Raw genomic sequence first — 54,913 nt, 5'->3', positions numbered from 1 at the left:
CCCTGCTGCAGCGCCGCCACATTGTCTGTTCGTACTGACGCTTGAGTTCGTTCGGCGATCTGCACATCAGTCACCATTGTGTAGTTGGTGTCTTCCACCAGTGCATCCGCTGCCATCCCCACCAGACCGGAAGCCAATCCGACGCCCAGTGTGGCGCCCGCTGAGCTTGTATTATAGGCCGTGATCCCTGCACCTAATGCCGCGCTGATTGCTGCACTTTGATAACCCTGACTCAGCCAGCTTTGCGACTCACGCAGATCCATTTTCTCAGCCTTCAGTATATTGGCCTGGATCCAATAGTAAGCGGCATTGGGAGACGTTACTACCTGATAACCCTTGGCCTGGACGGCTTGCGTTATTTTTGCGGGTAAGCCTGGCATATCCCGATCTGATGTATTACGGATCTGCAGATATACAGTGCGCTCATTAGACGGTTCTATCCAGATGGTGTCACTCATCTGGGTTTTTACATCCAGGTTACGTTTTTTAATAGCAGTACTCATTGCACCACAACCAGATAAAGCCAGCGTTGAGGCAATAGCGGTTACCATCAAAATATTTTTTGATTTCATTATTTTTAATTCCCATATCTAGTTTACAACTAATCGTATGATGTGTTCATCATAGATTAGAAGATATCAATTAAGTTTATAATCAGGGGGCCATCAGAAAGTAAATTTCTGATGGGGGGGGGTTTAGTGAGTTAGTTACAGGGAAATTTGTCTCTTAAAGCCAAAACGGAAATAAGACCTATTCTATCATTTCCCGATACATTGTTAGAGTTACTATTAATATAAGAGTCTACTATCCCCTCTAGCATTGAACCATCCATCTGGTAATCCTTTGGGGGGCAAAAAAATGGGATGTACTTATCCCCCAAAGCCATTTTGTTGGCGGCGCTAGAATAAAAGATAGCGTCCAAGGTTGCATTGAATGTTATATCAATAGCTGTTCTTGGCAGCTTCATCCCCTCCGCTGCCATTTTTTTCAGTTGCTGGTAGCTGTAAACCGTTCCTCCTTCTTGTAATTTCTCTTCTGCATGTAACGAACTAGTCAAGAGTAGGAGCATGCCCCCTAACAAAAACACCCTATTTTTTCTTTTAAAGAGAATCAAGATACAACCTCCTTTTTAACGTGACAATATCATTGAATTTTTTGCTTCTTGAAGCGCACCAAACAAACCCGATAACTGGTATCGTGACATATCCAATGAGAACATCGCATAGGAACATATCATTGTAAATGTAACAAAAACTGGAATAATTATCGATGAACCACCGGAAAAATATGTCAATAACGCCATTAAAACCCAAAGAATAGAGTTTGTAACTGCGTATTTTTTCAATTTAGATTTCAACATGAGAATTAATTTTGACGTTCTCATTACATCATCCGGCACCATGAAAAACACACCATTAAACTTAACTAAAATCACAAAAACAAAAGCACTAAAAATCATGAAGAAGAAAGGAAAAACCAAAATAATTGAATCATGCGCATCATGTGCATACACATCAATAAAAACGCCAACACCAATAAGAGTGTAAACCAACAAAAAATAATTTAAGAAAGGCTTCATCAACACTGTTAGCGATGGAGGATAGCCATCGTTTTTTCTTATTGATTCAATTAATTCCACTGTACAACCTTCCATTTCTTTATATGAAATTATGACATCATTTTTCATCACCTTTATCCTTTAAGTTTTCTTTTGATTTACTCAAGTAATCGCTATAGTCACCACTCCAAAGATTACTTATACCATAGTTTGAATTCTTACTCATCGGGTCAAAACTTCCCTGATGCAACTCAGCAGCGTGATGTTTTTCTCTAAAATCTTTGTTGGCGCCAGCAAAGTCACTTTTCCTTTCGGTTTGCCGCATATCAACATCCTTCTTCTCATTATGGACGTAATCTTCTCGTTGGTCCATTCCATCTTGCGTCTGATTCATATTATTCAGCACAGTGGTTTTAACGTTAGTTTGTATTCCAGCATCTTTGACCTTGCCATCAATATCTTTGTTATATTGCTGATAAGCTCCCCCCATCTGCCCGACGGCATTATTTCCCACTCCCGAGATATTATCACCGGTATGTGCTGCATTGGATTCATAATGGTTATCCAGTCGCCCTTTCAGCTTATCCTGCATAAAGGTTTCAACCATATCTTCCCGCCGCTCCCGGATCGCCGGATTATCAGCGTTAGTCAGCAATTCGGCAGCTTCCGCCGGGGCCTCACGCCGAACATACTCCACGAACTCCTGCGTATAGTTGCTCTTGGCCTGAGCGCTGAGCGTGTCGGTCTGCGATGCCATCTGTTGGTACTCGTGTGTCCGAGCCTGACTGTCAGTAAACTGCTGATAGTGCGTGTCAGAGGTGGTGACACCTGTCGATATTTGGGTCATCAATCCGGCCGCTGCATTATCTACATGCGCTCCGTTGAAGCTGGTGTTGTAGTTACGTGCAACCGTCACCCCTTCGCTAAACGTCTTCATGTCCTGCGCCGACATATCATGACTGGTGTCGTTCCCGCTCCTTCCCCCCTTGGTAGTTTGTGATGAACTGCCTGTGGAACCCCGACCTTCCAGGCCGGCATGAACATCGCCTCTAACAGAGACCCCCGTGACAAATTGCCCCACTTTGCCGGCACCGGACTTACTGCTGTCAAACCCGAGCGAAGCCTTCGCCCCCACATTAGCATCCAGGCTCTTCGACTTGTGCTCTACTTCACTGTAAGCCTGATCAAAACTCATATGGTGTTTCTGAGCGTAAGCCTCGACAACATTGGTGGCCTTCTGGAACTTGTCGGCGTCGTTCACCGACATCCCGGTCTGTGCCGCGACGGTGGCCGAGTCACTGTTACCAAACTGATTGTGAAACTGCCGCACCTGACTGGCAGTTTGCGCTACAGAGTGGTTATAACCGTCCATCGCCGTTTGGGTCTGCGACAGACTATCACGCGTCATTTTCTGCGCAGCGCTGGCCATATGGTGATCGAAATTGAGATCAACAGGTAAACGGGACATCGCGCCCGAACCGTCATACACCGTCTGTCCACCGCCGGTACGGGTCTCCAGCGCACCATTAGCCAGCTGATTGGTCACCATCCCTTCGCGGTTCACCACATTGAGGTCACGTTTGAACCCGTTGATGTTATCGACGGACTGGTTGTTGATGTTGTAGTTACCTGAGGCCACGTTGGCTGAGTCCGCCGATGCAGCACCGGTCAGAGCATTGCCAAGGTAAGAACCCGAATTGGCGAGAGCCTGCCCCAGCATAGTAAACAGTTTAAAGCTGATAAACGGAATGGACATCATTAGCCAGCCAGCAATACCGGCGGTGGTTGAACTGGTCTCCATCAACCGGCTCATATTACTGAGCGTTGGTCCTGTCGGCCCTTCTCCGCTGAGAGAGTCCTGCGTTCCCCAATTAACCATGAAGTTGAATATCGCGAACATCACGGGCCACAGCATCAAGCTCGCTAAAATATTGAGATAATTCTTCACCACATTCCAGGTCAGTTCCCTGACGAAGAGCGCCAACACCATGACCGGGAAAATACTGACGCACAGCATCAGCATCACGGTATGCATTTGGGGCAGTATTTCCTGAGCAATTTTGTAACTGGTCGCATGCGAAAGCCTTAACTTCATCAGCGACTGTTCAGAAGCGATATCAACCAATGAAGCTGTATCATTCATCGATTTTACATAACTACTGGTCCCTCGCCGCATGCCGGCGATCAGTACGTTCTGCTGAATAATGTCCCGCGCTTTTTTGCCTGCCTCGAAGAAATAGCTGTAGCTGCTTTCCAGCATGCCTGGATATAACACCTGTGCCTGTTTATTCCCAGGGAACATACGTGAAGCATGGTACATGAAGGTTCCCCCGCCCCCGCTGGCTTCCTTGTTAAGTGAAGATTTAAGGCGTGGCGTCGCATCACGACAGGTCATATACGTGCTGTTAGCGCCGCTGCGAAAATAGATCCCCCGCAGAGGGCTGGGTTGGCTAAAAATGATATTGGCCATCTCGGTTGAGTGCATCACAGCTTCAAGCGAGAACTTATGGTTCAATTGCGCATCCGGGATGACACAATTCTTCACGTACTCATTGAAGTTACTCTGCAGTTCCGGATCCGTCGCCGCCATTACAAAGGAATCCTGTATCAGCCGCGAACCAAACATCATGCCGGTTTTGGTATATGACCGCTCATCCGGAAAGTGGAAAATGTCTTCATAAGTGGTTGCCAAGGTATAGCCGATACCGGTTAACAAATAGAGCGGAACAGCCAGCCCCACCGGCACATTATCAACCCGGTCTATCCGCTCCGGCCGCGTAAGATCGTTGACCACAACCGTTTCCTTGGGCGTCAGTAATATCGCCGTGCAGATACAAAAGGTCATGGCCCAGGCAAACACCCCGCGTAAATCGTGAGTTTTGATGTAGGCCCCAACACAGGTCAAAACCCCAAGGGTCTCCCCCAGCCACAAGAGGGTTTGCCAACTTGCCGAGTTGAACATGGTCGCGACAGCGTTAAGCCCCATTGCGATCATGCTGCCGTTTCCGATAGCCCAAATATCAAGCGCCATCACTGCCCCCCGAATTCATAGTTGGACATGACCTTGTCAGACAACCCACTGGAAAGTTGCTGACGCATATACGACAGGTTTTGCTCCAGTTCCATCACGCCGTTTTGCTGCACCTGAATACGCGAGACACGTTGCCCCAACTGGCTACGTACCGACATCAGGTTCTCCCGGAAACGCGTATTTTCATCTTCGGTATTGAGGGTTCCCGACGCTGCAGTCTCGGCCACATCCAGCAGGCCATTGATGTAGGTCATCACCATGTCGGCCGCGATATACTCGGCCAGACTGGTAACGACCGATTCATCCAGACCGACAGACGCGGTGTCGATGGCGTAGCGCAAAACTTTGACGCGCGTGCTCTCGATGAGATTCGTCTCGGCTTCCGTAATGGGTTTGTCCGATTGCGCTTTGCGGAAAATTTCCTGCAGAATCGTTCTGACGCGTGCCGTCATGCCTTTATCTGATGAGAGCGTAAATTCAGCCGCCGAGGGCTTGAGACAGTCGGTATTATCGTTACAACGGTAGATTTTCGCCGTGCCGCCATTGAGCAACGTATTGAAAATGGCCTCACTGCCTCCCCTCGGCGACAGGAACGTAGGGTTACCGCGGTCGTCATAAATCACGGTACCAACCATCGACATGATGAGTTCTTTCAGTTCCCGATCGTTGCTGATGAACTGGTTAACTTTTTCAAAGGTCGCCCAGGTCAGGTTGCGGTTACGTGGGATTTGTTTTTTCTCTTCCGGCGTCGCTTTGCTGAACACCTTGTCTGTTTCACCGCCCACCCCGCAACCCTGACGAGAGGCAGCCCAGTCAGCAAATACGTTGTGCTGACCGGCGATGTCCTGGCACACCTTGCGGGTCGTTTCAGAGTTTTTTGGAACCAGTCCGCCGACGATAGACTGTGCCGCCTGACAGGTAGAGATGTTCATATTGTTAATATCAGTGGCCATACGCTGCAGGTAATCTTTTACCGCCTTGCATTGTGGGCAAACCGTTTCAAGCCCAAGGTCAAACGCATAGCCTGCAGCATTACTCAGGATTTGCTTCCCCATCACCTTAAGCTGGTCGCTGTTGATAAACGAGAATGACCCCAGGTAGGCGTCAATGCCGCCACATCCGGCCTTGATATCAGGCAGCGTCACAGACACCAGTTGGATATTACGCACGGGCATACGCATAAACAGGTTGCCCCCCGTTAAATAGCCGGCCGATTGCCCTTGCCAGGCGGCCGGCATCGAGACATTGCCGCCGCCGCCCATCTGGTTAAAGAAAGAGTTCAGATCATCATTGATACCGGCCTGGGCCTGAAAGACAGCGCCGGCCAGGCACAAGGCCACCCATTTCATGTTATTTTTCATGCGTACCTCGTTTACCGCTTCTGAGCTTGATCCACAGTGACGTCATCCACTTCGCGCCCTGAATCAACCACTGCGCATAACCCACAATCGTTCCGATGGCCATCAGTATCAGAGCCAGGTAGAGAAGGCCGAGTGCCAAAATATGATGTTGCCGTTCCAGGACAGGCAACCCCGCTAACCACTGCTGTTCCGGAAGCCACAGGGACAAGGCCAGCAACCATCGTCCCGCGTTCTCCACACCCGCCGCCGCCAACACCAGCAGCAATGCCACCCCCAGCAAACGCATGGGATGAAGGAAAAACGTTCTCAGCATCACAACACCCCCAAACGGACAGCCAGCCCGAAACTTTCATCAAGACGTTGGCTGAGCGCCACTTCGGTGAGTGCCCCCTGCGCCAGAGGGATCGTGACCAGCGTTTGCGTATTCACCAGAAAATCGGTCGGCGTGACCTTGGGCAATTCAGCAAAGAACTGCTCAAGTACCGCATCGTTCGTCGGCAAGACATCAGGAAAAACCACGTCTCCCACTCCGTCAAAGCTGTAGACGAATACCTTTAAACCCAAACGATCGGCCATATCACGCAGCACCGGATTAAAGCGGTGGCAGTACGGACAATCAGAGCGGATGAAATGCACCACCTGCCAGTGCTTAATATCAATGGTGCGGCCGTCAGCCAACCGAAACCAGACCGGTGAAGTGGGTGCCGTTGAGGGTGCACGCTGTTGCACATTCGGCGTAGTCGTAGCCGGTGTCACCGCCAGTGCAGGAACAAGAGGAAGTAATGTCAGCGCACTGACGACAAGCAATGCCCGGATCATGGTTTGTTCCTCCGCGATGAACGTAATTGCTGCAGTAGGATCTGGCCGGCCCGACCACCATGGGAGAGGGCCAGACCCAGGCTATTGAATACACCGATAACGAATGCACTCAGCACTAATCCTGCGGCCAGCGACAGGCACACCCAGGAAAGGGTGAACAGAATAAGAAAAACGGAGCTCTCCGCAGGTAACAAGCCATCAGTGTTCGTGAGATACCACCGGAAGAAAACGCTTCCGTACATGGAGGTAAAACAGGCACAACTCAGCAGCGCACCGCCGAGGTGCGCAGTTCGGTTCCACATAAAAACTCCTGGTTCAGTAATAGATAAAGAAGGGGATGCCGAATGGCATGCGCCTTAAAAACGGGGTTTAAAGTCGGTGACGACGTTCAACATGCGGCGGGCAAGGTCATCCTGGGTGATAAAACCGTAGGCCAGAGGCTTAAACGTCTTTTTACCTGGCTCGACTAGGTAGACTGCAGGAAAATGTTTGATACCCATTTTCCCTGCCTGTCCGGTGTCCTGTTTACTTTCTGGCAAATCTGGGTTTACACGGCCATCGACAGTGATGGGGATAACAGGAATGCCGTACTGCACTGAAAACTCCTTGATAACCTCACCCAGCTTGTTATCCAGAGGCTCATTGCCCCGGTAAAAGAAGAACACTCCATATCGCTGGTTGACGTAGCGAATGGCGGCATTCTGCGCCTGCCGTTCTTTCTGATATTCCAGCGGCGCCGTCCCGTTGTAGTAGGGATGTTGGAGGCTGTAATCGAGCTCGGGATTTTCCAGCAGAACACGGTCCCATGTGGCGCTGAACTTGGTGGCTTTATCCACCAGGTAGTCCTGCATAACCTTGTAACGCCGCACGCTCTCTGGGGTGCCTTCCAAAACAGCCTGATTTCTCAGCTCATCTCGAATGACACTGAGTTTTCTCAGTGTTTCAGTCGCACTTTCAGGTGTTGGCGATGACGGTGATCCTGGCGGGGGCTGTTTGTCCTTTGCTTTTTTCGGTTCGTTATACCAATGCCAACCCACTGCGGGGTCATACGTGTAACCGTTGGGCTGCGGAGGAGGTCCAGCATGCACCCCCCCGGTCACAACGCCCACGGCCAGGATAAGGGCGCGTTTCATTTATTTTCCTCCACTTTGCTGCAGGCTATTCTTGATTTGGTCAGAAATACGGTCTGTTAACTGCTTCTGATCCGGCAGGGCTACATTGCTCTGCAACTCATCGTAAAAGTCGGTGAAGTCGAGATGGTCGAATTGGATCCGCTGTAATTCATCCATATTGACGCCCCGACAGTCCGGGCTCTTTGCACTCCCAAACCCGATATGAAGTTGCCCTTCCCGGCCCTGCTGCTGAACGATCCGTGCCAGCTTGCTGTCAAATACACAGTAGCTGTGCTTTTTCTGCAGGCAGACGCCCAGAACCTTCTTCGCACAGAACTCACCGATATCGACGGTCAACAGCTTCTCCTTGGCCTTACCGATGGATTTCTCTTCATCGTTGCATTGCGCCAGCCCCACATCCTGCCCCCAGCCACTGCTCTTACAGCAGTTACTGAACCCCAGCGCCGACTTCCGGCAGGACATCCCTTTTCCCGTAAAGGCCCGGACCTTGTCAGGATCCATGCCTGCCACATCCTTGCCGGCCGCAGCCAACGCGGCCAACTGGGACACCGCCCCCTGAAAATCGTTATTGCTGTCGTTTTTAATGGCGGAACACTTGCCGTCTGAACAGAAGAACTGGCTGCCGCATACCCACCCCTCGCTGCTGACGGTGTGTTGACACTGGTAAGTCAGTGACTCCATCACGCAGTACATCCCGACTTTGCGCAGACAGGTTCGGGTGCCAACAGTGCAGTTACGGTCCTTCTCGTAGGTACTGCAGGTGTTATCATCGCTTTCGTAGACCTGGTAGACATCCTTGTAGGCCCAGCAGTCCTGATACAGGGTGTAACTCTGGCCGCCGACCTGCACTACCCGGTTTCCGCCGGGGGAGACACATTGTGAACTGAGCTGCACATCATTCGCTTTGTCGGCCGTACAGGCTTCGGTCCATACCACTACCGGATCCGCAACGGTCTCCTCCACTTCTAATGTCAGCGTTACGTTGACAGTAAAGCCAGCGGGCTGACGGACACCGGTGGTTTTGGACGTTTTGACCACCGCGAACGCCTGACCGGCACTGACGGCCATATCAACATCAAAGGTTTGATTGACGCTGCTGCTGCCGTCGTTATACCGGTGTGTACAGTGGTCGTTTTTACCGCCGCCACACTGTTCGCTGTGATTCGGCAACGCGTCCACCTTCACCGGTAGCGCTCGTCCCATAATGGAAAATGTCTCACCTACCGATGCCTTACACTTCCCGTTCCATTGGTAGTAACAAGCCTCAGAGTAAGGAATGGGCATACCGGATGCCCTGACCGCGACGCGTAATAGCCGGGCCTTCTCTGGTATCACCAGTTGACCGTTCCAGCGCCCACTCCAGCTGGACTGCATAGGGACACTGACGGCGACGGTTTTTTGTTTCCTGATCACCTTGCTTCGGGTCTCGATATGGGCTTCTCGCCGGCAATCGGCTTCGACACTTTTTGCCTGCTGACAACTGTGTGAGCTGTAGCTGACCTTGTTGATGGCTTGTTTAACACACTGCGGCCCGGTACCGGCGGCGATTACATCGGCATTCTGCTGAATGTTTCGGACGTTCTTCATCATGTCCGAATCCCAGTCAATCTTATCGCTCGGGTTATTGATGAAGGACTCTCGCGCCAGCTTCCCCATTTCGCTGGTTCCCAGTTCCTGCTGTCCCTTGGCGCCGAGCGAGGTATCAGTCTGGGTTCCGCCCTGGTAATACCCGCTCTGCGGCGGGTTTGCATCATAGTGCTCAAAATACTGCTGCGGTTGGACGCCGCCGATGGAAGACTGGGCCTGGCTTCCGGCGGTTTGGGCCGCTGAATACCCCTCTTCCATCGAGGTATTCATGTCGCCGGCGTAACACTGATTGAGCGCCAGCGACAACAGGCCGGCCGCGGAATATAACGAAAGCGTGGCACGCCACATGGGAGCCTCCGGTTGCTGTCGAATGATTAATACAGATAAAAGAGTTAATTAAGGTTGACGCTGAGAGGGAACAACTTACTTTCCGGCGCACTGCCCGCGGCGCGCAATGATGTCCAGGCCCTGACTGAGTGCAACGTTGCCATACACGACATCGAACTGCGCCCCACAACGTTTCACCAGCGCCGGGACTTTGGTGATCCCCAAACGCTCAAACCGCAGCGGGTCAATATTGATGCCGGCAATGTGGTATTTGCTGACCAGGTATTGGATGTAAGTGGCTGTGGTTTTCATGTCGTTGTTGATAAGCCCCCGAAAATACACGGGCATATTGTGTTTTTCCGCTGCCTGAATAAGCGGCACCAGATCTTTTTCCGGCAGCGACGCCGACAGAAAGTAGGCAGTTTCATTCGGTGATTCATCCAGTGGGGTGCCGTCAGCGGCCGAAGCCGGCACCGCCAGCATCATGGTCATCCCCAGCGCCAGCGGCGCTATACCACGCAATTTCGTTTTTTCCATATGAGATACCCGTAATTTTTCCGACTGTTCGGCATTTCTTTTCCCACCTGCCAACGCATCACGCTGCGCCCCAGTGGGTGGCACTGGTTGGCATCAGGAATGGTGTTGACCATTTGGTAGCGATAGCGCCCCTTGGGCATGATGACCGTCGGGTACTCGTAGCAGACGGCGGTGTTTACGCCGACCGTGTCCCAAATCATCCCCTGGCGGTGCAGCTTGAAGTTCATTCGCTCGCTGAGCAGTACCCCACTGTTCAACCCGCTGCTTTCGGTATAGAGGTTGCCGGTGAAGGGGTACATTGAACCGTGCCCGCCGGCACACCAGAACAACGCATCGAGTGGTTTGTGCACTTCGGCCGCCACCGCATCCGCTGCACAGGCCATCTGGGCCACCGGATTACCAAACAATATCGCCTCCGGGTTAGTGAACAGTGCCAGCATGTCGTCCTTCCACATCGGATCCAATTCGGAAAGGTATGCGATGTCATATTCTCCGCCCTGCATACACCCCACGGAAGTTATGATGTTCAGCCAACTGATGAGCGGATACTTGTACCAGTGCACGTGATAGAAGGTTCCGGGATTGTCGTTAGCCTCTTTCGTACCGACCCCCGTTCCCACCTTTGGGATGGGGATGCTGAAACCGCCCATGTTGACCATACAGCCCGGCGCCCGCGTCACGTCGGTCATGGCAAAGGGCTCCCAAAATCCTATGGCCAAGCCCGTGCGTTTAAATATCGGAGGTGGCGCCGGACACAGCTGGATCGGAGAGGTAGGATTTTCCGTATCCGGCAAACTGCCCTTGGAGACTTGTGTACTGCCGATGCTCATGGGAAACATACATTTCCAGCACACATCGGTAATCGGGTTGACCCAACGCCCCTCACAGGTCAGATCCTTTGCTGATGCTACCCCACTGACCACGGCTCCGATAACCAGTAGCCCCAGCGCCAGCCAGCGGCGCTTCACTGCGCACTCCCGGTAGACCGCGCTTTGGTGATGGCCGATTGCAGCGTAGCTGCATCGACTGCGCCAAACATCACCGAGGTGTTGGCGCCAGAGGCCCCATTCACCGGCATCACGATAAAGGCCGGTGTGCCGTTAATGCCTAACTGACTCGCCAGTTCAGCAGTGACGTTGAGCTGAGTTTCCGGCACTCGTTCCAGTGTGGCATCGTCGGCACCGGCGGCAGTCACCGCACGCACAATGTCGTCTCGGGTCAATTGCCCTTCCACATGACCAGTTTGGTACAGCGTATTGTGGTACTGCTGATAGCCGGCAGCACCTTTGGCAGCCCACACCGACAACCCGGTCCGGGCAGCAAAGGTCGACAGTGGCCACTGTTTACCGAAGATCGGCCATTCCTTGAAGGTAACGCGCAACTTGGCGTCACCGGTAATGAGGCTCTCGACCACGGGTGCCATGCGGGAGCACCAGATGCATTGGTAGTCAAAGAACTGTACCAGTGCCACATCGCCGTCGGGGTGTACCACCGGGCTGGATGAGTCCTGCAGCAGGGCTTTCTGGTTAGCCAACACCGCCTCGATAGCGCCTTTTTGTTGCTGCTGCTCTTCCTGATGCTGCAGTTTCTCGCTCATTTCGATCAGGATCTCTGGGTGGGCCCGAAGGTAGTCAGCGGCGATCTTGCCAATGGCCTCTTGCTCTCCTGGCTTAAAGAATTCTACTGCAGGTGTTTCAACGGCTGTTGCGGACTGGGCTAACAAAAGAAGAGGTAAGGCGGTCGTAAACATTAATTTTTTCATCAAGGTAATCCTATTTCGGTTATACGCAGTAAGGGTTTTCCCGGCTCCTGGGTGATAACTGCCGGGATTTGTTTGATGCCGAAGCGACGCACAATCGCTCCGCCCTGGTCAAAGTACATACGGCTGTCCAGCGCCTCAGCGCTGTCCTTGATGCTGCCGTTGACCAGAATAATTTTGCTGACGACCGTGGTCGGTTTTTGCTGTTTCATCCACGCCACCTGCTCGGCATCGTCTCCGTCGATGAAAAACAGCGTTTCGTTGAAGACCGGGATGACATCGAAGGGTGAGACGCGCTGTCCCTTGCGGACAAAGACGGTACCGTTGTGGTCGACCAGTTCCTGACTTGAGACGATGGCCGGATCAAACTGGCGCACCCAGGTTTTAGGACCGCGCGCTAAACCTTCCACTGGCGCTGGCCGCATTGCGCTTTCAGTGACGCGGTCTTGCAATTCTTTCTGGATGTCGGCCTGGCTGCGGCCGGCAAAGTGATCTTTCAGGCGTGCTTGAATAACAGTGAGGAGATTCTGCTCCCGAACGTCCCAAACCTCACCGAAGGTTCCCAGATCTGCGGCGCTGACTGGCACAGCAAAGACCATAAACACCCATACAAACTTAAGTTTCATCGGTTTTTCTCCTTCGTCGTGAACGCTAAAGAGCGAATAGCCCCAGCGAAGCCGGCTAACCCAGCGGCAAGACAGAAATTATGATCATAAGCACCGCCACCCCGAAAAGAATTTTGGTTAATAGACTCATTTTTCCTTCATGGCTATAGCCAGTTCATGCCGAATTTGCGGGGTGACATCTTCCATTCCACTTACCGCTGCCGGCCGCACTATCACCAGTTGGTGATGCTTAGCCGACCAACGGTCAATCACCTGGGTCAGATTCCGGTTGAAACGCCCTAGCAGGGAGTCGCGTTGTTCATTGGAGAGATTAAGTTTGGCACTCTGCACCAGGAACTGGTCGGTTGTCCCCTTCAAGTCAAAACTGACCAAGGTAGGGGGCTTCAACCAACATTCCCAGGCAGCGACACCGGCTCCCAGCGTGAGCAACGACGACATCACCACCGTGACCATTAACTGTTTGATATTCATGCCTCCATCCTCCGCAGGTGGTCGAGTACCTCCCGCGAATGCGGGTCGTGTTCAGCCATTTCAAATAAGATGTCCTTGATGTCCGCGCCCTCCTTCAGCCTCCTTTCCCTGTAGGTAAAATCGTCACCTTTAGAGGAGAAAAGCTTGTCTGTCAGCGGATCGAGTTTGAGCCGGTGAAAACTGCTATATGACCCCACGTTGACCAGAAACGAACTGTATTTCGCTTTCTTTGCAGGCGGGAACTTACTGATCAGCTTCCACTCCAGCTCGTTAAATGCATCAGGTTCTTCCTGCTTGAAGGTACTGAACGCCTTGGCGTCCTGCATGGTGGTAAACTTAAAGGAACTGTTGTCATACGCCGCTAACGCGGCCGTACTCAGGTTCTTGTCGCGGATGGCCTGTGTTACCGTGCCATAAGAACCATTATGACGACGAGCGGTGCGGTAACCCTCCTCGATAAAGCCCCTAACCCTGTCACTGGTACTGCTGAGCATCTTCCAGCCTTCATCGGTGATATCCATCTTGCGAAGGCTGCGGGGGGTGCTGTACATCAAGTTTTCGGTCCACAGCATCATCGAGAACAACACAGCAGCGAGGAGGTCACCCTGCTTCTTCAGGTCGCCCATTTCTGTCACAACAAACTGCTCTGTACCTTTCAGGGTAGGCTCGGAGCTGTTGAAATAGGTGCCGTAAATACCACGGGTGGTGTACTTGCTTAACAACGTCACGATTTCATCGATGCGCCCGGCCATTTGTACCGAGTGCTGCAGGCCAACATCGCTTTGGCGTTTTTTTAGATACTCCACTACATGGTCAATCCGCATATCCTGCTGATATTTCGGCCATGATTCGGTAATGGACTCTAGTATCAGCGACTCGTGAACCTCATCCAGCAACCCGTTAGGACTGGCTAGAATGCATATCTGGTCACGCACTCGCTCAGCCATTAAGTGGAGTGTTTCAGAGGTGATATTGGCAAAAGGGTTAAATTTGAGCGTGCTGCCGTTGATATAGGTACCGCCGACGCTATGGCAGAACGCTTTGTATGAATCACCAATATCTTTGATGCTGAGGAACCCGCCGACGTCCAGAACTTGGCGCGCAATACCCTGCGACAATACCGATTTACCTGCACCTGATGTCCCGGACAGGAACCAGTTGAAATTCGTATTGGGTAAGTTCTCATCGAACACATCGAGAAACGCTAGTTGATGGCGGTAGCTTGGAATTAAGAGCCCAGCAGGACTGAGCTTGTTATCGCCGATAATCGGCATCAGGTTGACGGAATGGAACGTTTCTGAACGTTGTAAAGCCCCTGTTCGCTTGAAATCATTCCACAACTTTTCATCCACAGTGGTAAAGGGGATAGCCCCCATAAGGTTGCGGATCTGCATGAAATCGGCCCGAACAAATTTCAATCCCTGTGCTGCAAAGGCATTTTTGGTTCGTTCGGTGTCCCTGGCCATCACGTCATCATTGTCTTCGCAAAAGAGCGTCACACCGTAGAAGTAGCTGGTCAGCGCAGTTTGGTTGGCCAGCAGCCGTTGGCGAACGTCTTTCCACTCTTGGTGCCGGGGCACGGTATTGGGAATATATTTGGCATACGAGGTATTAACCCGTGTATCCAGTGCCAGAAATTCCCGCGTGGCCTCCCCCTGGCTTTTCGCCTGGTCTTCCGTTATTAGAACGATGCTGAAGACGAAGGGACAAGGGATACCGTTAGTCGGCGACGTCAGGTCCGCCAATATGTCCCCGTTCTGCCACAGGTAATGCTCCTGCGGATTGCGATCGAGATTCAGGCTGACCATCCTGCTACTGAAAGGTCGCTGCTTCGCGTCATTGCCACTCACCTGGATATAGCCCGGTTTCACCTGCCATGAGGTCGTTTGGTCAACCATCTGCGCTTTCAGATCCGCCTGCGGATCATAGGGAATGTCATACGCCGACAAACGATTGACATCGTGGTTCAGCAGTTCGCGCATCACCCCCATAAATCGCTCAACACCGATAGGTTGGGCATATATGTCCGCAGATGTCAGGGCATTCATTAAATTACGACGTACATCTCTCAGCCGGACAAAATCGGTTTCGGTAACGTGCTTGACTTTCATCCCCCAGGTGAAGAACAAACGGTAATCTCGCAACGTCAGTGGATGGCCCAGATCATTGGGAAACTCATGTTGAGCTCCATTGAGATAAAACCGACGAGTTACGTCGTTACAGTCCTCAGCCCTGTGACCTTTCCAGCCGAAGTCCTTCAGGCCATACTCAATCTGCTCCTTAATCGCACGACTGCTGACCATCATGACCTGCAATGGCGTGCCGCGAGGCACCTTATCCTGCAATAACGTATCCAGACTGTCGGCCAATAATTCATTGGCACCAATCAAGGGTTGGGCTTCAAGAATGAAGCCAATGGAGTCTTTATTGATAAAAAACTGGTCGTCACTTTTATAGTCAGCGAACGGGAGCAGGTCGCGGATATGGGGATATTCCATATCGTTGAGCTTCTTTTGGGTCTCGTTCAACGTATCCTTTTCACCGAGAATACTGCCCACGGTTTCAATCACATTAAGCGGGTCGAACTTGAATCGTGAAAAATCAAACATGGGATTGACCTCAGAGTACGCCGTTCCAGTCAGCCGGCTTGGCGACGGCAAAGACGATCTCCCCCATATGCACCGCATCATCGGGTGACACATAAGGCGCTATCCAGATACGCTGTACTCCATCCGGTTTACGGAACGCAGCGGCCGGTTCAGGGTAGCAGCGTGGGGTATTGCAAGAGACCGTGCCGGTATTGACTGACGGAGTGACGGTAGTTGCGGTAAACACCCCGCCCGATGTAGGTGCGGAGGTCCGTAATGGATACCCTATCGGCGTAGTCCCCTGTACACCCCGGGAGCCAGTGACCATCGGCTGTACATCGAGCCGGATATGACCCGTATCGATAAGGCGATAACCGTCCAGATCGACGTGGTTCGTACCGCTGGCAGAATGCCCTGCCGCAGCAGCGCCGGAGTTGTTACCCAGCGTCATGTCGTCAGCCTGAGACATCCAGATGCCGCTGTCTTTAGCGGGCTTGTCGAACTCAAATTCTGAGTTCATACCTGCACACCCGGAGAGCATCACTACACTGCATAGCAGCATGCGGGAAAGAGTGTGTTTCATGATCGTCATTCCTCGTTTGAGTCTTTGGGCGCCCTCAGCAGGTTTCCCCGCATGCGAAGGCGAATATTTTTATTAATCAAGTATATTTCCCACGATGTAAGTCACGAACGGCACGATAAGCGCCAGCCCCAATCCCACACCCGAGAACCAAGTCCAGAACAATTCCGCGTTAATTTTCCAGTCAATAAAAGAAGTACCGCCAACGCACACGATCATGATGGCCAATATCACCGCCAGGCACCCCAGTAGCGTGTAAACAGCATTTATTTTTTTTGCATGCACCATCATGGCAATCGCGGATAACGCCGACGACCCCACACAAATGAGAATGTCTTGCCGAAAACTTACCCATTTGTCGACATGGGTAAGTAGATGCTCAATGCGCCAAGCATCTAATGCTAACCAGCCGCCCCACCACGCCAGGAGCAGTACCCCATAAACTCCGGCCATCTTTGTATTCGTTTTGTCCATCTCGCGGCTCCTTTAATCCGGGTCAATCATGAAAAATATCGGGAGTTTCAATACTCCGTTAAAGAACTCTCGCCGTTCATTCGGTAATGCCGCGTAGGCAGGCGAATGGGACACGGCCAGGTTAATCAACTCATTGCTGTTGGCTTTAAAACGCTGAGTCACTGGGCGAATATCACTGAAGATCTGGCGTATTACTGCCAGTGCATCATCTGGCAGACCGTCTTCACTTAGCAGGTCTTCGTATTCATCGAGGGAAATTGTCGAGTCAATCATGGGGGTCACCGTTAATGGAGTAAGTTGGGTTCTCACGGATGCCTGAATGCATTAGCTCAGCTATCATCGTTCCTTAGCCGCCGTTCTGCGGCGCCCCCGGTGCCGGTGTGACAAAGTCCTGGATCTTGAGTGCAGCTGCGTCTCCCAGCTTTCCAATGAGTTCCGGCGGTAGACCGCTATTTCCCTGAGACTGAGTCGTCGTATCCGCCGTCCCAGATTGCACCTGTTGACCTGTCGGGTTATTCGCCTGCTTCTCCGCTTCCTCTATATCTTCGATAAACTCAGCCTTGAAGCCCTCCTGAAATACCACCTCGACCCGATTACCGGCACCGATCGGGATAATCGGGTGATACTGTTCGGCGCGCTGGATGTAATAATCGGCAAGCTTGCTCCCGGCGGTACTCGCACCACCACCGATGGCGGCACGTCCGGCATCGCCGGCGGAAATTGTTGTCGTGGCGCCGACGCCGGCCACTGTTTGGCCAACCTGCGAGGCCGTCTGGCCCAGACCGCTAAGGGCCCCGCCCATAAAGGAAAGACCAAGGAGTTTACCGTTACGCATCACCGGCACCCCCTTGATGCCGTTCTTACCGTAGAACGCCACGTGTCCTTTAACTTCCTGATCGATGTGCTTGCCGTTGATGATGCAAGAGAGGCGCTCTGTCTTGACTTCGCCGCGTTCGCTAGAGATTTCACCGAAGACCGAAGCAGTAACGAAGCAATTTGCCAATTTGTCACTTTTCTGATTACCGGGAAGATGCGATAGACCAGTCAACTTGAACTGCATAGGGACCAGTTTTTCCTGGCCACGCACCGATGCGTTAGCATCAGCACCTTCGATAATAATGGCGTTGGAGAATGTGCCGGTCGGGACGTAGAACGCAGCACTGGTCTTCTTTTTGGGCTTGTCTATCTCGGTATAATCAAACAATGGACTATCGATTTGGCCACGGGATACAGGCGGCGGACCCAGTCGATATTGGGCGGGAGGAAGCGACCCGTTACCCGCCTCCTGCGGGCTTGGTGCAACGGGTTGGTTCATTTTGGCTTTATCTAGCTCAACCTGTAGATCACTCATCTGGGTTTTCAGGCTGTCGTTGTTCCCCTTCATCTCATCCAACTGCTTTTTGATATCGAGCATCGTCTCTTTCATGTCAGTAACAGCCTTGTTCGCTTCACGCTCACGCAGCTGTGCATCGACGAGAACGCCGCCCTGGACATCTCCATCGAAGGTGTTGGTGACAGCACCAGTCAAATCAGGTTCAGGTAACCCATTTCCGACAGGTGCCTCGGTAGCTTCGGCGCCGGCAGAGGCGCCGGCACGATCATTAAGAAACCAAAGTGTCCCAAGCACCAAAGCGATACCACCGAGGATCAAAGCGAACAGTTTGCGCTGTTTGCTTTGAACCAATTTATTGATGTTCAGGTTCATCGTAGTTTCTCCCCATCACGGAGTAGTACGATGGCAGATACCGTAGTACCTGGTGACACTTGATCAACCTGTGGCCAGAACGACACGGCCATTACCCCTTTTAACCAGAAGTAGCGTTCATTCAGTTCAATTCTGGAAGTGGAGCGATTGGAGACATCCAGCCGCACAATACGGAGTTTATCTCCCTGCCATGCTGTGACAGGTCGAACTGAAAAATAGGTTTCGGTTGAGGGGGATAATGGGACATCGCGATTTTTTGTATAAACAAACCCAGAGGGCTTATCGTTATTGATGAACTTAGTGATCAGACTTGTGACAAGCGCGCTATATGTATTTTGTGACCCCTCCCATTCGCGAGCAGCTTCAGTTCCACGGACTTCACGATTATTCACCACCAGTGACAGTCCTGCCTGCTTACGCGGAGAAGCCATAACAGAGAAGGCAAACCCTGACTCTGTCTGAACAAACAACGTAAAAGGTTTATCCGAGACGGTTGAAAACAACACCGCCCCGCCTGCCGTTGTCCGCTTGTCCGAAAGTACCCCCTGAGTTGCCTGAATAGCGATGACCCGGTCATCCATGACAGAGATATAATTGGGATCAGTGTTACTAACAGCCAACGCCAGGCGAGCATTAGGGTTAATATCGACTTCTTGTGCCTGGGCAGCAGAACTGGCAAGCACCATTGCAAATATCAGCAATTTACTTTTCAACGGGCACCTCCACAAAAGCGTTGAAACACATCCCGTCATTACGGGTGTCGATACGCAGCTGGTACCGTTTATCTACAGGCTCAGGTTTTTGTAACCCGTAAATGAATTGCAATTTACCCACGACTTCTACAATCCCTTTGTCGGCCCAAACTTTGAAATCAGCCGGATAGAATGCAGAGCTGCCGTCATTGGCTTTAAGTAGGCGGCGTTCAGCATTCAATGCAGGTTCCATTTTTTCTTTCTGTCCGTCACACGCATAAGCCTGGAGTAATGCATGGCTTTCAGAAGCTGTTTCGTTTGATACGTTAAGGCGTAGATTAAGAAGGCTCAGAGCCATTAGGCGTATATAACGCGCATCACCACGTTCACCGTTAAAGGCAAATTCTTTATTTACCCCCATAGGCAGTACGATGGTTTGCCTGTTATTGACCAGCGCTTCAGTCAGCGCGCGATTATCAGAATACATCCGATGGCAGAGCGCCAGACTAAGAATGGAGATAATGAGAAGGATAACGATAGCGACGGACAGATTTCGATTTCTGGCCGCCGTGAGTTTGAATTCCATAGTGCATTCCCTCAGGCAACCCAGTAACGTTTGAAACTTTCAGGCAGAACAGAAAGGAAAAAGCGTAATATGCTGGTTGGCAAGAACCAGTAAGCCAAATTCAGCAGGTAGCTAGTTCCTTTCCCTTTCTTCAGACGACGTATCCCAAACACAGCGATAGCGAGGGTGGGGCAAAATATCCATAAATTAACGAATATTGCCAATAAGCCCAAGGGTACATAGATAATAAACTCGTCCCGAGGAAGCCCCACCCAACGCGGTTGTTCGGAAAACGTAGCCGGATACTTATATCGGTTACGTTGTTCCATAGTTAATGCCTGCGATTAAGGAATAATACCGAACAGTACGTTTACGAAGACCATAACTGCTGCGATACCACCAAAAACAGCCAGGTTTTTGGTTTTGGTGTAGGTGAATACTGCGCCCAGACCTTCGATGATATACAGGATCCAAACGACAGTAGAACTTAAACCAAACGTATCCTTGATGTTCGTTCTGCCTTTAGTAAAGAGGTCGACAGCTTCTGCATGAGTGGATGGCATAAACATTAATGCCAGTGCCATGAGCGTGAAGCCAACCATGGTTAATACATTTGGGTTATACAAATTTGCTTTTGTCATGGCTACCGCACCCAAAATGCGCGGGGACTTGACGGACGTAGAGAGTTGACCGTTCATTGAAGATTCCTTTAACAGTGAGGAAATAAATAGGTTGTTATGCGTATAACCAAAATTAGAGTGTCTGGTGATATACCTCCTTGCTGTGTCATATTAAAACCAAGTTAAATTAAATAGATTCCCTGGTACTGCAAAGGCCCTGGTGTTGGCCACGAGAAATAAATTATTTATCGTTCCTTAAAAATCTTTTACCTTCTGACGCAATATCTTCGAAGTTAATGAGATGGTCCGTTAAACGGAGTAAAGCCTCTTGTGTTTTACTGCGTCCTGTTCGTCGAGCCGACTCGGTGAGCAGACGATTAACGTTGGGACTCAATCTCATCACAAGCTGTACTGCTTTCCATTGTTCATCAGTCATAGTTGTAATTCCAAACTGAAACTAAAGCCATGAGTGGTAATTAAACATAAACTTACAAACATGTGAAGATCTTTTGAGTGTCTTTTTTGGTTTTATGTGAGTTTGTTTTGAGAATATTCATATAAATCAGACTCATAAAGCACGTATTGGTTCCCATTTCACCTATAATGCAGGTGTATGGTAATGCCTGATGCTAGTGCCTGTATGAGCATCTATGCTCAGGAAGTGCTCACAAACGACACCAGAAGAATCTTAAGTGCATGAAAAAAAATATAAATTACATAGAAGAGATCAGTAACCTACTAACCCAAAAAGGAGTCGGTTACAGAAAGCATGCGTCGACAATGGCAACAATACTTGGGCTGCAGTACAACAGCGCCAAACAAAAGCTCGATGGCAAGAGGGGCATAACACTCGAGGAGGTAAGGAATATATTCAAATATTTCAATGAGCCTTTTGAAGGGCAAAGGGTACATAATTGCGTTTTTATTATGAACAACATCCACAAGCGATGTGTTATAGAAGTTAATGAACACCCAGTTATTGATATTGAGGAGAATGAGACCTATGCTGTGAAAAAAGATGGCCTTTTTGTAATTAGTACCAATAACGAGAACACCCCTGACGTACCAATATATAAAGTCAATTCAATAGATTTCTTGCCCGCACCAAAAGTCGCATTATTAGACAACGACCGTGATATTCTTGAGCTACTTAAACTAGTTACAGCACGATATGGGATAGAAGCAGATACTTATCAGAATAAAAACGAAATTATTGAAGCTCTGAACCATAATCAGTATGAAGCATATGTCCTTGATTGGTTGCTTGATTTTGGCGAAACATCTGAAAGCGTAGTCAGAAATTTAAGAGAAGAAACTGACCCCTATAGCAATATAATAATTTTAACAGGTCAGCTAGACCATTATGAAAAAAACATCGGCGATATGATTTTAAACTATGACGTGAAATTAATAGAGAAACCAGCAAAACCGTTTATTATATCATCACTCTTATTATCGACTTTATTTTTCAATTAACTCAATAGGGATAAATATAAAAAATGAAGAGCCAGCTCCTTCTACCGATTTCACCCGAATTCTACCCTTGAGTGATTCCACATAGTTTTTTATAATCGTTAACCCGAGACCAAGGCCTTGCTTGGTCTCTCTTTCAGCCCCCTGATTGAATGCCTTAAAGAGATCCTTCAAAATCATTACGTTAAAGCCTACGCCAGTATCTTTGACAAGAACATACAAACCATTTCTGAGCACCTTTACATTTATTGTAACAACACCATTATAAGTATGTTTATTGGCATTATCTAAAAGATTTACAATGATGCGATACAATTTATACTTATCAGACCTAATAAATACCCTCTTAGAAGAAGCTACTATTTTAAAGTTATTAACACTACCTTCATTTATTTCGCTGATAGCATCATTAATTAAATCATTTATATTAACTTGTGTTATGTTAACAGTCATTTTCCCCATTTCAAGCCGGGAGTAATCCATCACCTCTCGTGTTTGATCAAGTATTTTCGATGCATGGTATGAGATGAGACCTGCTTCCTTCTTTAAATTTTCACCAACGAGCTCATGCTCAATGATATCTGCTGCAATTACAATTGATTGAGTAGAGCTAGCCAATTCATGGTATATTGCCGAAATAAATAGATTTTTCTTCTTTATCACCTCTCTTAATGAGTAAGCATTTCGCAAAATTATAACAACCATCAAAAATAACAATACGAGTGATACAAATGATAAAGTCTCAGCTTTACCAGTATTATCCTTTATAATTTTTTTTACCTCATTAAAGTTTCGTATTTGAATTTTATATATAACTTCCTGTAAATCCAAAAGTGTAGAATCCATCTCATCCATAAGATTTAACACTTCATCTTTGCTTGCTCCCCCTTTACTTAACTTATTTGTTAAGGTGGTTAGAATATCTTCATTGCGACTTAGTTCATCTTGGACATGAAGAAACTCTTTGTCATAAGAAAACGCACTAGAGTAAGGTGACTTGTCATTTAGAATTTTTATTTTCGAATCAAAAATATCTTTTCTTAAGAAAAAATCATCCAAATCCTTACCATCAGATTTAAGTAACGCTGTTTTCATATGCTCGAATGACAAAAGTAAAACTTCTGCGGTGGAGTAATTGTCCAAATTAGGTTCTATTTCTTTATATCGATTCTTCACATTATCAAAACTAACCACTATAAGTGTTACTGAAAGAGCAAGCATAATACCGAGAAAAATCAAAGCAAAAAGTGGTTTATTACCCATTCTATTTAACCTCAAGTATTTTAACTTGCCAAACGGTCTTTGCATCTACAGACAATCGTTCTAGCTCTGGATTTTCATCTCTCGGATATATGATAGCAAACGGTCCAAGCTCTGAAATATTCATATATTTACCACTTTTTTTGTAAGCTATGATTGCATCATATTTAACAGCCTCATCGATAGGTAAAGTAAACGAATACGCGTCCCAAGCAAAAGCCCTAATTTTACTGCCTGTAACCCCATAGCTTTTAATAAAATCACTTACTTTCACACCAACAAAGGTATCCTTTGGAGTGTAATTAGTAGATGTGGTAATAGAATGTGGCGGTAGTTTCTCTAGTTCGCTACGTGATATTTTTAGTTGCTTACGTCCTGGAGACTTGAGGATTAAGTAGTCAACCTCAGCATAAGAACTTGAACTAATTAAAAGCATAAGTAGATATGCATAAGTTTTCACACTGCGCTTCCTTTTACTTTTGAAAATTCTGATTGAATTCCTGTTTCATCTAAACCGATATACTTCCACCCATGATATTTATAAAACGATTCTGCCCTTGAACCAGGATCTGTTGTCAACTTTATTTCCTCAGCTCCGTTATCGAACATCCAATCAGTAACATACGAAATCAATTGTGAACCTATTCCTCTTGATTGATATTCAGGTTTTACAAAAAGACCACCTATGATAGGTTCATGTATGAATATACCGAAACAAAAACCAGCGTAGTCATTATCAACCTTACATATCCAACCGCCCCCTTGTTCTATATCATCAACGGCTTGATTTCTGCAAAGATATTGAATCTGATGAGGGTGTACAATATTCTCTTCCACAGAAAACCTAATTTCATATAAAAACGGTAAATGTTTTTTTTCTAGCTTTTCAAAAATAACATTGTCTTTCATAACCACTCCATGATCTCACTTGAAAAATTCAGTAAGTTTTCCAGAAATTCGTTCTTTTACCGCCCCAACAAAATCCTCATCAATAAACTGACTTCCTTTAATAACTTTGCCTGGCTCTACAGTTTCCTGCATTACAAAGTAAAGAGCTTCTGATAAGAATGATGTAAGTAGCACATTTCCCGCAATCATCTTCAACTTATCATCCAACGATTTCTGATTTTCTTCCTTACTCAACTTATTCTCATGCACTCGCAGGCCAAGTTTAAACATTTCCATTACAAAGGCTGCGCGATTCGCTGTATCGCGAGTTTCACCATCATCAAGCCTTACTTGAACGTGGTGGTCTATTTTTTCAAGGAATGAATACGGAACGGTCAGATTTACTCTATTTGCTCGCTTTTGATTTTCATCATTCATGTTTTTACATCCAGTATTGATTTGATTGAATTCCAATCGTCTCTCGCCCTGTTTGCTGAGATGTCAGGTATTTTATGTGCAAAAAAACACAAATCAACGTTACCAGAAAGCCACTCATACGGAACCATCACGTAACCATTAAGGCACAATCATAGTTAACTTATTGATAACATTGCAAGCACTAAACAGAATCCACTGAGTAACCAATAGGTTACTAACAAGCTACTAGATAGAAACTCACAGTATCGTACAAACAACACTCAGTCATAAATTAACTCACTGATATTAAAGAAAACTTCCAGCAAATTTTAATTTGCGAGTGGTGTGTTATTTTCTGGTTCTAAGGATAGCATCTGGTATAATCGTCAAACTGGCTGTTTCAATTTCAGGGGCACTTGGATGAATTCAAAGTTTGCGCGAGCATGCACACTAGTGTTGTTTTTTATGTCGACTTGGGTTCAGGCAGATTGTTTCGATCGTGCAGGTCAATATTACAGTATCGACCCTGACTACATCCGGTCAATCGCTTACCGCGAATCTTCCTTCAATCCGCAGGCGATAAACAATAACAAGAACAAGCAGGGAAAGATCGTCAGTTCAGATTACGGGATAATGCAGATTAACAGTAAAACTCTGCAGCGGTTCCGAAAGGATTACCCTCAGTTGACAGTAGATCGTCTTCTAAATGAACCTTGCCTTAACATTCATGTCGGCGCGATGGTGTTAAGACGTAATTTTAACGCTTATGGAACTACCTGGCTCGCAGTAGGGATGTACAACGCGGGTGTAAAGAATAAGGATGATACTATTGCTGCCCGACACCGATATGCCATGAAAATCGATAGCATCTATAAAAGAATTAAGGCAGGCAACATCAAGCCTAAAGTAATCGACTAACCACACCCTATCCACATATGCACATGAGACAAAGCAAGTGAAGTTTCCCATAACCAGAATGGGAAACGAGCGGGAGCGGTTATTTCGCCGGGACAAGGTGAAATAACGTCGATTGTGTAGATGTGGATAGGCCGGACACACAAAACTACCGATACTGCCAAAAAACGGTCACGTTTTTTGGTGGTAACCTGGGCGCCCCTTTGGGGCAGCGGGAGCGGGAAATTTATTTCCCGCTGGGCGGGCGGGGAGAATAAGCTCCGCCCCTCGATGGGGACGGAGCTTATCAGCGCGCTACCAGTCAAAAACCTTGAGAAAGGGATCAATTGGCGCATCACGGTCAAAATGAAAGTAACGGATTTTTTGATATTTTATCTGTTAGATTAAAAACCGCCGCAGCGCCCTTGAAGCACCATGCGACTTTAAGACGCGTAGCTTCCATCGGTAGTCCGTCATCACAATAATGTAACCATATTGCATATTAGCTACCCAAAATAAAAAAAACACTTCTCCTGCCATTGTTGCTAACAGCTGGTTATCCTCATGAGTAAAGTGTGCCGTACTGCATACCAGTAATTTTTCCGTTTGCATCTTACCCCTCGTTATTTCATACTGTACACGCTGTGTTAACTATACGTTCTCTTGCAGTGTTCGGCCCCGGTATTGATGGGCGTCATTACCGGGGCACCCTGTTATTTCAGTCGATTCTTGAACTCATCAGCAATCAACCATAACGCACGGTTCAGTTTTATATCCCCATCGATGCCATTGACTGCACGGGTTCGGGTGTTTTTTCCTGTTGCGCTTTTTCCCGGTAATCCACCCTTGATCATGTTTTCCTGAACGCGCTGGAATGTTGTCCATAAATCGTTACCATAATCTTCACGTCGACGCGGCCGTAAAACCTGTGATGGCGTGATAGGAGATTTATCTTCGTATTCATAGCGGTAACTTAATGCCGCCCGCGCAAATAAATCCTGATCGCGTTCTGTCATTGAGATACATTTCATCGCATCGAGATCATTATCGATGCGGTCAAATATGCCGAGAACTTCATACGCACCCTCAATCACCTGCCCGACTACATCTCCTTTATGCGGCACACGAACATCACCGAACGATTGGCCAAATACCATCCCGTTTGCGCATACATAGCGGAACATGCCGGGGATCATCTGATAGCTGCTGCTCCCATCGTGACTGTTCAACAATACAATTTCCGGTACTTCTTTATTGCCGGATACAATCATGTTTTCCCGACGCAGCCGCAGCATGTGTTTTGTATGGCCGCGTTTACTTTCATCACGAACGCGTGTCTGACAGGCATAAAACGGCTGAAAACCTTCATCGCGTAATTTATTAAGCAACGTGATTGTAGGGATGTATGTGTAACGGTCACTGCGCGAATCGTGTTTGTCATCAGAAAACACGCTCGGCACTACGTTCGTTAATTCCTCGTTGGTTAACGGACGGTCTTTACGGATAGCGTTATAGCGGCCAAAACGGGAAGTCAGACGCATGTTATTCTCCTTTCTCTATTAGTGGTATGAGTGGTTGATAGCCAGCTGAAGGTGAAGCCGATAACGAGCATGTTCCCAGGCAACAACACCTGTCTCGCCAAAATACTCAGCAGCCCGACGCTGCGCCTTAATCCAATATTGTGCGACGGCATAAGCAATCTTCGGTTTATCTGAAGGCGAGTTATCGACGCCGTTAAACACCACCCGATCCGTCAACGTGTTAAAAATTTCATAGAGCGATTGCGCCAGCTCGTCAGGGGATGAATACATGCCGTGCAATTCCTCCATAATCTTCAGCTGACGGATCATGATGCGTTCCGCATCGGGATATTTTTCCGACCAACGTTGTGACGTGTTTTTTTCCCCATATCTTTCTGAGGGCTCCTGAGCGGCGGTTTTGACGTTGACGTTCTGTGTGTTCATGCTCTTTTTCTCCTGCGGTGGTTGTCTATCTCTCGTCGGAACCTTTCGCGGCAAAAAAGCTGCAGGAGCGACGGCGAACGGGGGGACCGCAAGGGCGCCGCTTGCGGCGTGCATTTCACCCTTGCGGGCACTCGGGCGACGGTGCTACAAAAGCGGCCGCGCAAGGGGCTGATGAGAGATAACCACCGGTGAGATGAGCAGGAACACACCCGACGCGGCGGAACGACGTGGCGTCCTTAGCGTTCGCCGGCACGCCGGCGAACAGTGACAAGCGGCGCCGGCAACGCCGGCTGCAAGCGCATGCCTTTGACCTTCGCCATCGGACATTAGCCGGCAGGCCCGAAACCGCTTTGCGGGTTCGGCGGAACCAGGTGTGACGGCTCTGCCGGCGCGCCTGGTGGAGTATGGCCGACGACCCGGCTTGCCGGGGAGCCGAAGGGGGCCATGGCCGTTTTGTTTTTTTTGGGAAAAAACAAGCACCAACCGCGGAGCAGCTGCAGGGAAAGCAAAAGGTGAAGGTGAAGATAAAAGACAGACACAAGGGAAGGCGATAAAACAAAAAACGGCGCCGCAGGCGCCGCCCATTCTTTTTATTTTGTCTCGCACCCTTCGGCACCATCGCTGGACACGGTAACACGCAACAAGGCAGCACAACTTTCAGCCGTGGGATTATCGAGATCGTGATATCGATACAGGTGCCAATATGGTTCACCGTCTTGCTCTTCCAAATAGCAGACTGATTCCGCATCGAATGCCCAGCGTTGCCCAGTCAGATCGGTAAATTCGCCCAGCAATGGCTCTGTTTCGTATTGGTTCATGGCTCACTTATCGGGCTGGGTCACCCTGCCCGCCTCGGGTTATGATCTCCGGGTCTGTCAATTAGCCGCCCCTTAACGGGGCGGCTCGTGTTATCAGGCCAAAGCCCGCGTTAATTCCAGCGCACGCAGAACATGCCCCCATTCACTGCCCCGCATCGGTGGCACCCGCACCGATTTGCCCTTGCGGACACAACCAACGATATGACGCCCGAGCGATCGCAGATCCGGATCGACGTCGGCCGCAGCTATATCGCCGCGCGCGATTCGCTGCTGGCGTTTTACAGCGCCGTCCATCCGCTTTACATATGCATCGGTCAATGTCATGATTGACGCTTCGATAGTCATAGTTTTTCTCCAATCGATTATTGAGCGCTGGCCTAACTTTCTCAGGGGTAGACCAGCACAAGGGAGCAGGCGAAAGCCTGCTTTCGTCATTTCCCGGTTTGCTGTTCCCGGCTTAACACTTCTTTATCGATCCGTGCCAAAATAGCGCTGTGCGGTAACGTCACCACGTCGCGGAACCGGAAATAGCGTTCCTTGACCTTGACGTAAATCGTGGTCACTTCGCCGCAATACATGTCGGCCAGTTTGAACGACTCACATTCAACGTCGCCGCACCAGTCGCGCGGATACATCACCGCGATGGCATCCATAAACGCAGCCAAGGTGATTTCTTCCACCCCTGTGCGCGCCTGCCGTTCACGCTGCTGCCAGTACGCCGCTTCGGTGCTGGCATCCCACACCATGCGGTTTTCGGTGCTGATTTCTGTCTGATACATCGCTTCTTCTCCTCTTGTTGTGGTGGTTTGCCACCGGTTAAATACGTACTAACGTTCCGTAAGCAGGCAGGAGACGGCCATCATCGCCGCGGCGCATGGTGCCGTTTTCTGCCACTTCTACAATCACGCCGGTATCGAGACACAGCCAGATATAACCACTTTGTACAATGCGATACCCCGCACTGTTCAGGCACACAATGCAAGCGGGTTCGAGTTCGTCCACCCCGTACACCTTGCAGTCTGCATTTTTGGTTTCGCGTACAAATCGCGCGACAGCATCAAATGCGTTATACGCATTGGTGATATGCCGACAGTTCACTATCACGTCAGTACCGGCGACCGACGAGACAAACCTGACGCTATAACGCCCGATCAGCCGCGTTTGAAAACGGCAGGCTTTAACATCCCAATTTTCAACAGATTCTGTAGCGGCGGTGTTGATGCTCTGAATTTTCATAACGTTAACTCCTTCGTTTGCTATGCCGGGCAGCAACACCGCCGCCCGGACGGTAAAATTTATGGGTGATCCATCCGAGCCATCGCGCATTCAAACTCAAATTTCCCCGCCAAATTTTCGAGCACATACGCCACGGCATTGCTGCCCATTTCGCCGCATATCACTGGTGCCAACGCCATCGCGTCCAACCAGCCGCGCATAACCATGTAAGGGATCCGAGGCTTATCACCAAAAGCCCCTACATCTTTCCAGTTTGTCACCGAGTCCAGCACGTTATCGGCGATGGCCATCAACAATTCCATCAGCCGCTGCGCTCGTTCCGGCTTCCACTGATCGTTAAAGTGGCGCAGCTCGTTCAGATAGCCCTGTTGTTCAGCAATGCGTTCAGCTGGCGACAGACCCCAACCATGGGCTTCCGTCCACCCATATCTTTCCGAGGGCTCCTGAGCGGCGGTTTTGACGTTGACGTTTTGTGTGTTCATGCTGGTATCCCTCTTCGGTGGTTGATTTATCTCTCGTCGGAACCTTTCGCGGCAAAAACGCTGCAGGAGCGACGGCGAACGGGAGACTGCAAGGGCGCCGCTTGCGGCGTGCATTTCACCCTTGCGGGCACACGGGCGACGGTGCTACAAAAGCGGCCGCGCAAGGGGCTGACGGGAGATAACCACCGGTGAGATGAGCAGGAACACACCCGACACGGCTAAAAGCCGGGGCGTCCTTAGCGTTCGACGGCAACGCCGGCGAACAGTAAAAGCGGCGCCGGCATCGCCGACTGCAAGCGCATGCTGTTGAAGTTGGCTTTCAGACCCTAGCCGACAGGCCCGAAACCGCCAAGCGGGTTCGGTGAGACTTGGCGGCCGCGGATGCGGACGGTTAGTCGAATAGGGCTGATGGCAGGACGCTTGCGGCCGGCCACCGCCCCTGGCCCTGATATTTATTCAGAAGGTCCAGGCACACAGCACACACCCGAAGGTCAGTAAAGCCTTACCGAGAAAGTCAAAACAGCTTTCTGCTACTACAAAAAGTATGATTGGGATAATGTTTAACCCTGTACGCGTTTTTTTCATCGACCGGCAACAGCCCCTCAGAAAGAAAAACGGCGCCGCAGGCGCCGTCTCTCTCTTCTGATTTTCACACACGCTGTGCTGTAACACACATGCAGGTCGTCGCCGCGCTCAGTCCTGATTGACTTCATACCAAACACGTAATCCTAAAAACGCGTAACCGCCTGGGGTACTCGCCGTCGATGGAAGGGTGATTTCCATCGTTTCAACAGAAATAATCCGAATGCCCGGGTTATTATCCAGCCATGCATTCATGGTTGAGACTGTTACTGCTTTGTTATGAGAGTCAGAGTCCAGACCCACTTTTTCATTTTTAGAAGCAAATTCGATGAATTTAACCGCCATAAGTCACTCCCAGTCAATTATCAAGCCAATGTTACGCAAGCGCAGCCCATGTGGCGTTACAGCATCGCCAGCTCTTTCAATGTATTAGGGTTCTTATCTACCATTTTGAGCAATAAGACAGCTTGCTGATTCGGCTTTGCCACTCCCTGCTCCCAATTTTGCAACGTTTTAACGCCAGTATGCATGTACTGCGCGAAAACCGCCTGTGAAAGCTTTAGCTTTTCACGCACCGCTTTCACTTCTTCAGGCGTCATTGAGGCAGGTTTCACGCTGACACGGTGTGTCCGCACTACTTTGACGCCTTCGTTGAACTCACCCCATGCGGTCATGCCTTCCTGCAGTTCGCTAAAGATGTCGCGTTCTTTCATCTGCCCCTCTCTTCTTTGCCTGGTCAAGCATTTCGCGCAAAATATCGCGTTGTGCTTTCGTTAAATCGTCTTTCTGATCTTTGTCGTAAAGGGTGAACAACAGGAAATGGAATTTCTCCAGATACCAGTAGTAAATCACCCGAATCCCACCACGTTTTCCTTTATTACGTCTCGTATCCCCAAAACGCACCTTACGCAATCCGCCGGTATGCTGGATCACATCACCGCATACCGGATTTTTCAGCAGCATCTGCTGAAACGCCCGGAATTCTTCATCGGTGAGGTATTCAGCGCGATGCCGTTCGAACGGCGGCAACTCAACAAATAATGCCTCCATACCACCTCACTAAAACCCCAAGTTGGGTATATTTTATACCCAACTTGGGGATAATTCAAATAACCGAGATACACAAATTTCCTGCTGAAGCCCTCTTAAATCTCCGAGCTGCCTACCCACTCTCCACCAAGAAATGCGTCCCAACCATCTGGGAACGCGACACAGAGGTCTAACGCCTCGAGGGAAGCGTGTGTCCAACCCTGTTCAGGCGTCGCATATTCTGTAGCATTGGCACCAGACAAGTCTTTAACGACCAGTTTTGCAGTCTCGTATCCGCAAAGCAAATCAGGTTCTTTTGATGAAGTTGGCCGGGTAACGATCATAATGTTCTCCCTGATAACATGTGTGACGGCCCTGCAGAAGCAAGGCCGTGTCTTAATTCAGAATGGTGCACCTTCGTCCCAGTCTGGCGGGAAATCATCCTGCTGTGGTGCAGACTGAGCAGGATTTTTCTTGGCCGTAGCCGCTTTGCCTTTTTTGCCCTTAGTGCTTTTTTCTGGAGAAGCTGCGGCCGGCACAGGTTCCTGTTCCTGCGGCGCTGGCTGCCCACTTTGCTGTGGCACACGACTACCGCTGTCGTTCCGACTCCCCAGCATTTGAAGTGAACCACCGACCTTCACGACGATTTCCGTGGTGTAGCGGTCTTGGCCATCGCTATCTTGCCACTTACGCGTTTGCAGCGCCCCTTCGATGTAGACCTGCGAACCCTTGCGCAGATACTCGCCAGCAATTTCCGCCAGTTTGCCGAAAATCACGACCCGGTGCCATTCGGTTTTTTGGCGCTCCTCGCCGGTCGCCTTATCAGTCCAGGTGTCAGATGTAGCCAATGAGATATTCGCTACAGCACCGCCGTTTGGCATATAACGAACTTCAGGATCTTGCCCCAAAAAACCAATCAGAATTACTTTGTTTACGCCTCGAGTTGCCATGATATTTCTCCTCAATCCAATGTGTGTTTAAAGCGTTATGAAATACCTAACTGTGCTCATACGTCAGCGAGACGCCGTTCAACCTTTATCTTTCCGAGGGCTCCTGAGCGGCGGTTTTGACGTTGACGTTTTGTGTGTTCATGCTCTTTTTCTCCTGCGGTGGTTGTTTATCTCTCGTCGGGACCTTTCGCGGCGAAGTGCATGGGAGCGACAGACGTGGGCAGAAAACAAGGGCGCCGCAGGCGTGCCATTTACCCTTGTTTTCTGAACATGGATGGCGCTATACAAAGCACTCCGCGTAAGGTCTGACGTGAGATGTCCACCGGGATGATATGAGCAGGAACACACCCGACGCGGCGGAACGACGTGGCGTCCTTAGCGTTCGCCGGCACGCCGGCGAACAGTGACAAGCGGCGCCGGCAACGCCTGCTGCAAGCGCATGCCTTTGACCTTCGCCATCGGACATTAGCCGGCAGGCCCGAAACCGCTTTGCGGGTTCGGCGGAACCAGGTGTGACGGCTCAGCCGGCGCGCCTGGTGGAGTATGGTCGACGACCCGGCTTGCCGGGGAGCCGAAGGGGGCCATGGCCGTTTTGTTATTTTGGGAAGAGGCAACGCTAGCCCGGAGCAGCTGCAGCCGGGGATCAGGAATAATGCCGACAACAACCCGGAGATACCGAAAATGACATTCAACCTGGCAAACAAATCGCGGCGACGCAGCCGGCTCACCTGCAGGGCTACTTTTTCGAGCGACTGAAATTAAACCGCGCATACAGCAAAAACCTGGGACGGATAGAGACACAGCCGACGGGTAAAAAGCGAGTGGAGCGTCTTAACAGGACAGGGACAGAAAAAAGGCGCCGGTAGGCGCCTTTATATTGTTACTGTTTTTTTGCTCTGCACTGTTTATAGCGCTTTGCGCTGGTGCGAGACGGAACTATCGTCATCGCACTGATGGTCGGCCAGACCCTCATAGCCCGACGATTACTGATGCGGTACACCTGCTCTGAACGTCCTTGCGCCAAAGTTTGGCGCGCCAACCGGTTACATGTGCGTTTAGCCATACTCAGTTCCTTCGTCAGTAATAAACCCAATCACACTGTAAAGCTCAATCATTATGATTTTCTAAAGTACCGTATGCTGTACAACAAGGAAGCAAAAAACGCGAAAACAGAGACCAAATACTGCATATCGTCGTTTAGCTGGTAACCCGCTAACATAAGCACAGATACGACGATCGCCCCCCCGAACCAAATGCCGCCAATCATGAATCGATGTTTTGCTGCCAGATGGTTAGTCCCGACAAAAAAAACCGCAAAGACAGCCCCCCAAATAATTGTTAGCAGCTGAGGTTGCCGAATAAGCAAGTTGCAACCAGTTAACATTGCGGTTACGAGATACATCCATCCCATTTGATTTTCCCGATTCATTCCCACAGCTTACCTATTTCAATAGCGCCAATAATTAGCAAAGTCGTACCTAAATATGTACTTATCATAATCAATAACACACTCAGACCGACAGCCATATACGTCCACCAATGGACACTGGTTGGGTAAGGCAAGAATGGCACTGAAAATAACAAAGACAATGCACAGAACCCGATCCCACTTAATGCTGCAATAGTTGAAAGACAACGCCATAGTCCTATGATGGTAAGCACTGGTGCCGACTTAGCGCCATGACCAATCAGCATAATTTTTCGGAATACAGACAGTACCACTCGTGGTATTTGATTTTTATGCATAATCATGCACCTCACTATAGCTCAACTTATTTGGCAGTAGCAGGGTGTTGAAAATGCGCTCTGCATCAGTCAATTCAGCCTCCACCTTTCCCAGAGATTCAACCACACTCCACAGGGCATCACCTTTGCAATGTCGCATTTCAAATCGGGAAAAGCAGGGAAACAGCTCAAGCCATGCATCGAAACAGCCACTCAGATCATGTTCATAGATGTCTTTCCTGCTCCAGTGCGCATACCATGAACTAACTGTACTGGGAGTGACGAACGCCAGTTCAATCTCGGCCTGCGCGAGCATGTTCTGATAGCGCCGGCGCTTCTGCTGTTTTTCTCTCGAATGCCGGCGTTTTTGCCGTTCAAACTTCATTTCCCACTTGCGATTATCACGTTCACGCAGACGGACTGCATTTGCCGGGAACAGGCGAGCAGCAGTATCTGACGGCAGCGGTAACGGGCAATACTTGCCATTGCTCTCAAGGAGCAAATCCAGCGCCTCGACGTAGCGCTCAATAGGCGAACCATCCCTTTCTTCCGGGCTGTAATTGCTAGCCAACAGGCGTATATCAAGAGCACGGATTTGAGAACGACCGTTGTTAAGGACACGGAAGAACGCCTTCGCATACGGGAACCGTGCAAGCCGTTTCCCTTGCTCTTTTTTCTGTTCGACCAGTACCACTGCATGTACGGCCGCCTGCTGATATTCATCGATCGGTGTCAATGCGTGACTGTTCGGGATCATACGCACAGCCCTCCCATCCGCATCGCGGCCGCCAGTTCCTCCGGCCGGGTAAACCCGCACCGGTAATACTCGCCGACGGTCTTCAGCACCTGGTTTATCGTCTCTGGTTCGAAGTTATCAGCAGTGTGCAACCAGGCGACATTTATCTGGTCTTCCTGACTAACCGTACCAGGGAACGGCATAACAGCTGCCCATCCCGGCACTTCCGCCCCGGCGCTACACAGGAAGATGGCCATCGCCTCATCCCCTGCCGGGCTTATCCGGCACACCACCGGCACACACCCGCAGAACTCGCAGCCCTCTTCAGCCACCACATGCCAGCCTTCCGGCACTGCCAGTTGACTCATTACCGCACTGTTGAGCATCACCCGGTACTCTCTGCCCCGATCGCGGTACTGCTCCAGATCGTCAGCGCTCATCGCCGCCAGTGTTTCGAGATTGAATGCATTTTTCATCAGCTTTTTCTGCCGCCCGATGGGCGGCAGCTCCCTGTAGGTTATGCGGCGGCGCTGTTGTCAGCGCCCTGTGATGCAGTGGTGTTAACATCAGCCACCGGCAGCAGGCATTGAGGCACCCAGCCGCTGGCGGTCAGTTCATCTTCGGCGAGCTGCGCGGCGTCGCCCTTTTTCATCTTGAGCACCGATGCCGCCTGCGCCACCTTTCCGGCGTCAACAAGTGCATCGCTTATCTGCTCCTTGCTGATCCGCCCGAAGTAATTGGCCTTGGTCGGCTGCCACCAGTCACACAGCGTGAAATCCAGCACGTTCTCGAGCGGCGTCAGTTCATCGCCAACCTTGCCATTACCGGCAGACCACAGCTGCACGGCATCGAGCGACTGGCCGACGCAGTACGCCAGCAGTGCCACGACCTCGGCCTGTTCCCATGTCAGTAACCATGTGAAATCGCTGTTCCACTCGGGTGGCAGTTTCGCTTCCCACTGCGCGTACAGATCGCCCAGCTGGCGATCGGCGCGGCTCCCTTCCGCTGTCGGGGCTTTGGTCAGCAATTCCGCACGTTTTGGCGTCAGGTCTGTTTTGAGCAACGACCCGGCGTAGCGCGAACCGAACACCTTCACGGCCAGCGTGTGGGTGTGCAGCGCCAGCGCGACGGTCGGGTTTTCGACCAGTGCGCCCATCACCGCCAGCGTGCGTTCCGCCGATAAACTGATGATCAACGCTGCCGACAACCCTTTTTCCTTGGTTTTCGGTGCCGCTGTCTCAGTGGTCACAGTGCCGTCGCCGTTGTCATCGGCGGCATTTCCGGCAGCTTCTTCGCTGGCACGTAACACGATCCCGCGTTGGTAAACCACCTTGCCGCTACGCAGGAATGCCACTACCCCACCGGTGCTGCGCATCGACTGCGGCCATGAACGGATAATCACCTCTGCGGTTAAGCGTTCAATATCTGCTTCAATCGCGTCGCTTTCTGCAATCATCGCTTGGAGATCCGCATCAACATCCGCCGCTTCAAATGCTTCCTCGAGTTCGGCAAACCGTGCTTTCAGGCGGGTGATCTCGGCTTGTTCATCGTCTGTGAATTCCGGCTCCGGTGCATCCATCTCGCGGTACAGATCCGCATCCTCACCCCATGCTTTAATGGGCGAAATGCGCCCTTCCGCCCAGCTCCAGCCCTCGCCCTCAGCAGCCTGCTGCGCCAGCGCGTGCAGTTTTTCGCGGACAAGACGCTCCAACAACGCTGGCTCGGTCAAAAAGCCCTCGTCGGTAAACAGGTCGAATTTGAAGGTGCCGCCCGCCGCTTCGTAGGCATCACGCCCGACGAACTCCAGCTGGCTGTTATCCTTGGCCGAGACTTCACTTTTCAGTACCGCGTCGCGCAGGTGATTCGGTGCTGCGGACCAGCCGTAAGCGTTTTCCCACACGTCACGCTGACGTTGATGGTCTTCGGTGGCCGACAGTGCCTGCAGCTGGTCGAGGGTGATCTTATCTTCGGCCAGCGCATCGAGCAGTTCCGGTGCCATCGTTGCCAGACGCAGGCAGCGCTGGACATGGCGCGTACTGAATCCCAGCAGGTCACCGATCTGGGCTGGTGTCTGCCCATCCGCCGACAAATCGCGGAATGCCGTAACCTGATCGGCCGGGTGCATCTGTTCGCGCTGGCTGTTTTCCATCATCGACACCACGCGCGCCATCGGCTTGCTGACGACCAACACATCTACAGGGTAATCGTCGGTCACGATGCCGTCAGGGGTGGTCTTGTCCGCTTCCTTCTTCTGTGCCATCAACCAGCGCAACGCCAGCGTGCGGCGCTCTCCGGCGGCGACACCAAACTGACCATCGTCCATCTCAAACACGACCAGATTCATCAGCAGACCGGCGGAACGGATAGCCGCCGCCAGCCCCTCGATCGACGCCTGCGAGGACTTTTTCTTACGCACGTTAAGGTCGGTCAGCACCAGCTGGCCGAGCGTGACGGTTTTGCGCACCGCTTGAGCCAGCGCTGACTCGATTTTTTCAGCGACGGCGTTTTTTTTGGTGGTTTTGGCCGGACGGGTTGTTTTTCCCTTGGCCGGTACTTTAGACTCAGTCATAGACATGGTGTAGCTCCTCATGGTTATTGCCTGTTGAGCCAGCGTCAGAAGTAGTAGCTTCCGCGCTGGCGGTGAGAAAGCGGCAGCGATGCCGCTTTTTTATTACCCTGCATTCACACGCCAGTGGGTCATCGTCATCTGATCGCTGGCGGCGACCGGCCAGCCATCGACGATCCACACTGAAATCGTGTCGAAATCCCCAAAATCTGCGAACACTTCTTCCGCATTGGCCGGTATGGCCGGTGGTTCAATGGTGCCGGTCGAGCATCCACACACTGCCTGCACGTAGCAAAACAGGTCATACACGTGTGGTACGGTCAGACGACCGTGGGTCTGAGCTGATGCTGCTGTAGGCTTCGTTGTCGCGCCTTTGACGTTTTGTTGAGACATATTGAAATCCTCCGTGGGTTGGTATCTGATGCCGCTGTGAGTATTCGCCGTCGCGAAAGGCTGATCAGCACGGCGAGGAGCGGCACCAAGGGGCGGAGACAAAAAGTTTTTTTGACCGCAGGGAGGAAAAAGTTTTTGGCGGAGTTCATACACCCCTTGGTGTTTAAGCGAGGCGTTGTGCTGTTATCAGCAGCGACGGGGAACTCACAGTGGCGGAAGCAACCCGAAAGGATGAATAGGGATCAACCCGACACGGCGGAAGCGACAGCGAACGCCGAGGCGTCCTTAGCGTTCGCCATCGGACGTTAGCCGGCAGGCCCGAAACCGCCCTGCGGGTTCGGCGGAACCTGGTGCGACGGCATCGCCGGCGCGCGAGGTGGAGTATGGCCGACGACCCGGCTTGCCGGGGAGCCGAAGGGGGCCAGTGTCAGGCTTTGTTTTTTACTGCAGGGAAAAGAGATAAAAACAATAAGAAGGAAAAGCACCTGGGAAAGTAAAACAACAGGCAGACGGTGTTCCCTTCATCCTCATCCAGGAATGACAGGCAAGAAGACAACAGACATCCCGCGTAAGGCAGGGAGCTGCGCGTCAGCGCAGCGCAACCCTGCCTGCGCCGCAGGCGCGCGCGAAGTTCCGGCGCGGCCATCCCAGGGGGCACAGCCTCCCCCTTGGGAGGGTATCAACCGGCGGCTATGCGTAGTAACACGGTAGACACCTCGGTATAAGCAAACGTCCCCCGCGGCAATGGCTCCCAGTGATCAGCAAGCGGCTGAAGTGTGCCATTCTGACGCGGGCCGTTCAGACATATCGCCGTTAGCACGCCGTCAGATTTAAGTAGTGATCGTGCATGTAATATATGCTTAATATCCGCCCCATGATTGAATGGCGGGTTCATGACGATCCGGTCATAGCTATTCGCCCGGAATTGCAAAAAATCGCTACAAACCACGGTGGCACCCTCAAACTCATTTTGCAGGTTCAGGCACAGTTGGGCGTTAATTTCCACTGCCTCACACCGCGCCGCCGGTGCTGCCGTCCTGATAGCCCGTAATATGGCGCCAGTGCCTGCGTTCGGCTCCAAAATGACATGATTCTCCTGAACGTCAGCAAGAGACACTAACCGGCTGCAAATATCGTCCGGGGTGACAAATAATTGAGAGCTACCCGGAACCTCAATACGTGAGGCGCAGCGGTCAATCTTGTCGCGCATCATATCAATGCGTTGTTTCAGCGCTGTATGCATTTTTTACCTCGATAATTCCCCGGATATTAATCCGGGGGGTAATGGTTATTTATTTGGAATTTCAATCACTTTCATATCACTGATATATACATTTGACAGGCTATAGGCGTTACTCATCACTCGCCGGTAACGATAAGCACCGTGTTCATCGTTAGCCGCCACGCCCCGGACGCATTTGTAATCACGATGTTTTTCAGCCCATTCGGCCTTGGTCATCGTTACACAACCCTCTGACGGGTAATTGACGATTTGCGGACGTTTTGCCGCCGCGCGGGTCGCTTTCGCTTCTTCTGCAGTAGGAGCCTTGTAGTCTTTGATACGGTCAACGGTGATTTTTATTGTCCCGCCGTAACCTAAAAAGCTATAGCACGGCGTTTCTACAGAACTCACCTCACCATTGCTTTTATTGATGCGGATAATTTTCAGCCATTCGCCACGGCTTAATACCTCACCGCCAACCTGAAAATCCTGGGTACACGTAATAACGCCGCCATTTTCGGCCAGCATGGCTTGCTCATAACTCAGGCGGTGGCGGTAATGTGTTGCCCAACGCTGGTAATGGCTGATTGTTCTCTCATGGCAGGGGATCGCAATATCACGGGTCTGCTGAAATGTGATAATTTCGTCTTCCAGCGCTGAATATAGGCTCATACGCCCTTCGTATTGGCTTTTTTCCGGTGGCCGTGGGTATTTTTCGAGACTAAAACAGGCTGAAATACGGTCATGACAGCTGATCACTCTGGCCATTTTGGGATCGAGATTTTCAGAGCGCCATAATTTTGTAAACTTCTCGGCGTTGGCGATTTCTTTCTCAGCCTTGCGTAAATCGGCCTGAATTCTCTTGATCCGGCGATAACGCACCTCCGGCAACTCTTTATACTTCGCATGGCGAAGTGACGCCGCCGCCCTCTCTTCCCAATATTCGGCACGCTCAAATAGCATCACGGCTTTTTGCATACCATTTTCAATTTTTTTGGCATGGTTGCGCGCTTTGCGCTCGCTGTGGTGTCCGACAAGGATCGGCTGGCCTAATGGGACTGACGAGGCCAACGCGTCAACGTAAGACAATGTTTGCTCAGATTCGCTTGCCCGTTTTTCGCTGTAATTACCGAACCGCTCCGCCCGTTCTTCCTGACGATCAAACAAGGTATTGTCTTCATCCCCAATTTCCCCGGCCAGCGCGATCAACAAATCTTCGCGGCCCGGAGTCCATGCAGGGGCAACGAAAAGGTTTTGTTTCGGTGCCCACTTAAAGCCGGCGCGGCTTACTTTCGCGTAGGTGTCTTTATCCAGCCGGCAAGAAGCATATAAACGCAATTTGTTATCATCCGGGGAATAGGTTGCACGATATTCCTGCATCTGGTTTTCAGAAGATGCTTCTGTAGGCTTCGCTGTCGCGCAGTTGACGTTTTGTTGTGACATGTTTTGAATCTCCTTATGTGGTTAGTGATGCTTCTGTGAGTATTCGCCGTCGCAAACTGGCCCGGACCACAGTCAGGAGCGCTGGCAAGGCCGCCGCAGGCGTTCATTTCAGCCTTGCCAGAAGGAGCGAAAGACTGTGGTCTACTGCACAGCGACGGTCGGAATTACTCACAGGAGTTCACCTCCACAGCTGAAGATGAAACAGGACACAATGCGGTTCGGCGCCGCGAAAGCAGAAGCCGCACCGCGCATCAGCGTCCTGCAGCCTGGCTGCAGGACAGTGAAGGAGGCGCCGGCGTAGCCGGCTGCAAGCTGAGTTGCGTGAGGATGGAAGCCCGAAGGGGGAGACGGCGCGCCGGCTCCCTGCGCAGCACGACAGCCGTCCCCATCGGGGCACGCCCAGGAGATGGTGTTTCACTAAAAATGGGCAACAGCACGGCATTATCAATGCAAACTGAAATATTATGTCACGGCGTCACTTCCTCGCCATATCAATGCATTGAAAACCCTACCGTCATTGGTTATGTTGTGAGCATGTCTAATTAAGGGTATAGGTATGGATACTGTTGAAGAAGTAGGTGGGACGTACTTCTATGGAGGACTTCCCAACCTGTCTGGCGGGGAGCTTTATTTCTGGATCTTTGTCGACGTTACCGCTGAGCATTTTACAGGAACCAGTGAGGTTTCTCGTGACTTGTTCGCTGCAGCATCCATCTATCTGGGGCGAAACACAATACGCGTCCCGGGGAAACTAGCGGGTGCAAAGCCAGGTACGTCAGTGGCCTCAAAACTGGCAAGAAAACACCTGAAGGGGATATATATGCCGTTTCGCTTGTCATCGGTTGTGGGTTTCCCTCCCAATATGGATATCATAATGACAAAGAAGTTAAGTGCCTTTGTTGGACGGGCTGTACCCGTTGTCGGCTGGACTGTTGCTGCCGCAGATGTCACCTACATAGCGTGGAAAGCGACAGCCAGGTATAACACGATCGCTCGAGGGAGCGATAAGATATGGTAAACAACATAGAGCAGGCCGTATTCAATCTTGTAGAAGAGTATAATGGACGCAACCTGCTGACATTTAAGCGTTTCAAGCTACAGAATGATACGGATCTCAAGACAGACTTTCGCATGGATCCCGATGATGCTTATGAGTTGTTGGAGCGATACGCAGAGCAGTTCAACATTAATCCCAAAGACATTTTCTTTGATAAATACTTCCCTGCAAGCAAAAAGCCCCCCCGCTCCCCGCTCACAATTGGAATGCTGGTTGAATCCGCCAAGGCAGGCCGCTGGTTGTACTGATAACGCCGCCTCCTGAGTTGACCGCGGCGGTATTAATAGCTGAGTGTAACGACACCCTTTTTCAAGCTGACCAGACTGCCACTAATCTAGATGAAGAATGTGGCCGTAGAGATGCCGGGAGAAGGCATCAGCTTTTGCGACCGGCTCTGGCCAGCGCGGTGGATCTTTGAGTAACAACCCCAATGTAGCCATGCCCTGGTGCTGATTGGCCTTTCGTTCGACATAGTCATCATCGGTATATCCCATCGTTTCGATGACCAGCTGCGTGGTACGCTGTTTTCCCGGATGCCTGACAGTCAGCAGAAAATCGGGCAACACGTATCCTTCTTCATCGTCGATGGTTACTTTGATATCGAATAGCGGTTTATTAAGCGCAATCTCAAACCCAGCGCTCTGCAGCCATTTTCCCGTGTTAATTACCGACGTAATGGTATCGCGTTCGAGATTACTGTCGACCGGAACCGGGCAGGCATAATCGTACAGTGCATGTGCATAAGCGTCCCGGCAAACGACCTTACCGGCATCATTACGTTGGTACATCAGGATCACCCAGTATTTTCCGCGTCTACCGTCAATTTCGCCGTTAATGCTGACGCGTTTTTCAGGGTGGAACACGATTGGGTCGAACTGGCCGGAAAAAACTACCTCGTCCTGGGTCACGTTTTCGGAAAAGAGTATCTGATAAAAGGTTCGAGCACGACCTGCAGGCCAGGCTTTACCGTCGGTTTCCAGTGTTTTCATGCGCTCTTCAAGCCGGGCCTGCTTCAGCCATGGCTCAAAAAAGACCATTTCATTTAGCGGACGATCCTGAGCGAACAACTCACGCTTGGTGACCTTTTTCACTGCGTCAAGAGCCTGTTTTTTCGTCCCACCTGGTTGTGGGTATACCGGATCAATGCGGTTTAACTCGGCCAGATCTATCAATGTAAGCAGCAGTCGTGCTAGCGCCGGCACTCGGCGACGGCTAATTTTATCCCCCACTGGGTTTCGGCTAGCGGTTGGCTCTGAGATACGAGCACTATGGTCGTCACGCGGCAAAAACGAACGGAAATCAACGGGCAATATCCCTGCGTTCCGGCGGCTGCCGCCCGGCCCGGCGTTATCCCCTTCCCGCTTTGAGCGATATAATGGGCATGCTTTGTGATGTTCACCACTGAAGTTAACCAGGAACAATGTGCCATCCAGATTTTTAGCTGTGTTGAGCGGCCTCTCTTCAATGCCTTTGCAGTCACAGGCCAGCCATAAATCATGATCGCGCATCGCTCTGAGTATCGTCTCGGCAAGTTGTTTCTCTGCCAACGACGTCACCTCCCCCCGCCCGCAGACATTCCCTACTGCCTGGGTTTCTTCACGTGATAACTCTCGGTACAGGCGGCCACGTGGGGCTTTTTTGGTTACCAGTTTCAAATGCACCTCCTTCCGGTTTCAGTTTCGCATGCGAAACTATCCTCGACGGTATAACTTCAGCACGGCAGGTGTCAGACGATAATACGGTATTGACCATTTGCCATTGCGGATGGTCGACAATACAGGACTGTCAGATTTTGTATCCCAGTAAAGAATGTCAATAATCCCCTGTTCTGCCAGATAGCGGGCTACTGTTGCCACGTTGGTTTCCGTTATGCCAGTGGTATCTGCCACCACACGTTTTTCCAGTTCGGTTTTATTGCGGTCATATGCATCCAGCAAACAGCTCAATACCGCGCCGGCATAGGAACGTCGCCCAGTGTTTGTCAATGCGGCCTCTATTGCCGAGAAAGTCTTCATGTCTTCATGACCTTTTTCCTTTCACGCCAGCGCGCCGCATTTTCTGACGCAGCACAAAGCCAGCCGGCAGCGATTTCAGTATCGATGCCGGCCGGCAATTTTTTCAGGACAAGTTCCAGAGATTCACCGCCGTTCGACATGATAAACAGCGCTGCGAAAGCAGCCCATTCGGTGTTATCGTCAGGAAGCCAGCCGTCTGCCAGCAACATGCTCATGGCGCTTTGCATCGCCCACCGCGGAGCATCCTTGTTCCGTCCCCAGCTATTGAGCGTACTGCCTGGCAGCAAACGCCCACGTTCCCGCAAAAAACCGCTTTTGACAGCATGCTGAACCAGCACGTCTGCCGCTTCGGCAGACGTGAAGGTAGTGCGCATTGCCCATGTCTTTACGACAACTGATAGAAACTGCTCAGCTTGTTCAGCAAACAGCGCTTTACTCATTCAGACCTCTTTGATACCTAGAATAGAAATATCGGCAGCGTCGACACAAATCGTGCCAACCGACAGTTCTACCCAGACCTGCCCGAATTCCTCAGGGATCTGTTCTGTTAGCAGGTAACCCTCGCTGTCTTCAAATTTAACAACAATGCGGGGTACTTTAGGCGCCTGGATATTGCCTGCAGGTGTATGGTCGGCCGATTCCGTAAGCTGCTGAGTTCCTTCCGCCCCCGCGCGCAGAACATCGTCTGCTGCAGCTGATGATGAGGTTATAATGGTCGTCTCAGATGACTGATTTTCAACACCAAGTGGCTTACCGTCTGTCGTACCGTCAGAAACCTGGCCAGAAGGTGGTTCAGGTGGCTTTTTGTTTTTATCCGGTTTCCCTTTCAGTACGTTCAGCTCTTTTATCGCCGTCTGTCGCGTCAGCTTTCCAGTTCTCGCCATCGTTGCCAGTTTTTCAACACTCTGAGGGTTAATGTCGTTGATCTGACACAAGGTGTAGACCAGGTCGACATCTTTCGTCACCTTGTCTTTCAGTAGTGCGATAACGGGTTCAGGCGCATTAACCAGCCGCAGATATTTGCTGACCAGTGCTTTTGGCATACCGAGTCTGCGTGCGATCTTCTCTTGTGTTTCACCATGTTCGTCGCGCAGATTCTTCAACTGAATAGCTGTCGCGAGCGGCTTAAGCCCAGACTGGTGAATGTTTTCGATAAGCTGACCATAAATGCGCTTTGTATCGTTTTCGGGGGGCAGACCGACATAGATATCGATAAACTGATCGCCATGACGCTTCGCCGAGCGCCAACGTGTTTCCCCCATCCAGATCCGATAGCCGCGTTTATCGCGGGGAAGGCAGCGCGGCGGCGTTAGGATGCCGAATTCATCATAACTCTGCGACATTCCCTCAATAGTCTCTTCTTCGAAATCCTCTTCGGGACGAACCTGTTCCTCCGCGTAGACTTCATCGATGCCGACGCGGATGATTTGACCGGCCGGTTCATCGGCCGGACGGTTTACCTTCAGCTCTGACTGCTGCAGGTCATTTTGCGGCAGTTCCAGCTCACGTTCGTGTACCACGGTTTCCGCCTGTTGCTGGGGTACCGCGGCGCCTTCGCGTTTTTTCCGCATCGCGGCTTTAAAGTTCTTCGCCATGGTCTTAGCCCCCTGTCCGAGCAATGATGGTGTCAACCAGCGCATCATAGCGCGCTACCAATGGACTACTTGGGGCATATTCTTTCATCGTGAAGTTCAGCTCGATGGCCTCGCGAACCTTGGTTTGAACATACGGAATGATTTCGAGGAGATGCTCTTTACCAAACCCATTTTCCTCGAGTATCTCCAACAGCATATGAAGGTTTTCGGTATCAACCGTCGCGTAGCGTCCTTCGAGCACATCCTTTTTATAGTTGGCCACAGTCGCCTGGGTAACAACGATACCGAGCAATTTAAGGTCGGGGTTATACCGCTCTTTGATTTTCTTCAGGGTGCGGAGATGCTTTTCTGCCCCCAGGCGCGATGTTTTTTCCAGCAAGGTTGGTATCAGCAGATAGTCCGCAACCAGGTGGTTAGCCATCAACAGGTTAGACCAAACCGGAGATGAGTCGATGAGAATATAATCATACTGATCACGCAGCTCCGTGAACCGCGCCTTAAAATCGTAGATGCAATCTGAGTTGCGGTTGTTGATGTCGTTCAGCTCCTCCGTGGCTCCCATAAATCCACGGCCATCTTCCAGCCGCAGCGGCTCAAACGCTTCTTCGCCGTAGATCCGGTTTACATGTGCTGTGCCTGGCGTTAACAAACGCCCTGTAGGATTAGCGTCGATTTCTAAAGGGAGACCATCGGGGAATTGGCGCGATGTCAGGGCGCTCATCCAGTCGCCATCTACGGCGCATGTACGGTAGCTACGACGCTGCAGTTCTGCAGCAATTTCCGTGGTGGCGAAGGTTTTCCCAATGCCGCCCTTCTGAGAACAAATCGTGATAACTTTTGCTGCCATGTCTTCTCTCCTTAAAGTTTCGCATGCGAAACTTTGACGTTTAATGTTCGCTTTGCCAGCAAAGCCATCAGGACATGTTCTTGAACGATGAAATTAGTGATCATCTGAACTCCTTTGAGTGTGGCTTGACGCCGGAATGTAGATGGCGGTCTGCCGTCATCTGTATTCAGTATAATATCAGGCAAAATTAAATTATCAATAAAGACATTTAAGATCAGCCATGTTTCGCATGCGAAACATGGTGTTTGCTCATGCACGTCCGTTACTCTTCGCTGCTCGCCGAGCCTTTTTTCGAAGCATAGAGCGGCGGTGAATAATTTTCGCCGTATGCCGCAGATAACCGACGCTATACGCCGATTTTACACTGCGCCACATATAATCGGCAGCCAGAGCAAATAGTACCCCAGCGAGACCAATGCCCGCAGCAGCCAAGACAATGATGCCGACGATCATGGCCAACACGCTCACATATTCCATCGCACATCCCCTTCGAAATTATTGCTCTCCATAAGCGAACTCCCTATTGATGTAATTGGCGACAGGCGGTCGCCATCAGTACAGAAACAATATCCGTAAATAATTATAATATCAATATAGATATTTAAATGATTAACCTCCGCGTACCCGGTATGGCTGAGGCGGAGCGGAACGAAGTGAGTACCGAACAGTCTTATCGGGTAGGTGGTTATAAAGGTGTTTCTCTTTGGGTGGTCAGGCTTAGGTGGCTGAAATGGTTGATTAGTTTCGCATGCGAAACTAATCGTAATTACTCAGCAGATTTTTACTGGCTACCCCTCGGACCATCTCAACCGCATCTTGGGATGGCATTGAGAATTGAACCTGGCGCTCCGCGACAATATCGAGAGCAAAGATCCGCGTATAAGCCTCGGTGCTCTCCAGCTTTTCGTGCCCCATTAACCCCTGCAGGACTTTCAGTTGAGTGCCCTGGTACAGCATGTGCACCGCATAGCTATGACGAAACGTGTGCGGTGAAATATGCAGGCTGAACCTGACCTCATCCTGCTCTGCCAGCTGCACGGCAGCATTGATCCAGTTACGTACTGTTCGCGCGCTGACATTCCAAATAGGCAGTGGCGACTTCGCGCCGTTTGTGCCGATTTCGACCTCTTCTTCCGTGCTGGCAAACAGCCGGCGTAGCTCATCAACAAACAGCATATCCGTCAATGGGATGATGCGGTTGGCACTTTTGCCCTTTGCCGGCCGTCCAGGACCAGAACGCCGCTGCTTTGCTGTCCTGACAACCACATAGGGGACATCCACATTCAACCGAAAATCACGCCGGCGGAGAGCCAGCGCCTCATTTACCCTGCAACCGCAATTCCACATCAGATTAATCAGAGCATGGCGTGACCAATTGGGAACATAGTGGAGAAGAGCCGCGACCTCTGGTGCCAACAGATACCGCGGGAGGTCATCGTGGATAAGCGCCATCTGACGCAATTCCAATGCACGGGGAAACGCCTGCGGTGACAGCATTGGTAGGGAATGAGAGGAACCCATACTCATTCTATGTTTCGCATGCGAAACTTCATACTTGCTCACGAATAATTTTACTCACTATGCGAAGATGCATTAACGCTACGTATAAATCATCAAGTTTCGCATGCGAAACTTATTAACGTGCTTTGTTTTTTTGACGTTGGACCAACGCAAAGAGAAGAACAAATACCCCCACGCCCAGTTCAACCCCTCCGGCAGCTGGGGTATTTGGTACACGCAGAGTGATAAAGTCCAATTGTTGCGTTAACTGGTTAAGCCCAACCAGGTACCCATCTGAACTTGTAAAAATCCGCCAGGCGCCATCATAGAGCAAAAGCGTTCCAATAATATATCCAGCCACTTCGGTGATTTCGTCAATCACCCTTATGAGAAATTTTTGCACAGTTACCTCCTGTAATCTCTAAGCGATAAAAGTTTCGCATGCGAAACCTCACCCGGCACCTGGCTATCCGCCTGTGGACATACTTACTCCCCCGATAACCATCACGCAACCGAGCAGAACAAATACCCCCAGAGCTAAGCGGCCATTTGCAAATCTCCAGACAGTCCCCCCTATCACACACAATATGACAAGAGCGATGACAACGTTGAACAAAGACAAGCCATAAACCATAAACAACTCCTCTTTTTAGGCAGATCGCGCTACGCAAAATCTGTCGACTGACACCCCTGTAAGTTTTCCAGATTTTACGTAGCGCAATTTTCTCTATTTTCGCCCCAAATTCCCGCCAATCCATCGCCGGCAATCGTCCGATGCATAAATTATGACCGAGGGCAGGGCGCGCGTCACGGAGAATAATTCGTTTTGCTGATCGGTCATTGCGTCTCGCATATTTCCGTTTTCTGGAAATATACCATAAATCGGAATCATGTACAGGCAACCAGGACACGAAAAAGGATCGCCTGACGATCCGTGCATATCTATATGTAGTAGCCTTCTCAGCTGAAGCAGCTACCATATATAGTATTTTAACGGGGGAGGGCGGGGGACGATCGCTGTTTGCCGAGAATAGCAGAAAACGGAAGGGCGTTGTGTCACATCCAAACGGATGTATAAAAGTTGCGCGAGTTTAAGATTTACATTAAAATGGATGTTATGAAATCTTAAACATACAGAGACGAGGCTATCATGACAACACTGAACATGACCAAACCGGCCCGAGCTCCCCGGCTCAACCCTGAGCATGTTGAAAAAGCGTTGATCCAGTCGCGCATCGACAACGTCGGCAAGAAATTTGTTGCCGCACTCGGTGCCGTGGATGAAAACAAATTACTGTCCTTATTAACCCTGTCCGACGATGAGTTCTGGTCGGAAGTTAAAATCATGGCCCTCACTCAATCGCTGATTAATAACGTCAGCGAGGAAAAAGAGGAGCAGGAGGATTATGCCGAAGCCCGGCTGGCATTCTTAAAAAGCCTGGAGAAATATGGCGGCGTTCATAAATCAACGGCCGTGAAAAATATACTGGGTGTGTCAGTACCGACCGTCCACAAATATAGCAAGCAGAACAAGCTAATTGTGTTGGACTGGGGTGCTGAAAAACTCTATCCGGTATTTCAGTTCTCGGTTGATGAAAAGAACAGTGAAAACGGCATGCTTAAAGGCGTTCCGGAATTATTGGCATGCATCACCCATAACGTGAGCAATCTGCGTAAATGCAACTTCTTTACCCGCCAGGTTGAAATGCCAGGCAGCGGTGAGAAAATCAGCGCGCTCGATATTTTGCGCCGTGGCGCCACCGATGAAGAAATGGCGCACCTGCGTATTCTGGCCGCAAACTTCGGCACGCAGAACGCGGTGTGATAAAAGCGGTGCCAGTCATCCCTGGCACTGCTTTTCCTTATTTATCCGGCGATCCGGATATTGCAAACAGCTTTCAGGATCTGCCTTGCGGTTCTCCCCCGGTGCTCATACTGACTCAGCGGTGTCACTGACGCCGTCGACAGGATGCCATCCCCGTCTACCTTGTCTGACCAAAGAGCAATGCACGGCTTGCCGGTGTATCTGGACAAATACTCAACGCCATCTGCATGTTGCGCCATTTCCGTTGCCAGTCCCTGCGTCAACGGATAGGTCGCTTTGGGCGCCATCAAATCGCCGACCGCCAGCCCCAGATGAGGCGATAGCAGGGTCAGATCAAACACCTTCAATGGCCGTTCTGTGGTGATTTCAGCCATGCAGTTGGTCTCAAAGTCCGAACGATCGATGAACTCTTCATCCTGGAAAAATTCACTACACGCCGTATGGGGCGAGTCGGCCAGGTACATCGGCCATTTGGATTGATCGGACAGCGAAAAACGGTTGTTGCTTTTTGGATTGAAGTACACGCCGTTTCCGTCGTGGTATTCGGCCTGCAGCTTGTAATAGCCAGTGCCGGCAGGGATAACCTTCGTTACCGCAATTTCGCCCTGGTCTTCCAAGTGCATAATGTCATTTAGGCGATCATGTAGGTCGCCCTCGTATTTTAGATCCATTGTTACCTCGCTTATATAAGCAGTTTGATTTTTTAACTAAGCATGGGGTTATCATCTGAATGATCCTTTCTGCTAGGGATGAATGCAGCACCGTGCTTGCCCAGCGCTGCGGTTGGCACGCCGGTCATCCCGGCGGCGGCATAATGATAGCGCAACCTGGCGCTGCCGGCAGGGAAAACCATTGATATTTATGGAGTTTTGCGCGGTATAATCCAGAACACCACGATGAACGGAGATAACAGCAATGACTGAGGCAGTACCGGATGAATTTATTGATACCTTCGACCGCCTGTGGCAGCTGCCGGCCGGCATGACAGATAAAGAGATCTCGGACTCCCATGCGTTCCGGCATTTTGGGTAGACGGTTAATAGATATTGTTATGCCAACGTAACGAGCATTTTTATGGAGGGACATCTGCTCCGGGGGCTGCAAAAACTGGGTGTGCCCTGTTTTTTTCCCGCCGGTAACCCACTTGCGGCTACCGACAGGATGGAGGCGGCAGCGCTCTGTCATGCTGCGTTGATGAAGGAGTACGTCCAGATCGCCTATCTCTGTCCGCTCGATTGCGCCGGCGACATACCGCGTATTAAGACGGACAATGCCACCTTCAGAGTCTTCAGTGAAGCGGAACTGAATGCATTGCTGAATTCTCCCGAGCATCAGCGACAATCAGGCTTCAGGGCCGCTGAGACCAATAGGCTGTCGCAATTTTTATGGTTGGTCGTCGAGGAAAGCGTGGCATTGCCAAAGGAGTTTGACGATCGTTACTGGCACCTTCCACTGTGGCATACCAGAAAGGATCAGCCCGGTACCGTTTATCCTTATAATAACCATTACCCGGCCGCTGTTGAGAGTGCCATTTTTAGGTTGATGCTCGCACCCTGGGAGCAATGGCTGGACGACTTGTATAATAGTTGGCATCCTTTTCATATCCCCTGGGTACATACGATCACCGACGATATTTTTAGGCACCAGGACACCATCCCTTCAGCAACAACACTCACCTGGGACTGTCGTTCATGGCCAGAAGATGAGGCAGGGGACTGGTTGGAGCATGAAGTTCCATATGATAATGGTATCTGTGTAAGCATGGGGCAGTTAGCTCCCTTTGTTGACCCGCAAATCAACAGTTTTCTCGGCATTGCCATCAGCCGCGGCCTCATTAATACTGCAGCGCAACACCAATTCGTGAAAGCCTTCCTGTCCGATGATATTGATGAGTTCCTGGCCCACATTGTGGTGATTGACGCCTGTTTAGGCGAAAAATCAGTAAACAAGGATCTGGAAAAGCGACTCAAAAAGCTGGGGTCTACAGGTCGGTTAAAATACCGATTGGTGGGGCTGCTGAATGATGCATCTGCCAAGGAATCTATGCATATCTTGTATAAAGTACGCAGTGATTACGTGCATGGTAATGCGTTGGAAAAAATCCCGGCTGAATATCTCCTGCAGGCGCGCATATTAGCCAGACAGGTGTTAAACGCCGTCATTGCCGCAGCTGGCCACTCTCCGGATATATCGCGGGAAGAGCTGCTTGACGGTACTCTTCGCAGGGGATGGGAGATTTTAGGCGCTGATTAAATCGGGGAGGGGATAGATGAGGGGTAGTTTCGCATGCGAAACTACCGATATTATTCATGTTTCAATTTTCTGCCTTCATCCTATAGAGGGTTCCCAAAAACTGCGCTATTAACCACATCCCGCCAGGAACTGCCGCCAGCATCCATAAAACGGTACCAAATAAATTTCCTCACAGCTGGCTATATCACCGATTGTAGCCATCATAAATAATGCACTCAAAATGCACATAACAGTTAATATGTTGAACCAGACCATAATTTTCCTCAGTGATATTTATAAAAACTAGAACAGTACTGTACGGAATAAAACAGCCGTACATCAACAAAAAATGGCCGCATTTTGCGGCCTTTTTTCATTTATCCAGCGTTAGCTTTAGTTGTTAAAGATTATTTTAAAATTTAAGTGGTAGTTTTCCCCATTCACGACTTCCTTGATTAGTCAGTATCTGTACTCGCGATCATAAACATCATACGTTCATGGTCACTATCGACGTACTCATCAACCTTACCACCGGCAATGGTCAATCGGTGCCAGAGTTCCAATGCCGCACGTGCCTGTGTTATTACCATTTCAGGATCATTCGTCTCGCGTTGATTTACCCGCACAATGCATTCCTGGATAAATTCTTCCGTTATTTGGGTCATGCTCTCATAGCTGAGCTTCATTACATCTCCTTTGTTTTCCAGTGCCTGTGTTGCCAATACACAGATTTTTGGTGGCGTGCTGGCTTCATAGGTCTTATAGGTGCGCAGTGATACGCCCAATGCCTCAGCAGCCTGATCCTGCGTCCAGTGTTGACCTCGGCGCCAAATGCGCAATTCAAACCCTGTCATTTTGTTCCTTAATCCTCGCGTTAAGCCGAATGAGATAAAACAGCAAGACGGCGTGTAAGCATACCGGTTTTAGTTCCATGCACTTTTTGAGATTTCCGGGCTTTCAGCCATCAGTCGATACTCTTCCGGCGTCAGGTTATTCAGGGTTTCATGAGGCCGCTCACTGTTGTATTCATTCAGCCAGCGCTCTGTGATTTCCCGTGCTTCATTCAGCGTTCTGAACAGATAAAAATCCAGTATTTCTGTCCGGTATGTCCGGTTGAACCGTTCGATAAAAGCATTTTGTGTTGGCTTACCCGGCTTGATAAATGCGAGCTGCACGCAATGTGCTTCGGCCCATTGTGTCAGCGCCAGTGAAACCAGTTCTGGCCCGTTGTCCATCCGCATCTTCAACGGGTAGCCGCGATTTACCACGATCCTGTCCAGCACCCGGACGACGCGTTGCGCCGGGATATTAAGATCGATTTCTATCGCCAGAGCTTCACGGTTAAAATCATCCACCACATTGAATTTAGCGTTGCACTTCGGACTTGAATCCACCGTTTGTTATGAATGGCGAAAATAAACAGTGGTTTCAATGACATCTCACAAACTAAAATACAAGGGGTTTTTATGCTGAAAATTTACACCTCACTAATTCTGGCATACGCCGCAGTATCAATTTCGGTAGTCAACGCTGCTTCTATTCAGAAAACAGACCCGACTAATGAAATTGCAAAAATATACTGTTCTGGTGGCATAAATACATCATCCATCAGTCGATTGGTCAGTATTTTTGATGAAATCAATAAAAACTCAGGCACTAAGAGGATTTATCTATACATTAATAGCTATGGGGGAGATATGGACGCAGGGTTAATGGCATCAGCGGTAATCAAAAGCTCAAAAATCCCTGTAACCACGGTAGCCATGTCAACAGTAGGCTCATCAGCGACCATTATGCTTTGCGCAGCAGAGGACAGACGTTCCTTACCTGACGGATATATTTACCTTCACCCATCACTTATGAATTACAATGGGGATGTGAGGCCGAATTATATTCAGGCGATGACTAATGAGAGCAGGAGGTTTAATAATATATTCAAAAAAACATATGAAAAACGCACTAATTTAACTGATGATATGATCAATAACATTCTTTATAGTGAGTCTAATCGAATAACCTACACCCCTGAAGATGCAAAAAAGTAAATTTTATATCTGTCATCGATAGTAAAATCGTTGAGGCGGAGAAAAATCATTATGTTACTGATAATGGATCTGGTGGGTAACCAAATAGCAGAATAAAGTACAGCGCCAGCAGCAGCAGCAGCAGCAGCAGCAGCAGGGGCAACAAAGCGGACAGCAACAGCGATAGCGCCAGCACGGAATACAATAAAGCGTTATTCAGCAGGTCGTTGCTTAACAGACTGGAAGGCAGGAAAAAAATGGCTATAGCTAACGGAAAAGTCCACGCTGCAATAAAGGCTTGATGACGGGTGGGCCACTGCCACTGACCATGATTCAAACGATGGATAATAAATAGCGGCGCGATCGCCAGGCAGCCGGTAGCATTGGAAATTCCCCAGCTGATGAAGTGTGAAACCCGCGTCGGATAGCCGAGTGCTTTAAGAATTAAATCACTGAACAGGCCACCTACGGCGCTGGCAAGGTAGACGCCGGCCAGCAAAAGCAATGTTTCTCCAGGATGCGACAAGCCGTTTGAATAGCGTTGCAGCCCATTCCAGATTAACGCCAGCGGGCAAATGATCGCTAAATCGAGCAAGGCGAACGCCAGCGCAATATCCCAGGGGCGATCGTGCAGCAGGCTGACCGAAAAATGCAGTACCGCCGCTGATCGCCCACATCGGCCACTGTGCCGGGGAGCGGGTGCATAATACGCCCAGCAACAGACCGGCCGGCAACCAAATGGTGCTGGACAGGCTCCAGGGATCGCGTGTTTCGAGACTGATGGTGGCGAGCAAGAAGTAAACCGCAACAAATATCAGCCAACGTAACAAGCCGTAACGACGTGGAATACGCCCGGCACCCATGCTTATCTCCCTTGTCGTCTTTGCGGTAAATATTAACAGCTACTCTATAGGTTTAGCTACGAATTGCTTTTCTGACTAGTCAGATATTCGTTGTTCCAACGCTTCTTTATACTTCACTCCAAGCTACGGCATTGCGCCGAATCGTCAATTTGCATCACTCAATTACTGAGGTTTGTCAGCTATGAAAAACATTCAATTGTTCGGTGGCATCGTATTGGTATTTGCAGCAGCTATGGTGCTGTTTTTTTCTTTAAGTTCTGTTGGCCATAGCGCACGTATCGCCGAGCCGGTATTTGTGATGAAAGAAGGCACGGTGTTATTTTCCATGAATGATGGCATGCAGTAAAAGCGTCAACTTGACGTTCAATGATCTTACCCAGCAATAGTGGACACGCGACTAAGTGAGTAAACTCTCAAGCAAGAGGTGACTCACATGACAAAACC

At 50.2% G+C, this 54,913-nt stretch carries 68 protein-coding genes and 1 pseudogene (1 of these 69 cut by a window edge); 8 read left to right on the top strand and 61 right to left on the bottom strand.

The window, feature by feature from the left end:
• From traT to ACCC84_RS21455, 25 genes are all read right to left on the bottom strand, one after another.
• Nucleotides 1-572: the 5' portion of a conjugal transfer complement resistance protein TraT gene (traT, locus tag ACCC84_RS21575; protein WP_371902311.1), read on the bottom strand. 160 nt of this gene lie to the left of the window's left edge; 572 of the gene's 732 nt are visible here — the first part of the coding sequence; the start codon lies at nt 570-572; its stop codon lies beyond the left edge, outside the window.
• A 131-nt stretch (nt 573-703) separates the two neighbouring features.
• Entirely contained in the window at nt 704-1,114 is a 411-nt protein-coding gene (locus tag ACCC84_RS21570; RefSeq protein ID WP_371902310.1) for a hypothetical protein, read from the bottom strand.
• A 15-nt stretch (nt 1,115-1,129) separates the two neighbouring features.
• Complete coding sequence (locus tag ACCC84_RS21565; RefSeq protein ID WP_371902309.1) at nt 1,130-1,687, bottom strand: hypothetical protein; 558 nt, start codon at nt 1,685-1,687, stop codon at nt 1,130-1,132.
• Nucleotides 1,677-4,589, bottom strand: coding sequence for a conjugal transfer mating-pair stabilization protein TraG (gene traG / locus ACCC84_RS21560; protein WP_371902308.1), 2,913 nt, complete (start codon nt 4,587-4,589; stop codon nt 1,677-1,679). The genes ACCC84_RS21565 and traG overlap by 11 nt, the downstream gene beginning before the upstream one ends.
• Nucleotides 4,589-5,950, bottom strand: coding sequence for a conjugal transfer protein TraH (locus ACCC84_RS21555; protein WP_371902307.1), 1,362 nt, complete (start codon nt 5,948-5,950; stop codon nt 4,589-4,591). The genes traG and ACCC84_RS21555 overlap by 1 nt, the downstream gene beginning before the upstream one ends.
• On the bottom strand, nt 5,940-6,263 hold the full coding sequence (locus ACCC84_RS21550) for a hypothetical protein (RefSeq protein ID WP_371902306.1): 324 nt from the start codon (nt 6,261-6,263) through the stop codon (nt 5,940-5,942). Before ACCC84_RS21550 ends, ACCC84_RS21555 begins: the two co-directional genes overlap by 11 nt.
• Nucleotides 6,263-6,769 (bottom strand): conjugal transfer protein TraF, encoded by a 507-nt coding sequence (gene traF, locus ACCC84_RS21545; RefSeq protein ID WP_371902305.1) that lies wholly within the window; start codon nt 6,767-6,769, stop codon nt 6,263-6,265. Before traF (ACCC84_RS21545) ends, ACCC84_RS21550 begins: the two co-directional genes overlap by 1 nt.
• Nucleotides 6,766-7,071: a hypothetical protein gene (locus ACCC84_RS21540; protein WP_371902304.1), complete on the bottom strand. Its 306-nt coding sequence runs from the start codon at nt 7,069-7,071 to the stop codon at nt 6,766-6,768. The genes traF (ACCC84_RS21545) and ACCC84_RS21540 overlap by 4 nt, the downstream gene beginning before the upstream one ends.
• A 54-nt stretch (nt 7,072-7,125) precedes the next feature.
• Nucleotides 7,126-7,902 carry a type-F conjugative transfer system pilin assembly protein TraF gene (traF, locus tag ACCC84_RS21535; protein WP_371902303.1) on the bottom strand — a complete coding sequence of 259 codons (777 nt, stop codon included), beginning with the start codon at nt 7,900-7,902 and terminating at the stop codon, nt 7,126-7,128.
• Nucleotides 7,903-9,837, bottom strand: coding sequence for a type-F conjugative transfer system mating-pair stabilization protein TraN (gene traN / locus ACCC84_RS21530; protein ID WP_371902302.1), 1,935 nt, complete (start codon nt 9,835-9,837; stop codon nt 7,903-7,905).
• Between the two features lie 75 nt (nt 9,838-9,912).
• Nucleotides 9,913-10,353: a type-F conjugative transfer system pilin assembly protein TrbC gene (gene trbC, locus ACCC84_RS21525; RefSeq protein ID WP_371902301.1), complete on the bottom strand. Its 441-nt coding sequence runs from the start codon at nt 10,351-10,353 to the stop codon at nt 9,913-9,915.
• Nucleotides 10,326-11,321, bottom strand: coding sequence for a conjugal transfer pilus assembly protein TraU (gene traU / locus ACCC84_RS21520; RefSeq protein ID WP_371902300.1), 996 nt, complete (start codon nt 11,319-11,321; stop codon nt 10,326-10,328). Before traU ends, trbC begins: the two co-directional genes overlap by 28 nt.
• The gene (locus tag ACCC84_RS21515; RefSeq protein WP_371902320.1) at nt 11,318-12,103 is read right to left on the bottom strand and encodes a DsbA family protein; all 786 of its coding nucleotides are present in this window, start codon (nt 12,101-12,103) and stop codon (nt 11,318-11,320) included. Before ACCC84_RS21515 ends, traU begins: the two co-directional genes overlap by 4 nt.
• Nucleotides 12,104-12,114: 11 nt before the next feature.
• Nucleotides 12,115-12,738: a type-F conjugative transfer system protein TraW gene (traW, locus tag ACCC84_RS21510; protein ID WP_371902299.1), complete on the bottom strand. Its 624-nt coding sequence runs from the start codon at nt 12,736-12,738 to the stop codon at nt 12,115-12,117.
• A gap of 126 nt (nt 12,739-12,864) precedes the next feature.
• Nucleotides 12,865-13,209, bottom strand: a complete 345-nt coding sequence (locus ACCC84_RS21505) for a TrbI F-type domain-containing protein (protein WP_371902298.1) — start codon at nt 13,207-13,209, stop codon at nt 12,865-12,867.
• Nucleotides 13,206-15,818, bottom strand: a complete 2,613-nt coding sequence (gene traC / locus ACCC84_RS21500) for a type IV secretion system protein TraC (RefSeq protein WP_371902297.1) — start codon at nt 15,816-15,818, stop codon at nt 13,206-13,208. The genes ACCC84_RS21505 and traC overlap by 4 nt, the downstream gene beginning before the upstream one ends.
• A 10-nt stretch (nt 15,819-15,828) precedes the next feature.
• Entirely contained in the window at nt 15,829-16,359 is a 531-nt protein-coding gene (traV, locus tag ACCC84_RS21495; RefSeq protein WP_371902319.1) for a type IV conjugative transfer system lipoprotein TraV, read from the bottom strand.
• A gap of 93 nt (nt 16,360-16,452) precedes the next feature.
• Nucleotides 16,453-16,851: a hypothetical protein gene (locus ACCC84_RS21490; RefSeq protein WP_371902296.1), complete on the bottom strand. Its 399-nt coding sequence runs from the start codon at nt 16,849-16,851 to the stop codon at nt 16,453-16,455.
• Nucleotides 16,852-16,863: 12 nt separating this feature from the next.
• Complete coding sequence (locus ACCC84_RS21485) at nt 16,864-17,124, bottom strand: hypothetical protein (RefSeq protein WP_371902295.1); 261 nt, start codon at nt 17,122-17,124, stop codon at nt 16,864-16,866.
• Between the two features lie 73 nt (nt 17,125-17,197).
• Nucleotides 17,198-18,556, bottom strand: a complete 1,359-nt coding sequence (locus ACCC84_RS21480) for a TrbI/VirB10 family protein (protein WP_371902294.1) — start codon at nt 18,554-18,556, stop codon at nt 17,198-17,200.
• A complete protein-coding gene (locus ACCC84_RS21475) occupies nt 18,553-19,269 on the bottom strand; it encodes a TraK domain-containing protein (RefSeq protein WP_371902293.1) in 717 nt (238 codons plus the stop codon). The genes ACCC84_RS21480 and ACCC84_RS21475 overlap by 4 nt, the downstream gene beginning before the upstream one ends.
• Nucleotides 19,259-19,834, bottom strand: coding sequence for a TraE/TraK family type IV conjugative transfer system protein (locus tag ACCC84_RS21470; RefSeq protein WP_371902292.1), 576 nt, complete (start codon nt 19,832-19,834; stop codon nt 19,259-19,261). The genes ACCC84_RS21475 and ACCC84_RS21470 overlap by 11 nt, the downstream gene beginning before the upstream one ends.
• A gap of 11 nt (nt 19,835-19,845) precedes the next feature.
• The gene (gene traL, locus ACCC84_RS21465) at nt 19,846-20,142 is read right to left on the bottom strand and encodes a type IV conjugative transfer system protein TraL (RefSeq protein WP_129937155.1); all 297 of its coding nucleotides are present in this window, start codon (nt 20,140-20,142) and stop codon (nt 19,846-19,848) included.
• A gap of 15 nt (nt 20,143-20,157) precedes the next feature.
• Nucleotides 20,158-20,511, bottom strand: a complete 354-nt coding sequence (locus tag ACCC84_RS21460; protein ID WP_371902291.1) for a type IV conjugative transfer system pilin TraA — start codon at nt 20,509-20,511, stop codon at nt 20,158-20,160.
• A 163-nt stretch (nt 20,512-20,674) separates the two neighbouring features.
• Nucleotides 20,675-20,869, bottom strand: coding sequence for a TraY domain-containing protein (locus tag ACCC84_RS21455; RefSeq protein WP_371902290.1), 195 nt, complete (start codon nt 20,867-20,869; stop codon nt 20,675-20,677).
• Between the two features lie 260 nt (nt 20,870-21,129).
• Between ACCC84_RS21455 and ACCC84_RS21450 the strand changes: the two genes are divergently transcribed.
• Nucleotides 21,130-21,909 carry a helix-turn-helix domain-containing protein gene (locus tag ACCC84_RS21450; protein WP_371902289.1) on the top strand — a complete coding sequence of 260 codons (780 nt, stop codon included), beginning with the start codon at nt 21,130-21,132 and terminating at the stop codon, nt 21,907-21,909.
• Here the strand turns inward: ACCC84_RS21450 and ACCC84_RS21445 are convergent.
• Genes ACCC84_RS21445 through ACCC84_RS21430 form a run of 4 tightly spaced genes read right to left on the bottom strand, consistent with a single transcriptional unit; the run spans nt 21,895 to nt 24,492 of the window.
• On the bottom strand, nt 21,895-23,169 hold the full coding sequence (locus ACCC84_RS21445; RefSeq protein WP_371902288.1) for a sensor histidine kinase: 1,275 nt from the start codon (nt 23,167-23,169) through the stop codon (nt 21,895-21,897). The genes ACCC84_RS21450 and ACCC84_RS21445 overlap by 15 nt on opposite strands.
• 1 nt (nt 23,170) lies before the next feature.
• Nucleotides 23,171-23,626, bottom strand: coding sequence for a putative pterin-binding protein (locus ACCC84_RS21440; protein ID WP_371902287.1), 456 nt, complete (start codon nt 23,624-23,626; stop codon nt 23,171-23,173).
• Nucleotides 23,623-24,075 (bottom strand): GNAT family N-acetyltransferase, encoded by a 453-nt coding sequence (locus ACCC84_RS21435; RefSeq protein ID WP_371902286.1) that lies wholly within the window; start codon nt 24,073-24,075, stop codon nt 23,623-23,625. Before ACCC84_RS21435 ends, ACCC84_RS21440 begins: the two co-directional genes overlap by 4 nt.
• 15 nt (nt 24,076-24,090) lie before the next feature.
• Nucleotides 24,091-24,492 (bottom strand): relaxosome protein TraM, encoded by a 402-nt coding sequence (locus tag ACCC84_RS21430; RefSeq protein WP_371902285.1) that lies wholly within the window; start codon nt 24,490-24,492, stop codon nt 24,091-24,093.
• A gap of 399 nt (nt 24,493-24,891) precedes the next feature.
• Between ACCC84_RS21430 and ACCC84_RS21425 the strand changes: the two genes are divergently transcribed.
• A complete protein-coding gene (locus ACCC84_RS21425; protein ID WP_346420759.1) occupies nt 24,892-25,389 on the top strand; it encodes a lytic transglycosylase domain-containing protein in 498 nt (165 codons plus the stop codon).
• A gap of 375 nt (nt 25,390-25,764) precedes the next feature.
• Here the strand turns inward: ACCC84_RS21425 and ACCC84_RS21420 are convergent, their stop codons facing one another.
• The 20 genes from ACCC84_RS21420 to ACCC84_RS21325 all read right to left on the bottom strand — a co-directional run bounded on the left by ACCC84_RS21420 (nt 25,765) and on the right by ACCC84_RS21325 (nt 40,511).
• Nucleotides 25,765-25,977, bottom strand: a complete 213-nt coding sequence (locus tag ACCC84_RS21420; RefSeq protein ID WP_371902284.1) for a DUF5983 family protein — start codon at nt 25,975-25,977, stop codon at nt 25,765-25,767.
• 101 nt (nt 25,978-26,078) lie between these two features.
• Complete coding sequence (locus ACCC84_RS21415; protein ID WP_371902283.1) at nt 26,079-26,906, bottom strand: DUF932 domain-containing protein; 828 nt, start codon at nt 26,904-26,906, stop codon at nt 26,079-26,081.
• A gap of 18 nt (nt 26,907-26,924) precedes the next feature.
• The gene (locus tag ACCC84_RS21410) at nt 26,925-27,329 is read right to left on the bottom strand and encodes a dehydrogenase (RefSeq protein WP_371902282.1); all 405 of its coding nucleotides are present in this window, start codon (nt 27,327-27,329) and stop codon (nt 26,925-26,927) included.
• A 590-nt stretch (nt 27,330-27,919) separates the two neighbouring features.
• The gene (locus tag ACCC84_RS21405; RefSeq protein WP_371902281.1) at nt 27,920-28,147 is read right to left on the bottom strand and encodes a hypothetical protein; all 228 of its coding nucleotides are present in this window, start codon (nt 28,145-28,147) and stop codon (nt 27,920-27,922) included.
• Nucleotides 28,148-28,240: 93 nt separating this feature from the next.
• Complete coding sequence (locus ACCC84_RS21400) at nt 28,241-28,492, bottom strand: hypothetical protein (protein ID WP_371902280.1); 252 nt, start codon at nt 28,490-28,492, stop codon at nt 28,241-28,243.
• 86 nt (nt 28,493-28,578) lie between these two features.
• On the bottom strand, nt 28,579-28,926 hold the full coding sequence (locus tag ACCC84_RS21395; protein ID WP_371902279.1) for a hypothetical protein: 348 nt from the start codon (nt 28,924-28,926) through the stop codon (nt 28,579-28,581).
• 37 nt (nt 28,927-28,963) lie between these two features.
• On the bottom strand, nt 28,964-29,383 hold the full coding sequence (locus ACCC84_RS21390; protein ID WP_371902278.1) for a protein TraE: 420 nt from the start codon (nt 29,381-29,383) through the stop codon (nt 28,964-28,966).
• A gap of 59 nt (nt 29,384-29,442) precedes the next feature.
• The gene (locus tag ACCC84_RS21385) at nt 29,443-29,865 is read right to left on the bottom strand and encodes a hypothetical protein (protein WP_371902277.1); all 423 of its coding nucleotides are present in this window, start codon (nt 29,863-29,865) and stop codon (nt 29,443-29,445) included.
• Nucleotides 29,866-30,558: 693 nt separating this feature from the next.
• On the bottom strand, nt 30,559-30,792 hold the full coding sequence (locus tag ACCC84_RS21380) for a hypothetical protein (protein WP_371902276.1): 234 nt from the start codon (nt 30,790-30,792) through the stop codon (nt 30,559-30,561).
• Between the two features lie 56 nt (nt 30,793-30,848).
• Entirely contained in the window at nt 30,849-31,160 is a 312-nt protein-coding gene (locus ACCC84_RS21375; RefSeq protein WP_371902275.1) for a helix-turn-helix domain-containing protein, read from the bottom strand.
• Nucleotides 31,138-31,497, bottom strand: a complete 360-nt coding sequence (locus ACCC84_RS21370; RefSeq protein ID WP_371902274.1) for a toxin — start codon at nt 31,495-31,497, stop codon at nt 31,138-31,140. The genes ACCC84_RS21375 and ACCC84_RS21370 overlap by 23 nt, the downstream gene beginning before the upstream one ends.
• Before the next feature lie 95 nt (nt 31,498-31,592).
• On the bottom strand, nt 31,593-31,820 hold the full coding sequence (locus ACCC84_RS21365; RefSeq protein WP_371902273.1) for a hypothetical protein: 228 nt from the start codon (nt 31,818-31,820) through the stop codon (nt 31,593-31,595).
• A gap of 57 nt (nt 31,821-31,877) precedes the next feature.
• Entirely contained in the window at nt 31,878-32,426 is a 549-nt protein-coding gene (gene ssb, locus ACCC84_RS21360) for a single-stranded DNA-binding protein (RefSeq protein WP_371902272.1), read from the bottom strand.
• A gap of 1,425 nt (nt 32,427-33,851) precedes the next feature.
• Nucleotides 33,852-34,172, bottom strand: coding sequence for a hypothetical protein (locus ACCC84_RS21355; RefSeq protein WP_371902271.1), 321 nt, complete (start codon nt 34,170-34,172; stop codon nt 33,852-33,854).
• Nucleotides 34,165-34,908 (bottom strand): plasmid SOS inhibition protein A, encoded by a 744-nt coding sequence (locus tag ACCC84_RS21350; RefSeq protein WP_371902270.1) that lies wholly within the window; start codon nt 34,906-34,908, stop codon nt 34,165-34,167. The genes ACCC84_RS21355 and ACCC84_RS21350 overlap by 8 nt, the downstream gene beginning before the upstream one ends.
• Nucleotides 34,905-35,363 (bottom strand): conjugation system SOS inhibitor PsiB, encoded by a 459-nt coding sequence (gene psiB, locus ACCC84_RS21345; protein WP_371902269.1) that lies wholly within the window; start codon nt 35,361-35,363, stop codon nt 34,905-34,907. The genes ACCC84_RS21350 and psiB overlap by 4 nt, the downstream gene beginning before the upstream one ends.
• Before the next feature lie 41 nt (nt 35,364-35,404).
• On the bottom strand, nt 35,405-37,462 hold the full coding sequence (locus ACCC84_RS21340; RefSeq protein ID WP_371902268.1) for a ParB/RepB/Spo0J family partition protein: 2,058 nt from the start codon (nt 37,460-37,462) through the stop codon (nt 35,405-35,407).
• Nucleotides 37,463-37,558: 96 nt separating this feature from the next.
• Nucleotides 37,559-37,846, bottom strand: a complete 288-nt coding sequence (locus ACCC84_RS21335) for a ribulokinase (protein WP_371902267.1) — start codon at nt 37,844-37,846, stop codon at nt 37,559-37,561.
• Between the two features lie 679 nt (nt 37,847-38,525).
• Nucleotides 38,526-39,089, bottom strand: a complete 564-nt coding sequence (locus ACCC84_RS21330; protein ID WP_371902266.1) for a methyltransferase — start codon at nt 39,087-39,089, stop codon at nt 38,526-38,528.
• 45 nt (nt 39,090-39,134) lie between these two features.
• A complete protein-coding gene (locus tag ACCC84_RS21325; RefSeq protein ID WP_371902265.1) occupies nt 39,135-40,511 on the bottom strand; it encodes a DUF3560 domain-containing protein in 1,377 nt (458 codons plus the stop codon).
• A gap of 556 nt (nt 40,512-41,067) precedes the next feature.
• On the opposite strand from ACCC84_RS21325, the gene ACCC84_RS21320 reads away from it, so the two are divergent.
• The gene (locus ACCC84_RS21320) at nt 41,068-41,529 is read left to right on the top strand and encodes an STM2901 family protein (protein WP_371902264.1); all 462 of its coding nucleotides are present in this window, start codon (nt 41,068-41,070) and stop codon (nt 41,527-41,529) included.
• Complete coding sequence (locus ACCC84_RS21315; protein WP_371902263.1) at nt 41,523-41,816, top strand: DUF1493 family protein; 294 nt, start codon at nt 41,523-41,525, stop codon at nt 41,814-41,816. Before ACCC84_RS21320 ends, ACCC84_RS21315 begins: the two co-directional genes overlap by 7 nt.
• A gap of 81 nt (nt 41,817-41,897) precedes the next feature.
• On the opposite strand, the gene ACCC84_RS21310 is transcribed toward ACCC84_RS21315, so the two are convergent.
• From ACCC84_RS21310 to ACCC84_RS21275, 8 genes are all read right to left on the bottom strand, one after another.
• The gene (locus ACCC84_RS21310; protein ID WP_371902262.1) at nt 41,898-43,223 is read right to left on the bottom strand and encodes a DUF8534 domain-containing protein; all 1,326 of its coding nucleotides are present in this window, start codon (nt 43,221-43,223) and stop codon (nt 41,898-41,900) included.
• A gap of 36 nt (nt 43,224-43,259) precedes the next feature.
• The gene (locus ACCC84_RS21305; RefSeq protein ID WP_371902261.1) at nt 43,260-43,583 is read right to left on the bottom strand and encodes a hypothetical protein; all 324 of its coding nucleotides are present in this window, start codon (nt 43,581-43,583) and stop codon (nt 43,260-43,262) included.
• Entirely contained in the window at nt 43,580-44,023 is a 444-nt protein-coding gene (locus ACCC84_RS21300) for a hypothetical protein (RefSeq protein ID WP_371902260.1), read from the bottom strand. The genes ACCC84_RS21305 and ACCC84_RS21300 overlap by 4 nt, the downstream gene beginning before the upstream one ends.
• Nucleotides 44,024-45,178 (bottom strand): ParB/RepB/Spo0J family partition protein, encoded by a 1,155-nt coding sequence (locus tag ACCC84_RS21295; protein WP_371902259.1) that lies wholly within the window; start codon nt 45,176-45,178, stop codon nt 44,024-44,026. It lies immediately after the preceding gene.
• Nucleotides 45,179-45,182: 4 nt separating this feature from the next.
• Nucleotides 45,183-46,025, bottom strand: a complete 843-nt coding sequence (locus ACCC84_RS21290; RefSeq protein WP_371902258.1) for a ParA family protein — start codon at nt 46,023-46,025, stop codon at nt 45,183-45,185.
• Nucleotides 46,026-46,274: 249 nt separating this feature from the next.
• The gene (locus ACCC84_RS21285) at nt 46,275-46,502 is read right to left on the bottom strand and encodes a hypothetical protein (protein ID WP_371902257.1); all 228 of its coding nucleotides are present in this window, start codon (nt 46,500-46,502) and stop codon (nt 46,275-46,277) included.
• Between the two features lie 279 nt (nt 46,503-46,781).
• Complete coding sequence (locus ACCC84_RS21280; protein WP_371902256.1) at nt 46,782-47,552, bottom strand: tyrosine-type recombinase/integrase; 771 nt, start codon at nt 47,550-47,552, stop codon at nt 46,782-46,784.
• A 109-nt stretch (nt 47,553-47,661) separates the two neighbouring features.
• A complete protein-coding gene (locus ACCC84_RS21275) occupies nt 47,662-47,928 on the bottom strand; it encodes a hypothetical protein (protein WP_346420716.1) in 267 nt (88 codons plus the stop codon).
• A 747-nt stretch (nt 47,929-48,675) separates the two neighbouring features.
• Here ACCC84_RS21275 and ACCC84_RS21270 point away from each other — a divergent pair.
• Nucleotides 48,676-49,350 (top strand): hypothetical protein, encoded by a 675-nt coding sequence (locus tag ACCC84_RS21270; RefSeq protein ID WP_371902255.1) that lies wholly within the window; start codon nt 48,676-48,678, stop codon nt 49,348-49,350.
• Nucleotides 49,351-49,391: 41 nt separating this feature from the next.
• On the opposite strand, the gene ACCC84_RS21265 is transcribed toward ACCC84_RS21270, so the two are convergent.
• Nucleotides 49,392-50,021 (bottom strand): RES family NAD+ phosphorylase, encoded by a 630-nt coding sequence (locus ACCC84_RS21265; protein WP_371902254.1) that lies wholly within the window; start codon nt 50,019-50,021, stop codon nt 49,392-49,394.
• Between the two features lie 403 nt (nt 50,022-50,424).
• Here ACCC84_RS21265 and ACCC84_RS21260 point away from each other — a divergent pair, with 403 nt between their 5' ends.
• Nucleotides 50,425-51,603, top strand: a complete 1,179-nt coding sequence (locus ACCC84_RS21260; RefSeq protein WP_371902253.1) for a hypothetical protein — start codon at nt 50,425-50,427, stop codon at nt 51,601-51,603.
• A gap of 434 nt (nt 51,604-52,037) precedes the next feature.
• Here the strand turns inward: ACCC84_RS21260 and ACCC84_RS21255 are convergent, their stop codons facing one another.
• Together ACCC84_RS21255 and ACCC84_RS21250 are read right to left on the bottom strand one after the other, a co-directional pair.
• A complete protein-coding gene (locus tag ACCC84_RS21255) occupies nt 52,038-52,436 on the bottom strand; it encodes a helix-turn-helix domain-containing protein (RefSeq protein ID WP_371902252.1) in 399 nt (132 codons plus the stop codon).
• Nucleotides 52,437-52,505: 69 nt separating this feature from the next.
• Nucleotides 52,506-52,946, bottom strand: a pseudogene (locus ACCC84_RS21250) (integrase core domain-containing protein); the annotation flags it as partial.
• Between the two features lie 102 nt (nt 52,947-53,048).
• On the opposite strand from ACCC84_RS21250, the gene ACCC84_RS21245 reads away from it, so the two are divergent.
• Nucleotides 53,049-53,627, top strand: coding sequence for an ATP-dependent Clp protease proteolytic subunit (locus ACCC84_RS21245; RefSeq protein ID WP_371902251.1), 579 nt, complete (start codon nt 53,049-53,051; stop codon nt 53,625-53,627).
• Nucleotides 53,628-53,676: 49 nt separating this feature from the next.
• Here the strand turns inward: ACCC84_RS21245 and ACCC84_RS21240 are convergent, their stop codons facing one another.
• Nucleotides 53,677-54,201: a hypothetical protein gene (locus ACCC84_RS21240; RefSeq protein WP_371902250.1), complete on the bottom strand. Its 525-nt coding sequence runs from the start codon at nt 54,199-54,201 to the stop codon at nt 53,677-53,679.
• Nucleotides 54,202-54,650: 449 nt separating this feature from the next.
• On the opposite strand from ACCC84_RS21240, the gene ACCC84_RS21235 reads away from it, so the two are divergent.
• Nucleotides 54,651-54,815 carry a hypothetical protein gene (locus ACCC84_RS21235; protein WP_158586341.1) on the top strand — a complete coding sequence of 55 codons (165 nt, stop codon included), beginning with the start codon at nt 54,651-54,653 and terminating at the stop codon, nt 54,813-54,815.
• The last annotated feature ends 98 nt before the right edge of the window (nt 54,816-54,913 follow it).

Source organism: Serratia odorifera, from assembly GCF_041448735.1.
GTDB lineage: Bacteria > Pseudomonadota > Gammaproteobacteria > Enterobacterales > Enterobacteriaceae > Serratia_F > Serratia_F odorifera.
Note: the sequence above shows the minus strand (reverse complement) of the source record. Positions and strands in the feature narration are given on the sequence as shown.

Excerpts from the sequence above, each read along its gene's own strand:
- ACCC84_RS21455 (WP_371902290.1), bottom strand. The coding sequence starts at position 20,869 with ATGACTGATGAACAATGGAAAGCAGTACAGCTTGTGATGAGATTGAGT.
- ACCC84_RS21550 (WP_371902306.1), bottom strand. The coding sequence starts at position 6,263 with ATGCTGAGAACGTTTTTCCTTCATCCCATGCGTTTGCTGGGGGTGGCA.
- ACCC84_RS21460 (WP_371902291.1), bottom strand. The coding sequence starts at position 20,511 with ATGAACGGTCAACTCTCTACGTCCGTCAAGTCCCCGCGCATTTTGGGT.
- ACCC84_RS21485 (WP_371902295.1), bottom strand. The coding sequence starts at position 17,124 with ATGATTGACTCGACAATTTCCCTCGATGAATACGAAGACCTGCTAAGT.
- traN (WP_371902302.1), bottom strand. The coding sequence starts at position 9,837 with ATGTGGCGTGCCACGCTTTCGTTATATTCCGCGGCCGGCCTGTTGTCG.
- ACCC84_RS21405 (WP_371902281.1), bottom strand. The coding sequence starts at position 28,147 with ATGAACCAATACGAAACAGAGCCATTGCTGGGCGAATTTACCGATCTG.
- ACCC84_RS21305 (WP_371902261.1), bottom strand. The coding sequence starts at position 43,583 with ATGAAGACTTTCTCGGCAATAGAGGCCGCATTGACAAACACTGGGCGA.
- traC (WP_371902297.1), bottom strand. The coding sequence starts at position 15,818 with ATGTTTGATTTTTCACGATTCAAGTTCGACCCGCTTAATGTGATTGAA.
- ACCC84_RS21505 (WP_371902298.1), bottom strand. The coding sequence starts at position 13,209 with ATGAATATCAAACAGTTAATGGTCACGGTGGTGATGTCGTCGTTGCTC.
- ACCC84_RS21470 (WP_371902292.1), bottom strand. The coding sequence starts at position 19,834 with ATGGAATTCAAACTCACGGCGGCCAGAAATCGAAATCTGTCCGTCGCT.
- ACCC84_RS21300 (WP_371902260.1), bottom strand. The coding sequence starts at position 44,023 with ATGAGTAAAGCGCTGTTTGCTGAACAAGCTGAGCAGTTTCTATCAGTT.
- traL (WP_129937155.1), bottom strand. The coding sequence starts at position 20,142 with ATGGAACAACGTAACCGATATAAGTATCCGGCTACGTTTTCCGAACAA.
- ACCC84_RS21380 (WP_371902276.1), bottom strand. The coding sequence starts at position 30,792 with ATGGCGGTTAAATTCATCGAATTTGCTTCTAAAAATGAAAAAGTGGGT.
- ACCC84_RS21245 (WP_371902251.1), top strand. The coding sequence starts at position 53,049 with ATGCTGAAAATTTACACCTCACTAATTCTGGCATACGCCGCAGTATCA.
- ACCC84_RS21350 (WP_371902270.1), bottom strand. The coding sequence starts at position 34,908 with ATGATCCCGAACAGTCACGCATTGACACCGATCGATGAATATCAGCAG.
- ACCC84_RS21295 (WP_371902259.1), bottom strand. The coding sequence starts at position 45,178 with ATGGCGAAGAACTTTAAAGCCGCGATGCGGAAAAAACGCGAAGGCGCC.
- traW (WP_371902299.1), bottom strand. The coding sequence starts at position 12,738 with ATGAAACTTAAGTTTGTATGGGTGTTTATGGTCTTTGCTGTGCCAGTC.
- ACCC84_RS21325 (WP_371902265.1), bottom strand. The coding sequence starts at position 40,511 with ATGTCACAACAAAACGTCAACTGCGCGACAGCGAAGCCTACAGAAGCA.
- ACCC84_RS21235 (WP_158586341.1), top strand. The coding sequence starts at position 54,651 with ATGAAAAACATTCAATTGTTCGGTGGCATCGTATTGGTATTTGCAGCA.
- ACCC84_RS21315 (WP_371902263.1), top strand. The coding sequence starts at position 41,523 with ATGGTAAACAACATAGAGCAGGCCGTATTCAATCTTGTAGAAGAGTAT.
- ACCC84_RS21375 (WP_371902275.1), bottom strand. The coding sequence starts at position 31,160 with ATGAAAGAACGCGACATCTTTAGCGAACTGCAGGAAGGCATGACCGCA.
- ACCC84_RS21340 (WP_371902268.1), bottom strand. The coding sequence starts at position 37,462 with ATGTCTATGACTGAGTCTAAAGTACCGGCCAAGGGAAAAACAACCCGT.
- ACCC84_RS21255 (WP_371902252.1), bottom strand. The coding sequence starts at position 52,436 with ATGACAGGGTTTGAATTGCGCATTTGGCGCCGAGGTCAACACTGGACG.
- ACCC84_RS21330 (WP_371902266.1), bottom strand. The coding sequence starts at position 39,089 with ATGCATACAGCGCTGAAACAACGCATTGATATGATGCGCGACAAGATT.
- traG (WP_371902308.1), bottom strand. The coding sequence starts at position 4,589 with ATGGCGCTTGATATTTGGGCTATCGGAAACGGCAGCATGATCGCAATG.
- psiB (WP_371902269.1), bottom strand. The coding sequence starts at position 35,363 with ATGAAAAATGCATTCAATCTCGAAACACTGGCGGCGATGAGCGCTGAC.
- ACCC84_RS21555 (WP_371902307.1), bottom strand. The coding sequence starts at position 5,950 with ATGAAAAATAACATGAAATGGGTGGCCTTGTGCCTGGCCGGCGCTGTC.
- ACCC84_RS21390 (WP_371902278.1), bottom strand. The coding sequence starts at position 29,383 with ATGAAAATTCAGAGCATCAACACCGCCGCTACAGAATCTGTTGAAAAT.
- ACCC84_RS21540 (WP_371902304.1), bottom strand. The coding sequence starts at position 7,071 with ATGTGGAACCGAACTGCGCACCTCGGCGGTGCGCTGCTGAGTTGTGCC.
- traF (WP_371902303.1), bottom strand. The coding sequence starts at position 7,902 with ATGAAACGCGCCCTTATCCTGGCCGTGGGCGTTGTGACCGGGGGGGTG.
- ACCC84_RS21430 (WP_371902285.1), bottom strand. The coding sequence starts at position 24,492 with ATGAATGATGAAAATCAAAAGCGAGCAAATAGAGTAAATCTGACCGTT.
- ACCC84_RS21450 (WP_371902289.1), top strand. The coding sequence starts at position 21,130 with ATGAAAAAAAATATAAATTACATAGAAGAGATCAGTAACCTACTAACC.
- ACCC84_RS21410 (WP_371902282.1), bottom strand. The coding sequence starts at position 27,329 with ATGAACACACAGAACGTCAACGTCAAAACCGCCGCTCAGGAGCCCTCA.
- traV (WP_371902319.1), bottom strand. The coding sequence starts at position 16,359 with ATGCTGCTATGCAGTGTAGTGATGCTCTCCGGGTGTGCAGGTATGAAC.
- ACCC84_RS21435 (WP_371902286.1), bottom strand. The coding sequence starts at position 24,075 with ATGAAAGACAATGTTATTTTTGAAAAGCTAGAAAAAAAACATTTACCG.
- ACCC84_RS21395 (WP_371902279.1), bottom strand. The coding sequence starts at position 28,926 with ATGTATCAGACAGAAATCAGCACCGAAAACCGCATGGTGTGGGATGCC.
- ACCC84_RS21445 (WP_371902288.1), bottom strand. The coding sequence starts at position 23,169 with ATGGGTAATAAACCACTTTTTGCTTTGATTTTTCTCGGTATTATGCTT.
- ACCC84_RS21515 (WP_371902320.1), bottom strand. The coding sequence starts at position 12,103 with ATGTTTACGACCGCCTTACCTCTTCTTTTGTTAGCCCAGTCCGCAACA.
- ACCC84_RS21415 (WP_371902283.1), bottom strand. The coding sequence starts at position 26,906 with ATGCGTCTGACTTCCCGTTTTGGCCGCTATAACGCTATCCGTAAAGAC.
- ACCC84_RS21280 (WP_371902256.1), bottom strand. The coding sequence starts at position 47,552 with ATGAGTATGGGTTCCTCTCATTCCCTACCAATGCTGTCACCGCAGGCG.
- ACCC84_RS21260 (WP_371902253.1), top strand. The coding sequence starts at position 50,425 with ATGGAGGGACATCTGCTCCGGGGGCTGCAAAAACTGGGTGTGCCCTGT.
- ACCC84_RS21365 (WP_371902273.1), bottom strand. The coding sequence starts at position 31,820 with ATGATCGTTACCCGGCCAACTTCATCAAAAGAACCTGATTTGCTTTGC.
- ssb (WP_371902272.1), bottom strand. The coding sequence starts at position 32,426 with ATGGCAACTCGAGGCGTAAACAAAGTAATTCTGATTGGTTTTTTGGGG.
- ACCC84_RS21490 (WP_371902296.1), bottom strand. The coding sequence starts at position 16,851 with ATGGACAAAACGAATACAAAGATGGCCGGAGTTTATGGGGTACTGCTC.
- ACCC84_RS21480 (WP_371902294.1), bottom strand. The coding sequence starts at position 18,556 with ATGAACCTGAACATCAATAAATTGGTTCAAAGCAAACAGCGCAAACTG.
- ACCC84_RS21290 (WP_371902258.1), bottom strand. The coding sequence starts at position 46,025 with ATGGCAGCAAAAGTTATCACGATTTGTTCTCAGAAGGGCGGCATTGGG.
- ACCC84_RS21370 (WP_371902274.1), bottom strand. The coding sequence starts at position 31,497 with ATGGAGGCATTATTTGTTGAGTTGCCGCCGTTCGAACGGCATCGCGCT.
- ACCC84_RS21565 (WP_371902309.1), bottom strand. The coding sequence starts at position 1,687 with ATGAAAAATGATGTCATAATTTCATATAAAGAAATGGAAGGTTGTACA.
- traF (WP_371902305.1), bottom strand. The coding sequence starts at position 6,769 with ATGATCCGGGCATTGCTTGTCGTCAGTGCGCTGACATTACTTCCTCTT.
- trbC (WP_371902301.1), bottom strand. The coding sequence starts at position 10,353 with ATGGAAAAAACGAAATTGCGTGGTATAGCGCCGCTGGCGCTGGGGATG.
- ACCC84_RS21385 (WP_371902277.1), bottom strand. The coding sequence starts at position 29,865 with ATGAACACACAAAACGTCAACGTCAAAACCGCCGCTCAGGAGCCCTCG.
- ACCC84_RS21355 (WP_371902271.1), bottom strand. The coding sequence starts at position 34,172 with ATGCATAAAAATCAAATACCACGAGTGGTACTGTCTGTATTCCGAAAA.
- ACCC84_RS21285 (WP_371902257.1), bottom strand. The coding sequence starts at position 46,502 with ATGGAATATGTGAGCGTGTTGGCCATGATCGTCGGCATCATTGTCTTG.
- ACCC84_RS21420 (WP_371902284.1), bottom strand. The coding sequence starts at position 25,977 with ATGCAAACGGAAAAATTACTGGTATGCAGTACGGCACACTTTACTCAT.
- ACCC84_RS21270 (WP_371902255.1), top strand. The coding sequence starts at position 48,676 with ATGACAACACTGAACATGACCAAACCGGCCCGAGCTCCCCGGCTCAAC.
- ACCC84_RS21400 (WP_371902280.1), bottom strand. The coding sequence starts at position 28,492 with ATGACTATCGAAGCGTCAATCATGACATTGACCGATGCATATGTAAAG.
- ACCC84_RS21320 (WP_371902264.1), top strand. The coding sequence starts at position 41,068 with ATGGATACTGTTGAAGAAGTAGGTGGGACGTACTTCTATGGAGGACTT.
- ACCC84_RS21335 (WP_371902267.1), bottom strand. The coding sequence starts at position 37,846 with ATGTCTCAACAAAACGTCAAAGGCGCGACAACGAAGCCTACAGCAGCA.
- ACCC84_RS21425 (WP_346420759.1), top strand. The coding sequence starts at position 24,892 with ATGAATTCAAAGTTTGCGCGAGCATGCACACTAGTGTTGTTTTTTATG.
- ACCC84_RS21265 (WP_371902254.1), bottom strand. The coding sequence starts at position 50,021 with ATGGATCTAAAATACGAGGGCGACCTACATGATCGCCTAAATGACATT.